The sequence below is a fragment of the Acidovorax sp. genome, assembly GCF_046339755.1.
Classification (GTDB): Bacteria; Pseudomonadota; Gammaproteobacteria; order Burkholderiales; family Burkholderiaceae_C; genus Acidovorax.
Genome location: NZ_JBKDTZ010000076.1, coordinates 1 through 54617 on the forward strand (window position 1 = coordinate 1; position 54617 = coordinate 54617).

The following is a 54617-nucleotide window of genomic DNA, read 5'->3' on the forward strand; positions in this document are numbered from 1 at the left end:
CAGTGTCGGGACCCAGGCCAGCTCGGACTCACTCCACGTCGTCGGCCCCGCACAACAGATGCTGCGCTTCATCGCAGATTTTGGGCATGTCTTCCGCGAACGCACCAAGGCTATGGACGACCTGACCCGCGCGCACAACGAAGCCTTGCTGCAGCTATGCATGGCCGCTGAAGCCCGCGACGATGACACCTCTGTCCACATCGTGCGCATAGGCTATCTCGCCCAGAAGTTGGCGCTGCTTCTCGGCTCGACACCGGCCTTTGCAAGCCTGCTGCGAAGGGCTGCGCCCATGCACGACATTGGAAAGATCGGCACACCCGACCATGTGCTCAAGAAGGCCGGCCCCCTCACGCAGGAAGAGCGAGAAATCATCCAGCGCCATCCCCAGATTGGCGCCGAGATCATCGGCAAATCGAGCGTTCCCGTCTTTCGCATGGCGGCCGAAGTTGCACTGACGCACCATGAACGCTTTGACGGCACGGGCTACCCCCGCAGGCTGGCAGGTGAAGATATTCCGTTGTCGGGCCGAATCACAGCCATCGTGGATTTTTACGACGCATTGACCATGGACCGGGTCTATCGGCCGGCCATGAGCCCGGCGACAGCCCTGCGGATGCTCGTTGAACAGAGCGGTACGGCATTCGACCCCGTGATCGTGCACACTTTCGTCCAGCACTTTGATCAACTGGACGCCCTGAGGCAGAAGATCACCCAGGAGCGCCCAGGCTTCGCCGACTTGATCGATGGGCATTGAATGCCCTACACCCGGGACACCAGCATGCAAACCCTTGTTCGAATTCTCTGTGGCAGCGCTATCGCCCTCTTTTTACTCTGGAAGCCCGCGCTGGCCGGCCCTGTGCAGGAAAGGGTATCAGCCCAGCATGCGGTTCGCGTCTGCATCTGGCCCGACTACTACGGGATCAGCTTTCGCAACCCCCGAACCCAACAACTCGGCGGGATCGACATCGACCTGTCTACCGAACTGGGCAAGGACCTCAAGGCCAGGGTGGAATATGTCGAGTCGTCCTTCGCCACCCTCATCGACGACCTGGTGGCGCAGCGTTGCGACGTGGGCATGTTCGCCATCGGCATGCTGCCCCAGCGCATGGCCCACCTCAAGTTCACCCAGCCCTATCTGAACAGCGACATCTACGGCATCACCACCAGGAGCAATGCCGTTATCAAACAATGGGCAGACATCGACCAGCCCGGCGTGCTGGTGGCTGTGCAGGCGGGCACCTTCATGGAGCCCGTGATGGGAGAGCGCCTCAAGCATGCCAAGCTGGTCAGGATAAGCCCCCCCGCCACACGCGAGCACGAACTGGAAGCGGGAAGGGTGGACGTGTTCATGACCGACTTTCCGTACAGCCGGCGCCTGCTCGACAACGCCGACTGGGCACGCCTGGTGTCGCCGCCCAAGCCGGTCTTCGTTCTACCCTACGCCTACGCGGTCAAACCGGGCGACGATGCCTGGCTCAAGACCATGAATGACTTCGTGGCACGCATCAAGCGCGACGGCCGGCTCGATGCCGCAGCCGCCAGACACGGACTGACAGAAATCGTCGTGCGCTGACATGGTGCCGCTGTTTGCCCGCAGGCCCCGTGCCCTGCCCAGGCGGGGCCTGGTAACGCTCAGCCGCAAAGGCAGCAATGCCGCATTGCTCGGCGGCGTGCTCCTGGCAACGGCGGCACTCGCAGCCACGGGATGGATGCTACACAAGGACAGAAGCCAGGCCATCGCTTTGGATACGCAGAGCGCTGAACTCCTGGCGCGCATGCTGGAGGACCAAACGACCCGCACGGTCGAAAGCGGCATCCTGGTCCTGACGACGCTGAGCGATGCCAACGCGCTGCACGCCCCAGGGGCCGATCTGCCGCGAACCGAATCCTTTCTGCGGGAGGCGCTGGAAGGGGCTCCATTCCTGCGCTCCATCCTGGTCGTGGATGCCACGGGACTGGTAATTGCCAGCAGTTCGCCCCAGGAGTCAGGAATTGCCATCGATCTGCGCAAACTGGGGCAACTCCCCCCAAAGGGAAAGACCCTTCTGGGCGCTTGGACCGCCGGCCGCGGCGTGGGCAGCCTGCGCACCGATGCATCCCGCAGCGCCACTCCCCCGGGCCTGGGCTTCATCCCCCTGGTACGCAAATTCGTCACACCCGATGGCCAGGACCTGTTCCTGGTGGGGCTGATCAACCCCGACGCGCTGGCCAACCAGCAGCACCTGGCGATGGGCCAGGCCGGCTTCAACTCCACGATCACCTCGTACACAGGCCAGGTGCTGGCAACGTCCCTGCAATCGGCCCGCCAGGGCACCCAGGCCGGCGACCTGCCCGTGTTCACCCACCACCTGCCCCAGCGCGAGCATGGCAGCTACCAGGGGGCGGGGCTTGGCGGCAGCAGGCAGATAGTCGCCTTCCGCGTATCCCGAACCCAGCCACTGGTCATTCTTGTCGAGGACCCTGTGGACATGGCCATCGAACGCTGGTGGGCCGAGTCAAGGGGGCTCTTCTGGCTCAGCTACGCGGCGGGAGCGGCGGTACTGCTGCTCACCCTGGTGGCCTGGCGCAGCATGCGCGCGCGGGAGGCGGCCAACTACACCTCTCGCCAGGCCCAGGTGCGCATTGCCCACAGCGAGCGCGAGCTGGCGGTGTTGATGCGCAGCGTGCAGGAGGTGATCTTTCGCACCAACACGGCCGGGCGCATCACCTTTGTCAATGCGCGCTTGGCCTCGCTCATCGGGGGCAGCGAATCAGCGGCCATCGGCCGACCGCTCAAGGAACTGGTGGAACCCGAATCCAAGAACGCCGTGGAGCGGCTCTTTGCGCAGGGTGAAACCGGGGGCGTGCGCACCTGCCCTGCTGTGATCCGCCTGGGCGACGGCCGCCAGCTGCATTTCGATCTCGCGGTGGTGCCGCTGCTGGAAGATGGCACCCTGGCGGGCTTTGCCGGCAGTGCCGTCGACGTGACCGAGCGCTGGGTCGCGCAGCAGAGCCTGCACAGCGAGCTGGAATTTCGCAGCCAGGTGCTGGAGATGAACCCCCTGCCCATCTCCATGACCGACCTGCACGGACGGCTGGTGCTGGGCAACCGTGCCTGGGAAGACTACAAGGGCCGCGAGCGCACGCAGGTCATTGGCCTGCGCCTGAGCGACTTCCTACCCTCCGAGGAAACGGCCAGCCACCGGGTGGCCGATGAGCAACTACTGCACCAGGGTGGCCAGGTGACATTCGAGACGCGGGTGCTCCACGGGGGCCGGACCTGGCGCGACACCCGGGTCACGAAAGCCCTGGTGACCGATGCAGCAGGGCTGCCCACAGGCATTCTGTGCACGCTGATGGATGTGAGCGACTTCCGCGAAGCCGAGCGGCTGACCCGCGAGGCCCACCAGGCGTCCGAGGAGGCGTCCCGCGCAAAATCCGAGTTCGTGGCCAACATGAGCCATGAGTTGCGCACGCCCCTGCAGTCCATCATGGGCTTCTCGGAACTGGGCATGCTGCGTGGCAAGGACCACGCGCGGTTGGCGGGCATGTTCGAGGACATCCACCGCTCGGGCGAACGCATGCTCACCTTGGTCAACGACCTGCTGGACGTGGCCAAGCTGGAGAGCACGGTGGGCACCTTCCACCTGGAGCGCATCGATCTGCGGGGCGTCATACACCCCGTATTACACGAACTGGAACCCCTGCTGCACCAGCGCAAACTGCACCTGGACGTGAAACTGGGCGACCTGCCCCTCATCGCCAAGGTGGATCCCGTGCGCTTTCAGCAGGTCATCCGCAATGTGGTGGCCAATGCCATCCGATTCTCGCCGGAAGCATCGCCCATCACCCTGCTGGGCAGGGTGGACAGCCGGGGCCAGATCCGGCTGGCCGTGCGCGACCATGGCCCAGGCATCCCGGAAGACGAGCTCGGTGCCATCTTCGAAGCCTTCAAGCAGTCCAGCAAAACCAAGGACGGCTCGGGCGGCACGGGCCTGGGCCTGGCCATCTGCAAGAAGATTGTGGAGGCCCTCGGCGGGCAGATCTATGCCGAAAACGTGAGACAGGGCGGCTCGGTGTTCCACATCATCCTGCCGGCGCGCGGCGCCACCGAAACCGTTCCCGCAGAGCTGTAGCAGCCCTCCTGAGGCACAAAAGCAGTGGGCCATACCCAGAAGCGCATGGCCCTGGCTCGCCTCCTGCCGGCTGAAAGCCGCTGGCCGACGCCGAATCTGCACAAATAGAAATTTCACTGTGCACTGCTCGATCTTGTAAAAATTCGCTTGCAAAAATCATTTATATCATTAAAATTTGATCATTGTCGCAATTTGTACAGCTTCCATGTCTACCAGCCTGACCCCCATGCGCTCTTCCTCCACCGTCGTTTCGGACGACCCCATCCTGCCCGGCGAGTACCTCGCCTTTCGCCTGGGCGCAGAGCAATACGGCATCGACATCCTGCGCGTGCAGGAAATCCGCTCCTATGAGCAGCCCACGCGCATGGCGCATTCGCCCGACTTCATCAAGGGAGTGATCAACCTGCGCGGGCGCATCGTGCCGATCCTGGACCTGCGCATGAAACTGCAGTGCTCCGAGGTGGCCTACAACGAATTCACCGTGGTCATCATCCTGGACATCGGCTCCAGCGTGATCGGCGCAGTGGTGGACTCCGTGGCCGATGTGGTGCAGCTCACGCCCGACCTCATCAAACCCGCACCCCAGTTCGAAACCAGCGGTGCGGTGGACCCATCGTTCGTGCAGGGCATCGCCAACGTGGACGACCGCATGCTGATCCTGATGGACATCGCAGCACTGCTCAGCCGCCAGGAAATCGGGCTGGTCGAATCGGCAGCGGTGGCCGCCTGACACGGCGCGCCCCCCACTCCAAGCGATCACAGAAGCCGTGCCTCGCCCAGCCAAAGCCCGGCCCCCCACCCAGAACTCCATTGCCATGAACAACCTGAAAATCTCCACCCGCCTCGCGGGCACCTTCGCAGCCCTGGTGGCCGTATTGCTGGCCGTCGTCATCGCCGCCTGGTCGCAACTGGCGGCCATGGGCACCCAGACCCGAGAGATCACCGAAAACTGGCTGCCCAGCGTGGAATTTATCAATCAGATCGAAGGCGACATTGCCAAGGCGCGCTTGTTTGAATTGCGCCACGTGATGGCCACGGACGCACACGCCACCGCTGCACACGACAAGTCCCTGGCCGAGCTGCAGGCAGAGCTGGAAAAGCTGAAGAAATCGTACGAAGCCCTCATCAGTTCCCCCGAAGAGCAAAAGCTGTACGACGAATTCCTGGCAGACCGCAAGAAGTACGTGGAGCTTACGGCGAAGATTTTCGAATCCTCGCGCAAGAACGACAAGGAACAGGCTTCGACCTTGTTGGGCGGAGAATCCTTGCAGCTTTTCAACAAAACCTCAGCAGGCCTGGCCAAGCTGGTGGAGCTCAACAGCAAGGGCGCGCGACAAGAAGCCGAAAATGCCAAGAAAACCGAGGCAACGGCGCGAGTCGTGTTGACGGCAGTAGCAGTTGCAGCGGTGGTCCTCGCATCACTGGCAGCGCTGTGGCTGATCCGTTCCATCACCCGGCCGCTGGAGCAGGCGGTTGACGTAGCTGACCGCATCGCCCAAGGCGACCTCAGTGGCAACATCGTCGTGCAGTCGCAGGACGAGACCGGCCAGCTGCTCAGCGCACTGCAGCGCATGCAGCAAAGCTTGGTGAGCACGGTCAGCACCGTGCGGCAGAGCGCGGAAGGCGTGGCCTCGGCCAGCTCCGAGATTGCATCCGGCAACAGCGACCTGTCCAGCCGCACGGAGCAGCAGGCATCGGCGCTGGAAGAGACGGCAGCTTCCATGGAGGAACTGGGCTCCACCGTGCGCCAGAATGCCGACAACGCGCGTCAAGCCAATCAACTGGCCGTGAGCGCTTCCACGGTGGCGGTGCAGGGTGGCCAGGTGGTCAGCGAAGTGGTGGAGACGATGAAGGAGATCAACGCCAGCAGCAGCAAGATCGCCGACATCATCTCGGTGATCGATGGCATCGCCTTCCAGACCAATATCCTGGCCCTGAATGCGGCGGTGGAAGCCGCCCGGGCGGGCGAGCAGGGCCGCGGCTTTGCCGTGGTGGCCAGCGAAGTGCGCAGCCTGGCCGGCCGCAGTGCCGACGCCGCCAAAGAGATCAAGAGCCTGATCACCGCCAGCGTGGAGCGGGTGGAGCAAGGCACCCTGCTGGTGGACAAGGCCGGCACCACGATGACCGAGGTGGTGGCCTCGATCCGGCGCGTGACCGACATCATGGGCGAGATCAGCGCCGCCAGCAGCGAGCAGGCAGCCGGCGTGGGCCAGGTGGGAGAAGCGGTCACGCAGATGGACCAGGCCACGCAGCAGAACGCGGCGCTGGTGGAAGAGATGGCGGCGGCCGCAAGCAGCCTGAACAGCCAGGCCGGCGAGTTGGTCAACGCAGTGGCGGTGTTCAAGCTGAACGCCAGCGCAAGCCCCCGCATCACACCGGCCCCTGCGCCGCGCGCGTCCACGCCCGCCCCCCGCGCCCCGTTGGCCCAGCGCACCGCACTGCCCAAGGCCAATGGCCGCTTGACTGCCAGCCAAGCCAAGCCGCTGCCGGGCCCTCTGCCACCGAAGGCCAGCCCAGCCTTGGCGACCAGCACAGCTGGCGCGAGCGACGAGTGGGAGAGCTTCTGACCCACTGCAGCCTGGCCGTCGCCATTGTGATGTGGCGGTGGCCGAGGCGTGGGGTGAGCAGCCTGAATTCCGTTCCTTGCCGTTTGATGCCAGCACCTTCCCGGAGCTTTCCCCATGAACTCGCCATCCACCGTTGCGTCCGACTTGCGGCTGCCAGACCCGGGCCCGCGCACACAGGCCCTTTACGACACCATCAACCGCGTGCAGGCGGTCGTCGAGTTTTCGCTCGATGGCCGGGTTCTGCATGCCAATGACAATTTCCTGCAGACCTTCGGCTATTCGCTGCACGAGGTGCAGGGCCAGCACCATCGCATGTTCTGTACGCCGGAGTTTGCCAAGTCGCGCGAGTACTCCCTCTTCTGGGACCGGCTGGGCAGAGGCGATGTCTATGCGGGCGAGTACCGGCGCCTGGACAGGCACGGAAGGGACGTCTGGATACAGGCCTCATACACCCCTGTGCTCGCCGCCGACGGCAGGCCGGAAAGCGTGGTCAAGTTCGCCACGGACATCACGGCCGAGAAGCTGCACCACATCGAATCCGACGGCAAGCTCGATGCCCTGTCGCGCTCGCAGGCGGTCATCGAGTTCGACATGCAGGGCACGGTCATCGACGCCAACCCCAACTTCCTGCGCGCACTGGGCTACACCCTGCCGGAAATCAAGGGCCAGCACCACAGCATGTTCTGTACGCCCGAACTGGTGAAGTCTGCTAAATACCGCAACTTCTGGGCCGATCTGTCGCTGGGCAAGTTCCAGAGCGGACGCTACAGGCGGCTGGGCAAGCATGGCGCAGAGGTCTGGATACAGGCCACCTACAACGCCATCATGGACGCACATGGCAAACCGTACAAGGTGGTCAAGTTCGCCATGGACGTGACCGAACAGGTCCACCGGGAGCAAACCATCCGCGACAAGGTCCCGAGGATATCTGCCATGCTGGGGCAACTCTCCGATTCCACCGAAGGCATCACCAGCAGTTCCCAGCAATCGCTTGCGCTTGCGCTCTCGGCCCAGGAGGAGGCGTCTGGCGGGGCGGCCCTGCTGGAGCGCTCGCGCGAAGCGACAAGGCAGATCCAGAATGCGTCGCGCAGTGTCAACGATATTGTGGACAGCATCCGCGACATCGCCAGCCAGACGAATTTGCTGGCCTTCAATGCCGCCATCGAAGCTGCCCGTGCCGCCGAGCACGGGCTGGGCTTTTCGGTCGTGGCCGACGAGGTTCGCAAGCTGGCAGAAAAGTCGTCCGCTGCGACCAAGGGCATCAGCCAGTTGATGACCGAAACCCTGCTGCGCATCGAAGAGGGCAGTCGGCTCTCGGAGCAGGTCGAAGAGGTGTTTGCACGCATCACACGTGCCGTAGGCAATTCCTGCGCTGCCATGACAGATATCCACAAGGCATCGGCGCAACAGGCGCAGGCGACGCACAGTGCTGCGCAACTGCTGTCCGAGTTGCATGGCGCTGCAGATCGGAGTTGAAAAAAGTGTCTGCCGCATCTTCTTCCTCGCCACATTCGGCCATGCGCTACGCCATGGTCCGCGCGGCGGGCATTACCCTGGCAGTGTCGGCCAACGAGGTAGGTCAGGCGCTGCAGCTCGCCGAGTCGGCAGCGCATCTGCCGCGCAGCGAGCGCACGCTGCTGGGGGTCTTCGAACACCGGGGGCAGGTGGTGCCCGTGGTCGATCTGGCCTGCTGGGGCAGCCTGCAGCCGCCAGGCGACGGCGCAGTGCCCGCCCAGGTGCTGCTGCTGCACAAGTCGGGGCGGGTGACGGGCATCGCCATTGAACGCACGGTGGGCATCGCCCTGGTCGAACCCGGCGCAGTGCAACGCGTGCACCATGAAAACGCCGGACAAGAGCTGTTCCACAGCGTCCTGCAGGTACCGGGGTTCGAGCAGCCCTTTCCCCTGCTGGATACGGAGCATCTTTTGCAGCAGACCCAGGTCTGGGTTCAGGAGCAGCCAGCCATCCGCCAGGCGCTGGGTGGCTCTGCAGCATCCGACAGCCCGCCCTTCACCGAGGGCAGCATTGTTGACGGGCGCCCCACCCATACGGAGACCCATGTCGTGGTCGAACTCGGTGGATTGCGCCTTGCCGTGCCGGTTCAGTCCGTGGGCACTTTGATGCCGGCCCCAGCCATGCAAAAGCTGCCGAACATGGCGACGGGTCTGCTGGGCGTGTTCGCCTGGGGCGCACGCCAGGTCCCCGTGGTTCGCATGCACCAGGCGTTGGGGCTGCAGCAACCTGCTCCCGACAGCCCGCCCGAGCCCTGGCTGCTGTTGGTGCGCACGGACAACGAAGCGCTGGGGATACTGGTCGACCATTTTGTGGCCGTGCAGAGGTTCGATTCGCGCCGGCTGCAGCCTGCCGGCTTACCGCTGGGAGCCGGCGTGGCTCCCGATCCCGGCGACCCCGCAGGGCGCCCCATACAGTTGCTCAGTGTCGCCGCACTGTTCAGCGCCATGCCTGTGGGTGCCATCGGTGGCGACGCGCAGCGCGGGACGCCAGCGCCTGGCAACGCCAGCATGGCCCAAAGCCTGGAGGGACGCTCTCGCGATGGAACACCCGTCTCGACGGAGGCCCACCTGGTCTTCAAGGCAGGGCGCACCATGGCGACACCTCTGAAGGGCATCCAGGAGGTTGTGATGGACGACGCCGCCACAGGGGCCGCAGACCTGCCCCGTACAACCCATTTCCAGTGGCGCGGCACGCTGGTGCCTCTGCTGGACCTGCGCCTCGCAACGGAGGGCGTGCCCAGCGCCGCAGGCGCCGAGGCACGTATGCTCATCGTTAAAGAAGGCAACCAGTTGACCGCCTTGGTGGTGGAGGCTGTGATCGATCTGGTACCCGCTTTCGTGGGCACACTGGTCTCGCTGCAAATGAACCAGGGCCGTACCCTCCAGGTGCTTACGGCCCCGATAGCCGGCAGGCAGGAAAGCTTCGAAATCGTGGACATCGGGCAACAGTCACTGGTATTCCAGGACCGCGCACGGCATGCGCAAGATCGACAGATGCCCCGTGCGAACCATGCATCCCGGGCCGCTGCATCGACAGCGAGCCAAGAGAAGGCCCGCCAGGCTGAACAGGGCCTTCTGCCATCGTGAACACTTGATCGCGGCCCAAGGGCAGCTACTACAGGAACCCAGTTCATGCTCAAGCGCATCAGCATCCAGCACCTTACCTTGGGCATGTACGTGCACGACTTCTGCGGTTCCTGGATGGACCATCCGTTCTGGCGCGCCAAGTTTGTTCTGAAGGACCCCAAGGACCTGGAGCGCATCAAGTCGGCCTCCATCGAGGAGGTCTGGATCGACACCTCCACGGGCCTGGACGTGGCGGCCGGTGTGCACTCCGTCTCGCGCGAGGAGGCAGACATCCAGGTGGAGACCGATTTCGGCATGCTGGAGAAGCTGCCGCCCCTGCAGGTGGATCCCCCCTCTCCGCCCTCGCCTCCCCCTGCTCCACGTCGCGCACGTGGCCGGGATGCCGCCAGCATGCACAGCGAACTGCAGGCGGCAGCCACCATCTGCATCGAGTCCAAGCAGGCAGTTGTCACCATGTTCAGCGAAGCACGCATGGGCAAGGCCGTGAATGCCGAGAACGCCCGCAGCCTGGTCGAAGAGATCTCGGACTCCGTCACGCGCAACCCTGGCGCCCTGATCAGCCTGGCCCGCCTGAAGACGGCCGACGACTACACCTACATGCATTCGGTGGCGGTGTGCGCTTTGATGGTGGCACTGGCCAGGCAGATCAACCTCAACGAGGAGCACACGCGCGTGGCCGGCATGGCCGGGCTGCTGCATGACCTGGGCAAGGCGGCCATTCCGCTGGGGGTGCTCAACAAGCCAGGCAAGCTCACGGATGAAGAGTTCACCGTGATCCAGAGCCACCCGGTGCAGGGCTACCTGATGCTCAAGGAGGGCGGCAGTGTGGAAGATGCGGTGCTCGATGCCTGCCGCCACCACCACGAGAAGATGGATGGCTCAGGCTACCCCGACCAGCTCAAGGGCGAGCAGATCACCCTGATCGCGCGCATGACGGCCATCTGCGACGTGTACGACGCCATCACCTCCGACCGCCCCTACAAGCGCGGCTGGGACCCGGCGGAGTCGCTGCGCCGCATGGCCGAGTGGACCAAGGGGCACTTTGACCCACGCCTTTTCCAGGCGTTCGTGAAGAGCATCGGCATATACCCGGTGGGCTCGCTGGTGCGCCTGACGTCCGGGCGCATCGGCGTAGTAACCGAGCAGAACCAGCAGACCCTGACTTCGCCCAGGGTCAAGGTGTTTTTCTCCACCAAGTCGGATCTGCGCATTCCACTTGCCATGGTGGATCTGGCCGCCCCCGGCTGTGCGGAGAAGATCGTGGCGCGCGAAGACCCCGAGAAGTGGAAATTTCCGGACCTCAATGAACTGTGGCAACACTGATGTTTCCTTATGCATGGGGGAACAGCCACGGGCGAAGTCGTCGAATCCATTCGACGCATTGCAGACACAAGGACTAAATGAGCACCGCCAGCGATGAACACCGTATGGAGGGGGTTGACCAAATCAACCAGGCGGTTACGCAGATGGACCTAACGACCCGACACAACGCTGTTTTGCTCGAAGAGATGGCCGCAGTGGGGGCGAGCCTCAGCCAACAGGCCCATGGGCGTGTGGAAACAGTTGCCCAATTCAAGCGGCCAGGCCTTATGGGAGGCGTATTGCCTCTGTCCAATGGCGTGAACCGCCTTTCCCTGCTGGAACATACGCGCAACTCAGGCGCAACCTGCAGGCCGAGCGGCCCCCCTCCCCAACCTCTTGCGCCCATCACCGCACGCCCAGGCGTACGCCTTTGATGGCATCAGATCCAACGCTAACAATCGTCTTCAAAGTTGCACAAGGAGTGTGTCATGCCGTCCCGTCCTGCCTCCACCGCCCCCACCACGGCGTCCGGGGCCGCAGCCACCGCCCACGAAGCGGGCGAGTTCCTGGCCTTTCGCCTGGGTACCGAGTCGTATGGCGTCAGCATCCTGGGCATCCAGGAAATTCGTTTCTATGAGCCCCCCACGCGCATCGCGGGCGCGCCGCCCCACGTGCTGGGCGTGATCGACCTGCGGGGCGTGGTCATTCCCGTCATCGATCTGCGCGTCTGCCTCGGGCTGGCGCCGAGTTTCGACGCCAGCACCGTCACCGTCGTGATCAACCCCGATGGCCTCCAGACGGTGGGCCTGGTGGTGGATTCGGTGTCGGACGTGGTGGCACTGCAGGCTGCCCAATACCGGCAGATGCCCTCGCTGGGCGAGCAGGGCAGCACCCACCACGTCACCGGGCTGGCCTCCATCACGCAGGAGGGGCTGGAACGCACCCTGCTGATGCTGGACCTGCCCCGATTGCTCACCGCCCAGGCCCCGGCGGGCATGGCCATGGATAGGCCGGCCCCCTGAACACGGCCTGGCCATTGTTCAGGTGCACCCAGCGCCGATGCGCGATGGCATCGGCCGGGATCGCATCCATCGCATGCCAGCACGCCTGCCACTGCGCGTAACTGCTGCTGCGGCGTTCGTCGGCTTGCAGCCAGGCCTGGACCTTCGAGCCGGTTCCAGGAAGATACCGGGCGAAGGTAAACAGTTGCAACTGATAGGCCGCGCTACTCCGAACGGCCGTTTATCTTGTCCAGGCAATGCCAGAAGGCCTTCATCGCGATCTGCGGCTGCATTTCCACCGCGCATGGTAAGCAACAGGAGCGCTACTTGAGCGCTACCCCGTCGCCCTGTCGAAGGAAGTGTCCGGGATGTCTGTAAGAACCTGTGCCCGCGCACGGCAGCATTCAGTCCATGGCCGTCTTGCCCGGCGCCCAGTAGGCTTTTGACAGGATGCGCGAAGCTGGCACGCCGCGCGCCCTGAGCGCCTGGCGCGCCTGCTGGACCGACTGCGCCCGACCGGTGAGCAAGAACAGCGTACCATCGCCGCTGCGCCGTGACCACAGGTCGCCAATGGCCTGCACCCGCCGGGTCTCGTCACGCCGCTCCACCAGCAACGCCGGCGCCACACCCAGTGCCTGCAGCGCCAGCGCCGCTTCGGCGCTGGACTCCACTTCGAACACGCAGCGTGGCACGGCCCTGCCAGCCAGGGCCGCCATCAGCGCCCCGGCCAGGCCGAAGGAGGTCTCATCGCCATGCAGCACCACCGGCGCGGCGAGATCGCCCAGGGCCAGCGAGCGGTACGGCCCGAAGACCTGGCAGGCATCGCCGGCCCGCACACGCCGCAGCCAGTCGCTGCCCGGCCCCGCGCCATGCGCGCAACCCAGGAACCGAGTGCGGCCCTGCACCGCGTCGAACACGATGGGCGTAAAGGTGCGCGCCGTGAACGGCGCGGCCACTTTGACCTGCAGCTTGTGCCCAGGCTCCCAGGCCATGCCCTGCAGCGCCTCGCCCTCCAGCTCGACGAGCCGGAAATGCTCCGACACCCGTTCAACACCGGCCACCCGCGTGCCGCGCAGCAACAGCCGGACGAAAGTGCGCTCCAGCAGGCCCGGCTTGCGCTGGTCCTCAATAGAGTGCATGCCGCACCTCGTGCTCGTAGTGCGCGTTGATCTGCACCACCTGCTCGTCGCCGATCTGCGTCGAGGCACCGCCCAGCCGCGTGAGCTCGGCCAGCATCTGCCCGACCGTGGGCAGGCTGGCGCGGTCCACCTGCGATGCCGGGGCCCAGAGTTTGGCGCGGTTCACCGCCTTGCCACAGTGCATGAGCACCTCGCTGATGGCCACCACCGTGGCGGTCTTGGGCGTGCGCCCGCCTTCTGCCAGCTCGGCCAGCAGCTCGGGGGCGGTGGACACCCTGCCATGGCCATTGATGCGCAGGAACACCTCCAGCCCCGGAAAGATGAACAGCATGCCCACGCGGTCATCGCGCTCCAGGTTGCGCAGCGACTCGATGCGGTTGTTGCCCGGCCAATCGGCAAAGGCCACGGTGTGCGCGTCGAGCACGTGCACGAAGCCTGGCGGGCCGCCACGCGGAGAGGCGTCGAGCCCCTGGCCGCTGCCCGTGGCCAGGCAGAAGAAGGTCGCGGCCTTGAGGTACTGTTGGTGGCAACCGATGAGGTGATCGAGCACCGCCTTCTGGATCATCTCGGACGGCGGCGCGTACAGCGCATCGAGGTCGGGGACGTTTGCCGCCACCGGCTGTGGCACAGTCGGCTCGACCAGGGCGCGCAGCTGCGGGTCGCGGATCTCGAGCACGTCAAACAACCCCAGCGCGCGCAGCGCCGGCGCCAGGGCCTCGATGTCGCCCGTGGCCGCCGCGCGGGCCGCGGCGGTTGCACCGGGGTCCTGCAGTACCCGAGCATTGGCGAGAAAGGCCCCCACCGATCCCTTGCGGACGGTGACGCCACCCACCTCCACTTGGTTGACATGGTCTGGAAGAACGTCCTGTGCGCGCATGGCCTGGCTCCTTGTTGGTTGATGCGATGCAAACAAGAATAAGATGCATTCAATTGGCGGATGTAGACTGTATACGCCATTTGATTGCTCGAATCCGCCATTTCCAGCCCCTACCGCATCCCTCGCACCGATGTCCGACCTGCAGTTCGACCTCACCACCATCGACGCGCCCGACGGTCCGCTGGTTATTGCGCTCGCCGGCACACAGGACGGTGAGCGCATGTCCGAGCCGCACCAGCACGCGCGCGGCCAGCTGTTCGGCTCGCTGCGCGGGCTGATCTCGGTGAAGGTGGAGGATGCGCTGTGGGTCGTGCCCGCCATCCATGCCGTGTGGCTGCCGCCGCACCACCGGCATGCGGCGCAATCGCATGGGCCCTTCTATGGCTGGAGCGTGTACGTCGAGCCGGCCGCCTGCCAGGGCCTGCCCGCCAGGCCCTGCACGCTGCGCACCTCGGGCCTGCTGCGCGAGGCCGTGCTGCGCGCGGCCGAATGGCCGGCGGGCCCGCTGGATGCCAGCCAGTCGCGCGTGGCCGGCGTGATCCTGGACGAAATCCGCAGCCTCCCGGTCGAGCCCCTGGGCCTGCCCCTGCCCAAGGATGCGCGCCTGCTGCGCATTGCACGGGCCCTGATCGACGACCCGGCGGACGGGCGCGACCTGGAGGCCTGGGCCCGGTGGGCGGCACTGAGCTCGCGCACGCTGAGCCGGCGCTTCGTGGAGGAAACGGGCTTCAATTTCACTGCCTGGCGGCAGCGCGCGCGCCTGATGCGCTCGCTGGAGATGCTGGCCGCAGGCATGCCGGTCAACGCCATTGCGCTGGACCTGGGCTATGCCACGGCCAGTGCGTTCGTCACCCTGTTCCGGCGCACCTTTGGCGAAACGCCGGCGGTGTACCGGCAGCGGCTGTAGCTCAGATCTGCACCGTGAGGTAGACGCCCTCGCGCCCCACCACCGGGTCGCGCGTGGGCATGAAGATGGTGCAGTCGTCGCAGGGCGAGCGGATTTCCTTGTCCCCGTCCACCGCGATCAGTTCGCCCTTGGCAAAGGTCTCGAAGCCGATCACCGGCCGCGTGAAGGTGAACCGCGGCGTCTGCACCAGGTGCACCTCCAGCAGCCGAAAGCGCCGCGCGGGCGCCGCATCGGCCTGCGGCGCAATCGCATCAATGAGGCCGTGGTGCGCCAGGAAGCGCAAGGTGACATCCGTGGCCAAGTCGGCCGCCGACCGGGCGAAATGCTGCCCGCACTCCACCACCACCGCGCCTCGGCTGTCGCTGGCCGGGTCGCCGTGGCGCGCATAGGACATGACGCCCGTGCCCGGCGCCGCGCCCGGTGGCATCACCAGGTGCACCAGCGGCTTGCCCACGGCCAGGGTGAGCGCGGCATTGCGCGCGAACTCCGGGTAGACCCAGAAGGGCTGCACCGGTGCGCGCGTGGAATGGATGTCGAGGATGCTGTCGGCCGCGGCCAGCACCGGGCGCAGCTCGCGGGCGCGGCGCAGCTCGGGGCTGTGCTCGCTGCCATCGAGCATTTCGGGCGACCAGATGCGGTTGAGGTTGTGCACCAGTTGGCGGTTCTCGTAGGGCCGCTCGATGTCGAAGGCTTCGTAGGCCTCCACGTTGGCAAAGCTCACCGTGAGCGTACCGATCTTCGGGCGCACCCCCGTGTCCAGCAGGTGCGTGGCCGCCACCATGCCGCAGATCTCGTTGCCGTGCGTGAGCGCGTTGATGAGCACATGCGGGCCGGGCCGACCCGACTCGAAGCGGTGCACGTAGGCTATGCCGGTGTTGCCCTGGCGGTAGGCCGACAGATCGCGCGGCAGCACCTCCAAGGGCGAGTTGTCGGGGGCGAAGGCGGCTGCTTGGGACACGGGCGGCTTACTCACCGCGGATGCCCAGGCGCTTGACCAGATCGCCATACACCGCCAGGCGCTCGCCCATCATCGCGGTGAACTGGGCGGACGACAGGGCCTCGGGTGCGAGCATGCCGCGGGTCTGCAGGGCTTCGACCATGGCGGGCTGCTCGGCCACGGCGCGCACGGCCTTGTACAGTGCGGCCTGCACGTCCGGTGGCGTCTTGGCCGGGGCTGCCAGGCCGATCCACGAGGTGGCATTGCTCAGGGGGTAACCCAGCTCCTCCAGGGTCGGCACATCGGGGAGCACGGCCAGGCGCGTGGGCGCGGCCACTGCCAGTGCGCGCAGCTTGCCAGCCTGGATCTGCGGCAGGAAGGGGCCCAGGTTGTCCAGGCCAAACTGCACCTCATTGGCGACCAGGGCCGTGATCATCGGGCCGCCGCCTTTGTAGGGCACGTGCACGGCGTCGATCTGCGTGGTGCTCTTGAACAGCTCCACATTGAGCTGGCCCATGCTGCCTGGCCCGGCGCTGCAGTAGTTGAGTTTGCCGGGGTTGGCCTTCACGTGCGCGATGAACTCCTTGACCGTCCTGGCCGGCACGGCCGGGTTCATCACCAGCACATTGGGCGTGCGCGCCAGTTGGGCGATGGAGGCGAAGTCCTTGATCGGGTCGTAACCCACGTTCGCCTGCGTGAGCGGGTTGGCCAGGTGCGAGCTTTGCGAGGACACGACCAGCGTGTAGCCATCAGGCTTGGCGCGCGCCACCTGGGCGCTGGCGATGGAGCCGCCGGCACCGGCCCGGTTGTCGACCACCACCGAGGTGCCCAGCGCCTTGGCCAGCGGTTCGGCATAGAGGCGCGCGATCAGGTCCACCGAGCCCCCGGCAGGGAACGGCACCACCAGCGTGACCGGGCGGGACGGGAAGGCCTGCGCCTGCGCGCCCAGCGGCAGTGCAGCAGCCAGGCCCGCGCCCAGCAGGGTGCGGCGGCTCAACGGAAGAACGGTGGACAGCTGTGTCATGGGAATTCCAGTGGACAGGTTGCAGACGGGAGGCCGTTTATGGCAGTTTTTTGAAGATATTCTTGCATTTCAAAAAATATTTTGCAACGATATCTCCAAAAATTCAGCCACTGCCGATCTACGCACATCGACCCATGGCCACGACCAACCTGAACCAACGCATCGCCAGCTACGGCAAGAAACTCACCAAGAGCGAGCAGCGCCTGGTGGCCGCGCTGCAGGAGCGCTACCCGCAGGGCCTGCTCGAATCGGCCACCCAGCTCGCGCGGCAGGTGGGCACCAGTGCCTCCACCGTGGTGCGGCTGCTCACCAAGCTGGGCTATGGGAGCTACGCCGAGGCGCAGATGGAGGCCCGTTCGGAAGTGACGGCCCTGCTCGCCACGCCGGGCACGCGGGCCGATGCGGTCATCGGCGACGACACCTCCATCCGCTCCTGCCTGGACAATGTGCTGCTGCACGACCAACACAACCTGGCCACCACCTTTGCCGCGCTGGATGTGGCGGCCTTCGAGGCCACGGTGCGCCTGCTCACGCAGCGCAAGGCGCGCGTGCACCTGCTGGGACAGCGCCATGGCACCCCCATTGCCGGCCACCTGGCGCTGCACCTGAACATGTGCCTGCCCGGGGTGCACCTGATGGCGGCCACCAGCCCCTTGTTCATCGAAGACGAGATGCTCTGGCTGGGCGAGCACGACGTGCTGCTGGCCCCCACCTTCCGCCGCCACTCGCTGGCCATCGCCCGCGCTGCCAAATACTTCCGGGAGCAAGGCGCCAAGGTGGTGCTGATGACCGACGACCCCACGGCGCCCGCAGTCGCCTCGGCCGACCACGTGCTGCTGGTGCGCACTTCGAGCGCCTCGCCGTTCGACTCGTACACGGCCGCGCTGTCGGTTGCCAACGCGCTCGTGATGGCCGTGGCACAGCGCCGCAAGAAGGAGCTGGGCGCCGCATTGGAGCGGGGAGAAGCCCTGTGGGCCAAGCACTGGAAGGAAGGCGCCGCCTGAAGGTTGCCCCGCGGGAACTCCCCGCACGCCGCATGCATCCCATGGCGATGCACACCCCCACCCTGCCCCGGCGCACCGTCGCCGCTGCCCTGGTCGCCGCCCCCGCGCTCTGGCTGGGCGTGCGCGCCCAGCCCGCTGCCGCACGCATCGCCACGCCGTCGCAGACCGAGGGCCCCTTCTACCCCGTGCGCCTGCCCGACGATGCGGACCATGACCTGCTGCGCAACGGCCGGCTGACCTACCGGGGCGGCCAGCCCGCCTGGGTCGAGGGCACGGTGACCGACCTGGCCGGCCAACCGGTGCGCGGCGCCCAGGTGGAGATCTGGCAGTGCGATGAAAAAGGCCACTACCACCACCCGGGCGATGGCGGCAAGGCCGACGCCGCCTTCCAGGGCTTTGGCCGGGTGACCGTGGGGCAGGATGGCAGCTACCGCTTTCGCACCATCCGCCCCGTGCCGTACAGCGGGCGCACGCCCCACGTGCACTTCAAGGTGCGCCTGGGGCAGCGCGAGTTGCTGACCACACAGCTCTACGTGGCGGGCGATGCGGGCAATGCGCGCGATTTCCTGTGGCGCAACCTGCCCGAGGCGGGGCGCGATGCACTCACCGTGCCCTTCACGCGCGGGTCCGACGGGCTGCAGGCGCGCTTTCCCATCGTGGTCGCCGCCTGATCACTCACTTGCGGCGGTAGAACACCATGCCGCCATGGTGCAGCTCGTCCGGGTTCACGAACACGCCGTCGGCCGTGAAGCCCGTGTCGTCCCAGTAGTCGATGCGATTGCCCCGCACCTCATACCGGCCCTGGTAGGCGCTCTGGCGGGTGCCACGCGCTTCGTCATAGCGGCCACTGGGCAGCAGCTCCTGGCGGATATGGCCGTCGGCCGTCACCCACATGCCGTGGTACCTTGAGGCGTCTGTGGGCGTTGCGGCCAGCGCAGGCCGGGCTGCCGCCATGGCAGCCAGCACCGAGCCTGCCAGTACCAGCGCCATGGCGGGGTGGGAAAAGACGTTGTTCATCATGGAATCTCCTGTGGGGTATCAGATATTCGTTGCGCCGCACGCCACGCGCGACGCATGAAACTGGCGCCGCCCAAGCCAGTGCCCCCGCGCAAGGGCCGCCCCGCCGCGAAGGTGGCGTATTCAGCGCCTGCGCTGGGGGCGTCCCCCTCCCGGATTGCGAAGCAATATGAGAGAGGGGTGAAGGCGCGAAGCGGCTCAGGGAATGCTTCACTTCAGGCGCGCCGCTGTACCAGCGAATCGCCAAAGATCAGCCGCTGCGGCATCGGCATGCCGATGAAACGCGCGGGGAAGATGGGCGCAATGGCGCTGGCCTCGGTCAGCCGCGCCAGTTGCTCGGGCGCCAGCCGCAGGCCCAGCGCGCCGATGTTGTCGCGCGCCTGCTCCAGCGTGCGCGCGCCCATCACCGGGGCCGTCACGGCAGGGTTGGCCAGGGTCCAGGCGATGGCCACCTGCGAGGCGCTGGCCCCCACCTCCCGGGCAACGTCCTGCACCACCTCGGCAATGCCCAGCGCGCGCTCGGTCATGTGGCCCGACGAGGCGATCACACCCTTGCGCGACGGCGATACGCCTGCCTCGGCCTGCTGCGCCAGGTCGGCGCGCGTGTACTTGCCGGCCAGCAGGCCGCCACCCAGCGGCGACCATGGCAGCACGCCCAGGCCCAGTGCGGCCGCCATGGGGATCAGCTCGTGCTCCACCGTGCGCTCCACCAGGCTGTATTCGATCTGAAGGGCCACCAGCGGCGCCCAGCCGCGCAGGTCGGCCAGGGTCTGCAGGCGGGCGATCTGCCAGGCCGGCGTGTTGCAGATGCCCACGTACAGCACCTTGCCCGAACGCACCAGGTCATCCAGGCCGCGCATCACTTCCTCCGGCGAGGTGGTGAAGTCCCAGGCGTGCAGGTACAGCAGCTCGATGCGGTCGGTATCGAGCTGGCGCAGGCTGGCCTCTACCGAGCGCACCAGGTTCATGCGGTGGTTGCCGCCGGAGTTGGGGTCCGCCGGGTCGCGCGCCATGGTGAACTTGGTGGACAGCACCAGGCGATCCCGCTGCCCCTTGATGAGGCCGCCCAGGATGCGCTCCGATGCGCCGCCCGTGTAGTTGACCGACGTGTCGATGAAATTACCGCCCTGCTCCACATACAGGTCGAAGATGCGGCGCGACTCGTCGCCATCTGCCCCCCAGCCCCAGTCGGTGCCGAAGGTCATGGTGCCCAAGGCCATGGGCGAGACGCGCATGCCCGATCGTCCAAGCAGGCGGTAGTGGTTGAGTGCGTTGGGTGTGGTCATGAGGCTTTCCTTTCAAGCGAAATTGCTGGAAAGGAGTGTTGCCGCGACCGCCCAGGAGGGCGTAGAACGTTCGTCCGCGGTTCTTGCACGATCCTCCAGGCGCCCTGCACACCGAGCGGCTCTGGGTGGACAATGCCGGCATGCAGACGCCGCTCAACTCCCTTGCCGACCTTCTGGCCCGCCATACGGCCAGCGATGGCATCCACGCCAGCGCCATCCCCGGCGTGGGACTGATCCGCACCTCGGCCCCCACCATGCCCATGCCCGTGGTGTACGAGCCCACGCTGTGCCTGGTGGCCCAGGGCCGCAAGCGCGCGGTGCTGGGCACCACCAGCTATGTCTACGACGCGGCGCAGTACCTGATCGCGTCGGTGGACCTGCCGGTGATGGGCTCGGTGATCGAGGCCAGCGCCGAGCGCCCCTACCTGTGCCTGGTGCTCGACCTGGACATGGCGCGCCTGAGCGAGCTGGCCCTGCGCCACCCCGTGCCCAATGAGGAAGCGGGGGCACCGGCGCGCGGCATTGCGCTGAGCCAGACCACGCCCGAGCTGCTCGATGCGGCAGTGCGCCTGGTGTCGCTGCTCGATGCGCCGCAGGACATTGCCGAACTTGCGCCCCTGGTGCAGCGTGAGATCTTCTACCGCCTGCTCACCGGGCCGGGCAATGCCTTGGTGCGCCAGCTGGCCCAGGCCGACAGCCGGCTCAACCAGATCGCCCGCGCCATCGCCTGGATACGCGGGCGCTACACCGAGGCCTGGAGCATTGATGACCTGGCCGAGGTGGCGGGCATGAGCAAATCGAGCTTCCACGCCCACTTCAAGGCCGTCACCTCGATGAGCCCTCTGGAGTTCCGCACCCAGCTGCGCCTGCAGGAGGCGCGGCGCATGATGGTGGCCGAGGCCATGGATGCCGCCAGCGCAGGCTTTCACGTGGGCTACGAGAGCCCTTCGCAGTTCAGCCGCGACTATGGGCGCGCCTTCGGCCTGCCGCCGGCCAAGGATGCGCAGCGGCTGCGGCTGGGCGTTTTGTAGCCCGGCCAAACACACGATGATGCTGTTGCGCGGCTGCAGGTTGGTAGTTGGCAAAAGCGCCATCTGCCGCAATGCGTGGCTGATGGCGAGCCACAGGTTCCGGGCGTTCGACCCAGGACAATTTGCGGATTGTCCTGCACCCATCGGCCCTGACAGGGTGGCAGGCCGGGTATGTCACGGCGCTGTCACGAAAGCACCGCACGATGAGGTTGTAACCAGCGCTTACAAACCGACCGCGCCTCGGCGCAGCCGGCAAGCGGCCTTCCGCGCCCGTCGCGGTGCAACCCTGTGACGGAGTTCGTGATGAGCTGGATGGAATGCGCTGCCTCCTTGTCTTTGTGCCAGCTGCGCAGCCTTTGAGCGGACCGCCGCCACCTCCATGCCCTTGGCAGAACGACTCTTCACGGCGGCCTGGACTGCGGCGGTCGTGCTGCTGTTCGTGCTGTCGCAAGGCGCGCACGGGCAAAGTGCACAGCTGTTCTATGACAACGCCACCTGGCTGGCAGCGTTCAGCCTCTCGGCCTTTCTGGCCTGGCGCGGCTGGAAGCAGGCGCCCCCGGCCGACCGCGCGCTGCGCACGGGGCTTTTTGCCGGAGCGCTGCTGATCACCCTGGGGCAGGTCGTGTGGATCGTGCAGGTGGCGCTGGACTGGAACCCGTTTCCGGCCCCGGCCGACCTGTTCTTTCTCACGGCCGGGCCGCTGTGGGCCGCCACGGTGCTGCGTGCCGCCTTCACGCGGCTGGCCCCAGGCCGGGCCTACCCCGCTGCGTTGGATTTTGGCGGCGCGGTGCTGGCACTGCTGGCCTTCACCCTCATCATCTACCTGGTCTACCTGCCCGCCGGCGCCATTGGCGAGTTTGCCGTGGCTGCGGTGGTGGTGCTTTACCCAGTGAGCTTTCTCACCGCAGCGGGGGTGATGGCGCTGGCCGTGCCGCTGGTGGGCGCCCGGCCCACGCGCCCCCTGGTGCTGGTGCTGCTGGGCATGCTGGGCTACGGCCTGAGCTGGATGAACTGGAATGTGGAGCTGCTCGACGGCAGCCTGCGCCCCGGTGCGGCCTTGACCAACGGGGTCTACAGCCTGTCGGCGCTGGCCTTTGGCTGGGGTGCGCGCTGGCTGCGCCTGAAGCCTTCGGCCGACTCCGGCTACCGCCGCCACTGCGACCAACTGATGAACTACCTGCCACTGGTGTCCATGACACTTGCGGCCGCCACGCTGGCCTGGCTGTTCCTGGGCGCCCACAGCGAGCGGCGCGCCGAGCAGTGGCTGGTGCTGGCCTGCTGCCTGCTGGTGCTGGTGCTGGCCGCCCTGCGCCAGGCCTCGTGGCTGAGCCTGATAGAGCGCCTGCGCCATATCGAAGCCGCCGTGCTGCGCAACGAGGAGCAGTTGTACCGCGTGGCCAATTTCGACGCGTTGACCGGCCTGCCCAACCGCTATTTCTTCGAGGATGCGCTGGAGCGCGCCGTGGCCGAGGCGGGGCGCGGCGCCTTGCCGTCTGATCGCCGCATCGCCCTGCTGCTGGTGGACCTGGACGCCTTCAGGAGCTTTGACGAAGCCTACGGCCGCAGCGCCGGTGACGCGTTGCTGCGCGAGGCTGCCCGGCGGCTGAGCGAGCTGCTGGCCGGGCAAGGCCTGCTGGCACGGCTGGCCGACGACCAGTTCATGGTGATGGTGCAGCGCCCGGCCTCGCGCACCCTGCTGGCCCAGCAGGCGGTGGCCCTGGTCGAGGGGCTGGGGCGGCCCTGGACCCTGGCCAGCCTGGGCGAGCAGTTCATGGGCGCCAGCATCGGCATCAGCATGTTTCCGGAGGACGCTTCCTCCAGCGCCGAGCTGGTGCAGCACGCCCACTCCGCGCTGCGCGCCGCCAAGGGCGCAGGGCGTGCCACGTACCGCTTCTACATCGAAGAGTTCACGCAGATCACCAGCCGGCGCATGGAACTGCGCCGGCGCCTGCACAGCGCGCTGCGCAATGGCGAATTCACGCTGGCCTACCAGCCCCAGCTGGACCACCAGCGCCGCACCGTGGGCGCCGAGGCGCTGCTGCGCTGGTCGGTGGATGGCCGCGCCGTGCCGCCCGACGAGTTCATCCCCATGGCCGAAGAGAGCGGACTGATCGTGCCCATCGGCCTGTGGGTGTTCGAGCAGACCTGCCGCCAGATCGCGCAGTGGCGGGCCCAGGGCCTGCGCCTGCCGCGCATCTCGGTCAATGTCTCGGGCATCCAGCTGCGCGAGCCGGGCTTTGCCCAGGCGCTGCTGGATGCGGCACGGCGCGAGGGCGTGGCGCCGGACGCGCTGATCCTGGAGATCACCGAGTCGCAGCTGCTCGACGAATCGGTCTACGCCACCGCGCACGCGCTGCGCAACGCGGGCTTCGCGCTGTCCATCGACGACTTCGGCACCGGGCACTCGTCGCTGGTCAAGCTCAAGCGCCTGCCGGTGGGCGAGCTCAAGATCGACCAGGCCTTTGTGCGCGACATCGTGCAGGACACCAACGACTGGGAGATCTGCGCCACCGTCAACGCCCTGGCCCGCACCCTGGGCCTGCACGTGGTGGCCGAGGGCGTGGAGACCGAGGAGCAGTTCGGCCTGCTGGCAGGCATGGGCTGCCAGCGTTTTCAGGGCTGGCTGTTTGCCAAGGCCATCCCCCCGGAGCAGTTGGCGCAGCACTGGCTGCTGCGCACCGCCGGCACCGCCGAAGTGGAAGGATCCTGAGCGCCTGGCGGCGGCGCTCCGCGCAGGCCCCACTCAGCCCGCGCTGCCGGGCAGTTCCACCTCGCCGCTCACCGGTGGCACCGGTGCCTGGGCGCGCCGCGGCGCCAGGGCCTGCACGAACTGGCGCGTGGCGGCCTCCCAGTTGAACTGCTCGGCATGGCGGCGCACCGGCTCGCGCGGCTTGTGCAGCGCCGCCAGGCAGGCGGTGCGCAGGTCGTCGTGCAGCACGCCGCCGGGCGAGTCGTTGCCCACCACGTCGATGGGGCCGGGCACCGGGTAGGCCGCCACGGGCGTGCCGCAGGCCATGGACTCGGCCATCACCAGGCCGAAGGTGTCGGTGACGCTGGGGAACACCATCACGTCGGCCGTGCGGTAGACCGATGCCAGCGCCGGGCCGTCGAGCACGCCGATCCAGCGCGCCTTGGGGAACTTGGCTTTCAGCCGGGGCAGCTCGGGCCCCTCCCCTGCCACCCACTTTTCGCCGGGCAGGTCCAGCTCCAGGAACTTGTGCACCTGTTTTTCCACCGCGATGCGGCCCACGTACAAAAAGAGCGGCTCGCTGCTGCGCTCCATGCGCTCGCCCTCGGGCGAGAACAGCGACAGGTTCACCCCGCGCGACCACAGCCGCGCGCCCGTGAAGCCCCGCGCCTTCAAGTCATCGACGATGGCCGGCGTGGGCGCCACCGTGGCGCGCGCCGCGTTGTGAAAGCGCCGCAGCATGGCATAGCTCCAGCGCGTGGGCAGGCCGATGCGGGCGTGCACATATTCCGGAAACCGGCTGTGGTACGCGGTGGTGAAAGGCCAGCCCTCGCGCAGCGCGAAGGAGCGCGCCAGCCAGCCCAGCGGCCCCTCGGTGGCGATGTGCAGGCAGTCCGGGTCGATGGCGCGGATGCGGCGGCCCACCTCGGCGCGCGTGGTCAGCGCCAGCGAGATCTCGGGGTAGGTCGGGCACGGCATGGAGCGGAAACCCTGGGGCGAGAGGATCTCCACCTCGTGCCCCATGCGCTGCAGCTCGGCGCGCGTCATCTTGAGCGTGCGCACCACGCCATTGACCTGGGGTTCCCAGGCATCGGTCACGATCAGTATCTTCATCGGCGCCTCTCTATCTCTTGCGTTGTTGCTGTCAGGGGTGTGGGGAGGGGGCGGCCTGCGCGGCATCGGGCGGCAAGGCAGTGCCGATACGGCAAGACAGGTGCCAGCGCCAGCCGGCCAGCGCCGTGCAGCCGGCCACCAGCAGGCCCAGCGCGGCAATCAGCAGGCCCGTGGTCCAGCCCAGCGCCAGCAGCAGCGTGTAGGCACCCAGCATGAGCAGCACGCTCAGGTTCTCGCTGAAGTTCTGCACCGCGATGGATTCGCCCGGGCTCAGCAGCTCATGGCCGCGGTGCTGCAGCAGCGCGTTCATGGGCACGATGAAGGCGCCCGACGCAAAACCCACCGCTGCCAGCAGCGGAATGGCCCAGGCCACCGTGTCCACCAGCAGCATCAGCGGCACTGCCAGCCCGATCAGCACGCCCAGCGGCAGCACGCGCGGCGCCTGCGCCAGCGACACCCAGCGCCCCGCCAGTGCCGCCCCTGCCGCAATGCCCACCGCCACCACGGCCTGCAGGTAGGCCGCCTGGTCCAGCCCCAGCCCGAGCGACTGCTGCGCCCAGGCCAGCACCACGAACTGCAAGGTGGCACCCGCACCCCAGAACAGCGTGGTGACCGCCAGCGACATGCCGCCCGCCCGGTCGCGCCACAGCGTGCGCTGCGCCAGGCCAAAGCGCGACAGCAGCGCCGGCAGTTGCCAGGCTGCCGATGCCCCCGCCGCCGGGCGCCGGGGAATGAAGCCGTTGAGCACACCCGCCGCCAGGTACACAGCCATGATGGCCAGCAGCGCGGGCTGCAGCCCCGCCTGCCCCTCCTCGCCCAGGCCCCACAGGGCCGTGAAGACATCGCTCACCAGCCAGCCGCCCAGCGCCGTGCCCAGGATGATGGCGCCCACGGTGCTCACCTCCAGCCAGCCATTGGCGCGCACCAGCGCCGCGGCGGGCACGCGCTCGGTGACCAGGCCGTACTTGGCGGGCGAATAGCAGGCCGCACCCGGCCCCGCCAGGCAGAACGCCGCCAGCGGGTGCAGCCCCAGCAGCATGGCCAGCGCAGCGCCGGCCTTGAGCAGGTTGGCGGCCAGCATCACCCGCTCCTTGGGCCAGCGGTCGGCCACCACGCCCACACAGGGCGCCAGCACCACATAGGCCACGGTGAACACCAGCTTGAGCAGCGGCGCCAGCCAGGCCGCCTCGCCCATCTGCATGAGGCAGGCAATGGCCACCACCAGCAGCGCGTTGTCGGCCAGTCCCGAGACGAACTGCGCGGCGACCAGCAGGCGCACACCCTGCATGCTCATGGGGTGCGGCCTCTGGGGGTGCCACATGCGTTCATGGCCGGCCATTAGGCAGCGCGCATGTGTCGCTCGCATGACGCAACCGCCTGTCTTGCGCCCGACACGCCGCCGTCATCGCCCCGTCGCGCCCGCGCGCGACAACCGGGCCAGCAGCAACACCAGCAACAAGCACCCAACCCCCAAAGGTCGTGGCATGAAAATCGTGGTCTTCGGCGCCGGCTATGTCGGCCTGGTCTCTGCCGCCTGCTTTGCGGACATGGGCAACGACGTGGTCTGCATCGAGCGCGATGCGGCCCGCGTGAAGGCCATCGAGGACGGCCGCCTGCCCCTGTACGAACCCGGGCTGGACGCCATCGTCGAGCGCAACCTGCGCGCGCGGCGGCTGAAGCTGGCCACCAGCGCCGACGCCGGCACCCTGCGCGGTCGCCATGCCGTCTTCATCGCCGTGGGCACGCCTTCGGCCGATGACGGCGCGGCCGACCTGTCGCAGGTGCGCGAGGTGGCGCGAACCATCGGGCGGCACATCGACCAGTACACCGTGGTGGTGAACAAATCCACCGTGCCCGTGGGCACCGCCGACGAGGTGGCGCGCACCATCCGTGGCGAGCTCGCAGCGCGCGGCGCTGAAGCCGTGCCCTTTGACGTGGTCTCAAACCCGGAATTCCTCAAGGAAGGCGCGGCGGTGCACGACTTCCAGCGCCCCGACCGCATCGTCATCGGCGCATCGTCACCGCGCGCCATAGGTGTGATGCGCGAGCTGTATGCGCCCATCTCGCGCCAGCGTGACAAGCTGATCGCGATGGACCCGCGCTCTGCCGAACTCACCAAGTACGACGCCAATGCCATGCTGGCGCTGCGCAGCTCGGTCATGAACGAAATGGCCGCGCTGGCCGACGCGCACGGCGCCGACATCGAGCAGGTGCGCATCGGCGTGGGCACCGACCCGCGCATCGGCCCGCAGTTTCTGTACCCCGGCATCGGCTTTGGCGGGTCGTGCTTTCCCAAGGACCTGCGCGCCCTGGAATGGATGGCGCGGCAGGCCCAATTGACCCCACGCCTGCTGCCCGCCGTGCGCGAGGTGAACGACGAACAAAAGCGCCTGCTGCTGCGCGAAATCACCAGCCACTTCAACGGCCAGCTCGCCGGCCGCACCGTGGCCGTATGGGGCCTGGCCTTCAAGCCCGAAACCGACGACGTGCGCGAAGCCCCGGGCTGCATGCTGGTGGCCGATTTGCTGGCCGCCGGTGCCCACGTGCGCGCCTACGACCCCATGGCCATGCCCAACGCGCGCGCCGTGCTGGCCGCCCGCCTGGGCCCTGCCGACCTTGAGCGCCTGACCCTGGCCCCGTGCGCCGACGCGGCGCTGGCCGGCGCCGACGTGCTGGCGCTGGCGACCGAGTGGAAGGAGTTCAGCAGCCCGGATTTCGCGGCCATGGCGCGGCAACTGCGCGCGGGCGCGGTGTTCGATGGGCGCAACCAGTACCGGCCGGAGACGGTGCGCGGGCATGGGCTGCGGTATTGGGGGGTGGGGAGAGGCTCAGCCGCTTGACTGTTGAGTCAGTGGTGTTGCGTCAGTGGGCTGCCTGCGCCATGGCAATGCCAGCGGCAGGCTGCCGGGCCAACTCGATGAACGCCCGCACGTAATCGATGGCGGTGTCCGCCTCGCGCGCCCCCAGAAAGATCTGCTTGGCGATGCCGCGCGCGCCCAGGCGCACGGGCACCACGTCCATCTTGGCGGCGTACTCTTCGACCAGCCAGCGCGGCAGGGCGGCCACGCCGCGGCCGCTGGCCACCATCTGCAGAATGATGTCGGTGGTTTCAATCGCCTTGTGGCGCTTGGGCGTGACGCCGGCCGGCAGCAGGAACTGGTTGTAGATGTCCAGGCGCTCGATATCCACAGGGTAGCTGATGAGCACCTCCTGCGTGAGCTGCTGGGGCTTGACGTAGGCCGCCTGGGCCAGGGCATGGCCCCGGGCCACGACGAGCACCTGCTCGTAGTCGAACACGGGTTCGAACCGGAGCCCCGGCTTGTGCAAGGGGTCGGGCGTGACCAGCAGGTCGATCTCGTAGCCGAACAGCGCGCCGATGCCGCCGAACTGGAATTTCTGCTTGACGTCCACATCCACGTCGGGCCAGGCGGCCAGGTAGGGCGACACCACCTTGAGCAGCCACTGGTAGCACGGGTGGCATTCCATGCCGATGCGCAGCGCACCGCGCTCGCCCTGGGCGAACTGGCCCAGGCGCTCCTCGGCCAGATCCAGTTGCGGCAGCACCCGGTTGGCCACGGCCAGCAGGTACTGGCCGGCCTGGGTGAGGCGCAGGCTGCGCCCTTCGCGCAGCCAGACATCGGTGCCCAGTTGCTGCTCCAGCTTTTTCATGCTGTGGCTCAGGGCCGACTGGGTGAGGTTGAGCACGCCCGCGGCTGCCGTGAGCGACCCTTGCTTTTCGACCTGCTGGACGATGCTCAGATGGATGCGTTCCAGAATTCTTTTGAATGAACAAAATTCATTGATTGATGAAGTAATACCATTTTACTTCATTGATTGCTGCCACTAGCATTCGATCCCATGAATGCAAACATGGCACGCCCCCTTCGCCTGGTCGCCGTTTCCGGCGGGCTGCAGCGCCCCTCCAGGTCGGCAGCCCTGGCAGAGCATCTGCTGGACCTGATCGCCGACGAACTGCCGTGCGAGCAGCGCCTGGTGGAGCTGGGCCAGATTGCGCCACAGCTGGCGGGTGCGGTATGGCGCAGCCAGTTGCCCGAGGCCGTGGAGCGGGAGCTTGCGGCGGTGGAGCAGGCCGATGTGCTGGTGGTGGCCACGCCGGTGTTTCGCGGCGCGTACACGGGGCTGTTCAAGCACTTCTTCGACTTCATTGGCCAAGACGCCCTCGTCGACAAGCCGGTGCTGCTGGCCGCCAATGGCGGCAGCGAGCGCCATGCGCTGGTGATCGACCACCAGTTGCGGCCGCTGTTCAGCTTTTTCCAGGCGCGCACCTTGCCGCTGGGGGTCTATGCGACCGACAAGGATTTTGTCGACTACCGCCTGCAAGACGAGGCCTTGATCGAGCGGGCCCGGCTGGCGGTGCAGCGGGCCTTGCCGTTGGTGGCCTTGGCGCGGCATACGCACCACGCCAGCCCAGCCCTGGCCGATGAACCGGTTGCAGCCTGAAGAACAGGAACCGCATTCTTTTCCTCAAAAACCAAATCACGGGATCGCAATGAACCAAGAACCCACCTTCCACCTCAAGAGCATCCGCTTCGATGAGAACTATGAACCCTCGGACAGCACGCGCATCACCACCAACTTTGCCAACCTGGCCCGGGGCCAGAGCCGCCAACAGAACCTGCGCAACACGCTGAGGATGATCGACAACCGTTTCAATGCCCTGGCGCATTGGGACAACCCCACGGCGGACCGCTACGCGGTGGAGCTGGAAATCATCTCTGTGGAGATGGGCATGGATGCCAAGGGCAGCACGGCTGCATTTCCGCTGATAGAGATACTGACCACCTGCATTCTCGACAAGAAGACGGGCAAGCGCATCGAGGGCATCGCGGGGAACAATTTCTCGTCGTACGTGCGCGACTACGACTTCAGTGTGGTGCTGCCGGGCTACAACGCCGACCGGGCAGAATTTGGCCTGCCAGACGATTTTGGCGACCTGCATGGCAAGCTGTTCAAGCAGTTTGCCAACTCCAGCGCCTACCGGCAGCGCTTTGCCAAGCCGCCCGTGATCTGTATCAGCGCATCGACCAGCAAGACCTACCAGCGCACCGGCAACCAGCACCCTGCGCTGGGCATCGAGTACCAACAGAACGAGCTGTCATCCACCGACCAGTACTTTGCCAAGATGGGCATGCAGGTGCGCTTTTTCATGCCGCCCAATGGCGTTGCGCCATTGGCCTTCTACTTCCATGGCGACCTGCTGGGTGACTACACCAACCTGGAGTTGATCGGCACCATCAGCACGATGGAGACTTTTCAGAAGATCTACCGCCCCGAGATCTACAACGCCAATTCTGCGGCCGGCAAGCTCTACCAACCGAGCCTGAAGCACCAGGACTATTCGGTGACGCAGATTGTGTATGACCGGGAAGAACGCAGCCAGCTGGCCGTCAAGCAGGGAAAGTTCGCCGAGGAGCACTTCATCAAGCCGTACAAGAACAGGCTTGAACAATGGGCCGCCACCTGCGCAGTTTGACCGCGCTTTGACCCGCGCGCCGGCGCTGCCCGCCGTCACGCGCCACCACACAACACGCCCTCCGGCTGCTCGGGCAAAATGGTTCCGAACACGCCCGCGACACCCTACTTGCTTAAAAGGAAATCTCCGATGTTTGAAACCTCCATTGCCGGCAGCCTGCCCAAGCCTGCCTGGCTGGCCGAAACCAACAAGCTCTGGCCCCAGTGGATGGCCGAGGGCGACGCACTGCGCCAGGCCAAGGCCGACGCCACGCTGCTGTGGATCAAAGCCCAGGAGGATGCGGGCCTGGACATCGTGGGCGACGGCGAGCAGTCGCGCCAGCATTTCGTGCATGGCTTTCTGGAGCAGGTCGAGGGCATCGACTTCGAGCACAAGGTGAAAATGGGCATCCGCGACAACCGCTACGACGCCATGGTGCCGCAGGTGATTTCGGCCCTGCGCCTGAAGGGACGCGTGCATGCCTTCGAGGCCCAACTGGCACGCGCGCACACCAAAAAGAAGCTCAAGTTCACCCTGCCCGGCCCCATGACCATTGTCGATACCGTGGCCGACCGCTTCTACGGTGACAAGGTGAAGATGGCCTTTGCGTTTGCCGAATTGCTCAACCAGGAAGCCCTGGCACTGCAGGCCGACGGCGTGGACATCATCCAGTTCGACGAACCCGCCTTCAACGTCTACATGAAGGACGCCGCCGACTGGGGCGTGAAGGCGCTGGAGCGCGCGGCGCAGGGCCTGACCTGCACGACGGCCGTGCACATCTGCTACGGCTACGGCATCAAGGCCAACACCGACTGGAAGAGCACCCTGGGCGACGAATGGCGCCAGTACGAAGCCGTGTTCCCTGCGCTGGCCAAGAGCAGCATCGATCAGGTGAGCCTGGAATGCATCCACTCCCATGTGCCGCCCGACCTGATGAAGCTTCTGGCCGGCAAGGACGTGATGGTCGGCGTGATCGACGTGGCCAGCGATGTGGTCGAAACCCCCGAGGAAGTAGCCGACACCATTGGCCGTGCGCTGGAGTTTGTGCCGAAGGAGCGGCTGTTCCCGTGCACGAACTGCGGCCTGGCGCCGATGGGGCGGGATGTGGCGTGGCGCAAGCTGCAGGCGTTGGCAGAGGGCACGAAGCTGGCGAAGGAGCGGCTCGCTGCGGCGTGACGCCAGCGGGCTGTTGCGCACAGCCATCCTGTTGGCGCCGGCAGTGGCGCGGCTATTGCGCGCGGGTTCGGTGTTCGGTGCGCGCAACAAGTACCGGTCGGTGGCAGTGCGATAGCACGGGTTGGGGTATGGGGAAGCGGGCGAGGGGCCCGTGTCTGAAGCCTTCAGTTGGCGAGCGCAGTGAAGATAAAAAACCCCGACCGCGCTCAGCAACGGTTCGCCGCGCGCAGCAAGGCGTTGCACGACGCGGGAGCGGGAGCAGTGGTAGCAGCGCCGCCACCACCCTGCCCTGCCATGGCCGTGCAGATCGCATCCGACTGCGGCGTCTGGCCGAAGGTCATCGCCTTCGTGAACTGCGAGGGCGAATACATGTAGCAGGAGTAGCTGGCCCCCTCGCGCGTGCGAACGCGGTAGTTGATGCGGCCGTTGCTGCCTTCTTCCTTCTGCTGGTCGGTGATGGTGAAGGTGCCGACCTCGCGGCCAATGGCCTGTGAGGTGCGTTGCTCAATGCCTTGCTGCGTGACGGTGGTGGCGCAGCCGCACAGGACCAGGAGGGATGCGGCGCACGCGGAGAAAGAGAAGGTTCGCGGAAAAGTCATGGGCATGGTTTCGCAGGTAGCGATAAATGTGAAAGGACAAGAACTGCACGTTGCCCTGCGCAGGTAAGGGCAACACGGTCCAGGCCATTGTGGAAGTGCATCGCGGGATCGGGAACCCTACTGAGGTATGGCTTTGCCGCGGGCACCCAGGCGCTACCAATCGAATGCCTGTTGGCGCGCCACCAAAGGCCAGCGACCTAGCGCGCAGCGCAGGGCCTGACCTGCACGACGGCGGTGCACATCTGCTACGGCTACGGCATCAAGGCCAATACCGACTGGAAGAGCACCCTGGGCGACGAATGGCGCCAGTACGAAGCCGTGTTCCCCGCGCTGGCCAAGAGCAGCATCGACCAGGTGAGCCTGGAATGCATCCACTCCCACGTGCCGCCCGATTTTGATGAAGCTGCTGGCCGGCAAGGACGTGATGCTCGGCGTGATCGACGTGGCCAGCGACGTGGTCGAAACCCCCGAGGAAGTGGCCGACACCATTGGCCGGGCGCTGGAGTTTGTGCCCAAGGAGCGGTTGTTCCCGTGCACGAACTGCGGGCTGGCGCCGATGGGGCGGGATGTGGCGTGGCGCAAGCTGCAGGCGCTGGCGGAGGGCACGAGGCTGGCGAAGGAGCGGCTCGCCTCGACGTGACGCCTGCCCGGTTGTCGCGCCCTGGCCCCGCAAACCGACGAGGCCCCTGGCCGGCGCCGACGTGCTGGCGCTGGCGACCGAGTGGAGAGATTCAGCAGCCCAGACTTCGCGGCCCTAGCGCGGCAGCTGCGCGCGGGGGCGGTATTCGACGGGCGGAATCAGTACCGGCCGGAGACGGTGCGGGGGCATGGGTTGGGGTATTGGGGGGTGGGGAGAGGGGGCATGCCTGAAATCAACGCAGGCAGGCCGTTCGACTGATTGTCAGACAATCATCCGACAGCAGCGGAGGAAAGCCTGCCCATGCGAAATCGCGGTGAGCGGGTTGTCCTGGGCGATGAAATCGACGATGTCTGCGCGGTCCTGCTCTGCCGACAGAGATCACAAGACCTTCATGCGCCGGAGCCGCCAATTCTGGTGCGCAACGCTGCGCGGCGGACTTAGGCGCGTGCCTCCACATCGGCATCGCTGGCAACCTGGCCGGCTGCAACCTGCGCACACGCTGTGTCGACCTTGGTGCGCGAAAAGGCGTCTTGCTCACGCGCCTGCCGCTGGCGCTCAATGAACTCGCGCATCAACTCCCGCACGACCTGCGACGCCGGGCGATGGCTGGCTTCGGCCGCAGCCATGAACGCATCGCGCAATTCTGGCTCCAGCTTCATGATGAACATGGCTTCTTTGGACATGAGGGCTTCAAGAGAGAGTATTGGGAAAGTATGTACAACATCCATGCTTCGCCGTGAGAGGCAATGAGCAGATCGCAGGCCGGACCATGGCCGTGTGGGGCCTGGCATCAAGCCCGAAACCGACGATGTGCGGGAAGCCACCGGCTGCTGCACACTGGTGTCCGATTTGCTGATGGCCGGCTGCCACATATGCACCTACGCCCCCTGCCCATGCCCGCGTCCCGCTAGCCCCCCAAGGCCCCGCTGACCTGTATCGCCTGACCCTATCCCCCTATGCCGACGACGCCCGGGCAGGCTCCGACATGCTGACGCTGGAGACCGAGCGGAATGAATTCAGCAGCCAGGACTTCGCGGCCATCGCGGCGTTTAACGGACGCCCCCATTACCGGCTGGAGACGGAACAGGGTATGGGTTGGGGTACAGAGGGGAGTGGCAACAGTCATCCACATTGCCCTGATCGATGAATTTGATTACCGCTTATCGCGTGAGGATGCGCTTATCATGCTGCGTAGTCGAGTTAGACCACCAGCCTAACAAGATATAACCGTGTCTTGCACCGGTGGTGGCGTATGACCGAGCCTTTGCGCAATCACGCGCTGGCCAGATGTAAGAGCCGGCCAAATTAGATGGACCCGGGAAAGAGCCATCTCAGCCAAGTGAATCTTATGATGAGCAGTCTTCAAAGTTACCTTGAAGAAAGTGGGACTATGGTCGATTTTATTCACTTGGAGTCGCCACAGAACCACGAAAGCATACTTTGGTGTGAGGTGTCCGTGATTACGGTAATAGGCCCATGCGTTCGTGAGAATATCATTTCTCTCCGTCGCTACCACGCGCTCTAATGCCTTAATGCAGGCATCGAAGCGCATCTGCTGATAGATTCGATTGAGCTTCTTCTTCGCATCTTTGGGCGAGAGCTTTCGGCCTTGCTCGAGCACTCCCACTTCGAACCTTAGGATGCACTGGGAGCCGACCCATAGCTGATTGCCGTTCAATTCGTTCTCAATGAGGAAATGGTACCGAAGATCCTCCTGTTCGCACAGTTGGCAAACTTCAATGCACTGCTCATGATCGACTGTCTCCTCAGCAAACACCCATTCATTAAAAGCGTCTGCGACCGCTTCATTCTCCGAGAGCGGAAGAATGTTGTCGCGTACTCGCTGGGGAAAGTTAGACATGGATCCAATCCTTCGTCATTTCTGCAATCTCAATACGCCTACTGTCTACACGCCTCTATCCCTGTACCGGAGCACAAACTAGTTCAGCTATTTTTTGGCCACCGAGCCTGCGGTAGAGCGCGCTATCTTGTGATGCCCCGTCCTGGCACGTACGAACCATGCTCGTTGTACCTGCGGTTCACACTCCAGTCGAAGCCAGCCTTCAACATTGGGGATTCAAGATAGAGCAGAACAAGCACGGTACTGTCAAAGCTTGATATACACTGCTCGCGAACTTCGTACTTGTCAGCATCGTCGTTCTGAAACCATGTTTCTGCAGACTGCTTGAATAGACCTAAGCAGGTCTTTCCGCTGTAGAGTAGGTCGTAAGCATACGAATCCTCGTCAAGCTTCTCCTTAAGGAACCAGCGCCTGGGAATGTCGGCCGCAGGTATAGCCCACCGCTTTCCTTCACGGTCGTAGCATGCAACGATCACCGGCAGCGTGTTGACGTTGGCCAAGCGCAGAGTGGTCGCGGTAATGCTTGTCTCAAACTCATCTGCAACTCGCTTGAGCTGCTGAAAGGTTGGAGTTCCAAAAGACGAAATAGCGGGCCCAAATAGGGCTGTGGGCATCAGCAGGTGGGACGCAAAGGTGTCCGCTTCTTTCTCAAATTTGCGATCAGAAGAGAGGTTTGCACTAGGGTCGTCGACTCGGCACCTGAAGGAGCGACCACGGTGAAGATGCCAGTGACCCAACTCATGGGCAACTGAGAAGCGCTCTCGTCCCCGAAATTCAGATGGGTTGATGCTCGCGATGGCTCGGTCTCGGTAGCCGACGAGCGTGGCCTCGCATCCTGTCATCGGTTCATAGACGACCTCGACCTGAGCGTCGAAAGCAATGGCTTCGACGTCTATTTCCTTGGGACTGCTGATGCCCAGTTCAGCGATCAAAGCCTCTGCTTGTTCACCAATGCCCAAAGTCACTTGGAATCTCCGTCGCGATTCTCAAGTGATTTGATCTTGGAGTACAAAGCAATTGCCTCCTCGTCAGATAGCTCTCCAAGGTTTCTGGCGGCCATTGTGAACTGACCATCGTTTGCGGCCTGCGCAATGAACTGCCGAGCCTCAGCAGCAGAAACATTCGCAAGCATTGGCACCGGCCGCTCTTTCATAGCTGCAAAACCAGCCCTAGCCACAGCGAGCCGCGAACGACTCACTTGACTCTTGGCATTCTTGAGAAGCTGGAGGCCATTGGTCTGTACCGCGGAAGCGTCAAGGCTATCCAAAACTTGATCGTCAGGGGTCGCGAGCAACTCATCGACAAATGCATCGATGAACTCGTCAAATTCGTTGGGCTGCTGGGTATTCATTTCGGTCTCCGGTCGGGGTCGAACTCGTTCAGTCGTCGCTGCAGCCTCTGTCGCTCCTTGTCGTACTTTCTCACATCCCAGCCGAGTTCTTGCCGTGCCTCGTTGCCACGCAAGCCGTATGACCAGGCCGTAGCAAGGTCTTCAAGGTCCTTGTCGCCACCAAGCTTTGCGTAGAGCGCCACCAACTGCTGCTTACCTGACAGTTGGTCCTCGGGAGTGAGGTCGACTCGCCCATGGGCAACCGCAGTCCTCCCATCCTCATCGGTTGCCAATGGATCCACGATGGTGTTTGCATCGATCGGACTAGCTTGATTGTGTTTACGCGCATTGCTCGCAATGCTGCGCATTACAGTCTTGAGAACCACCAAGGGATGTACTTCCCGAGGCCATGCTCTGGTTCCGTCAAGCAAGTTGACCATGGCCTCTTGCAGAAGGTCGCTTGGCGTCCAACCGGTCACCCCAAGATTGAGAAGGTTGGCAATACTCTGCGCGCGCTGCCAGTCGGCTGGACTGAAGGCACTAAGAATGGCCTCCACCTCAGCCTTTGTCAGGCGCACTGGGGGTTCGGGATTGGCAGACATAGATGGGCTTTCCCTCTCTAAGACTCTCAATGGCACCGCCACGGACGGCGCATCACGAAATATTTTTTAGGTCGGCATCCGCAGCGCCGGACTGGGGAGTCTTGGTAGATGGAGAGACGCATTTCGGCTGATCTCCGTAAACTAACAGGACTCTAGAAATGCAGATTAACAGGAAAACTCACAATATCACTAAATATCTCAAGCACCTGCAGCCGTCCGAACTCTACGTACTTGGTTTGGTAGTGCACCCCGGCGTCGAGGCTCGGCTCCTTAGCCTCGGCTACGACGTGCCGTTGGTTCCCGGCCAGCGCGTTCTGGCACCGGCCCGCAAAGGTCCAGCATCCCGCCGCAATGCCGAGGGATTTAACGTGATACACCGAGATCAGCCCAAGGAAACGGCATATCGTCAAACCCTATGGACGTGGACCCAGTATTCGGGGCGGAACTCCACGCAGGAGATGTCAAAGCTGGTGGACGTTCCCTACAAGAGATATCCGCGCACCAAAATATTGCCATACAGCATCGAGCTTGAAATCAAGGTGCGCGATGACGGTCAGAAATACGTGGTAGCCGGACCGTTCACCAATGACGAAGCTGATACCGTGCTTGCAACCAACACTGCGAACATGATGCGAGAGACACTCGGTGGCTTCGAGGTGTTGGACAAGCAGCTGAGCAGTTGGGTCAGCGCGCCAATAAGGCGGCTGAATTGGCAACTGCTTCCCCCAGGGCGCAATGTTTGGGACTCCGCTGTGCCCGCGCTAGAGCGTGCCATTGAGAGCGCACCCGCGGGGAACCGCGGCGTGCTTCGAGCCCGCCTCTCAGCAGTCGGTGCCAAGAAGCCGGACTTTGTGGCTGTTGGCATGGGAGGCTTCGATGGGTATGCGGTGTTCGGATTCGTAAGAGAAAAGCTGTGCGTTCTTGAATCCCCGCATATCAACAACGCCACTTACGTACTACCGATGGAGTCGTGGGAGAAAGTCTCCCAGATGACCAAGGCCGAAATTCTCAGTGCTGGCGCCCACACCGCTCGGATCGTGCATACCCGATCTTGGTTTGATGCATTGGATGAGGTCCTGAGCGACGATCAAAAGGCCGCGTAGTTCGATGGCTCACGCAGACAAGCAGGCTGCTGATTGGTAGCCTGCGAAATCCTCTTCAGCTTCGTTGACTGTTGCGATGAAATCCAGATCATCTATGCTTACAAAACTTCTTGGTGAACGTGCGCCTTGCATGAGCGGTGTGCGCCAGCCATTGCCTCCCGCCAACGCCATAGCTCGCTTCGACATCATCCCCTCCAAAACCCTCTCGAAACGCGCGAAAGTGATCAGTCATGCAGCGGGCGGCATTGGACCACAATGCGTAAGCTCCCCAGCAAGCTTCGCCATGCAAGGACTATTGCACGTCTGCGTCGGACAACACGTTAGGGCGCATTGTCCGGGATTTTTCAGGCCTTTGGCCGCAAATTCAATAGTGTAGCGACCAAGCCAGTAAAAATTAAAAGAACAATGGCGGCAAGTACATTTTGCCACCAACCCTGCACACCAACATTGTTTAGAAATATAACAAACATGCTCACCCCCGTTATTCCTGTAACGACGGAAACAAAAATCGCAGCCCTCTTGCGCAACACTACTGGCTTTCCCGTAAAAAATCCTTTATTAGTAATATCTGAAGCCACAAACAATAAAAATGCAGCAAGGAGAGCCAAACCGCTCAACTTCCATGCTGGAATTTTCCCCTGACTAACATCGAGCTTGATCTCGGTAACACCAGCAATGCGAGCAGAAGGCGAAAATAAAGGCTGACCTCCGGAGGACAGTATTGAAATCGTCAGCTTGTCCTCAGGATTTAGCAGGAGAGGAGCAACTGCTATACCTTTTTCGGTGATAGCCACCCTCGCTTCTAGCGACTTTGGATATGCGGAAACAAGTTCAGCGCGAACAACCTTGGTACCAACAGACAGTCTGATTTCGGCTGGCCCTTCGAATTCAGAGGATGAAATCGGCCTGAGTCCATCGTTGATCAGTTCGACCACTGTAAGATAGGGACGATCAAGCGGTTCTGAATCCAAAGTGATCTGCAACCCCTTAATGTCTCCTGATCTGGCAGGCTCAAGCGATACTTGGGATGCGACACGAAACTCTAGCGACTTCGATGTCAGGTCCACTCGCCATATCCACAAAGGAATTACGACCCCTACTACCGTGACAAGTAGGGTGATTGAGGACCAATTCAGGAAATTAAGTGATCTACTGAGCATTAACACAGCCTAATTTAATGCACCCCCAAGCTGCAAATCTCGCAGGGCTCTAAACATAGCAGAAGCTGCCGTAATTAAACTTCTGAAATAAGCAGTCACGGCAACTTTGTGATGACCCAAAGGACGTGGGATTCACTCCCACTCGATCATCAACAGGTCTCGCAGACCCGCATAGTTAAAGGGTTTCGTTGTGATCGACATAGGCCTTTACCGTCGTTTTTACCGTCAGGGAAGCAGCGCTTTTGAGGGCGCGGCGTGCGGAGCGATCTGGGGAGAAGCGACGCTTTCGGCTTCATGTCAGTCGTCGCAAATCATACCGAAGGAGTCGCCAGACTTCTGCTCCACGAGTCGGCTGCCCCACCCCAGCCATTGGGGTCTGTCGGGTGCCTGCTATCGAACCATCGACTCTGCCACTGACGCAAGCATTTCGCAGTTTACTTCGACCACTGTTTGAGGTGATCGATCAACCACCGTCCGGCCGGTCCAGGAGGCGCCGCCGCCAAGTGGTACGCGGATGTGGTGATCTGCATTCCCGCTTTGGGCACCTCGTCGACATCAAGGATGACAAGTCGGCCTTCAGCCACATCCTGCTCCACCATGTGCATCGGCATCCCGCCCCAGCCCAGGCCTTGTTTCAAGAAGGCGTGCTTGGTGGACAGGTCGGCCAGGCGCCAGGTGGTCGGGGACAGTACGCCGTAGTCGCGACCCACCATGAGCTGCGAGCGGTCGGTCAGCACCAACTGGATGTGCTTGCCCAGTTCCTCGCGGGGAATGCGCCCGTCGACGGCCGCTAGCGGGTGGTCGGCGGCCGCGACCATCACCAGCGAGATCTCGCCCAGGCGCTCGCTGACGAGCGAGGGAAACGGCACCGGCAAGGCACCGAGGATGCCGAGGTGGCAGCGGCCATCCAGCACCGGCTCATAAGCGGCGCCCAGCCCTTCCACGAACAGCCGCAGCGGCGTGATCGGAAACCGCTCCGCGAATTCCTTGGCCGCCCGGCTGATGACGTCCGGCGGAAAGAACACGTCGACGACCACGGACAGCTCGGCCTCCATGCCACCTGTCATGAGCTTGGCCCGCGCCTTGAGCCTGTCCACGCCCGAGACGATGTTGCGGGCATCGGCCAACAGCAGCACGCCCTCGGGCGTGAGCTTCGGGAAGCGGCCGCTGCGGTCGAACAGGGTCACCCCGGTCTGTGCCTCCAGGCCTGCAACCCAGCCGCTCACCGCGGACTGCACGCGGTTGAGCTTGCGCGCCGCCGCGGAAAAGCTGCCTTCATCAGCCGCGGCCACGAACGTGCGCAGCTGGTCCAGAGAAATACCGTCGAGCATGGGCCACCTCCATCCATCCCAAAAACAGATGGTTCGGTTCTCAATATACCGTCTTCGCAAGATGGTGGTTCGTCCGCACCATACCTATACAGCTACTCCATCCGGTCGATATGCGGATGAAGCCCCTCCCCCCTTGGCCCCACAAGGCGTTCACCGAAAGGATTTCCCCATGCAATTGCTTCACCTGGATTCCAGCGTTCTCGGCGCGGCCTCCGTCAGCCGCCAGCTTTCCGCCGAAATCGTCGCGCGGCAAAAGGCCCTGCACCCCGGCCTGCACGTCGTCTACCGCGACCTGGCGGCCGACCCGGCCCTGCACCTCACTGGCACGCACATGTCCGCATGGCAAGGTGCACAGGTTGAGGACGAGGTCATCACCGCCGATCTGGTCAAGGGCAACGCCTACCTGTCGGAGCTCTTCGCGGCAGACATCGTGGTGATCGGGGCGCCGATGTACAACCTGTCCATCCCGACGCCGCTGAAGTCCTGGATCGACCGGATCGCGATCGCTGGCAAGACCTTCCGCTACACGGCCACCGGCCCCGAAGGCCTGCTGGTCGGCAAGAAGGCGTTCATCGCATCGTCCCGTGGCGGCATCTACACCCCGGGCTCTCCAGGCGCGGCCCTTGAGCACCAGGAGAGCTATCTGCTGGCGTTGCTGGCGTTCCTGGGCATGACAGACACGACCGTGGTGCGAGCCGAAGGGCTCGCCATGGGCCCCGATGCAAGGCAAGCCGCCGTCGCGCAAGCCCTGCAGGACATCGCCGCCCTCGCGGCCTGAGCTTCCATTTACCTTGAAGAGAACCCTATGACCTATTCCATCATCGGTGCCGGCAACGTCGGCAGCGCACTGGCCCATCACTTCACCCGGGTCGCGATTCCCGTAGGCATCGCCAATTCACGTGGTCCGCAATCCCTGGAGGCGCTTCGCAGCCAGTACGTCACGCCCGTGTCCATCGAAGAGGCGCTTGGGGCAGACATCATCATCCTGGCGACGCCTTTCATGGCGCGTGCCGCGGTGGCAGCCGCCTCCGACAAGTGGAAGGGCAAGATCATCATCGACGCCATGAACACCTATGGCGTGCCGGAAAACGAGCTCAGGGGCCTGCCCTCCAGCGTCGTCGTGTCCGAGTCGTTTCCTGGCGCGCATGTCGTCAAGACGTTCAACCAGTTGCCGGCCAAACTGCTGGCGCAGAATCCCGGGCAGGAGAGCGGACGCCGCGTGATGTTTTTGGCCGGGGACGAGGCGGCGGCGGTGGATCAGGTGCGCACCCTCGTCGAACGCCTGGGCTTTGCGCCCATCGTGCTCGGCACCCTGAGCGAAGGTGGCGCACAGATTGGTATGGGCGGGCCGCTGATCCTGAAGAACCTGCTGGCGATGCAGTGAGGGCCAAGCGACAACTGCAATTGTGCTTCACCACCAAGCAAGCACCAAGTGGAGTCGGCGCAGTTTCACAGATTTTCGTGACGGCGACCGCAAGGGCCAGGAGACCTGTTGATGCCCGGGGAGCCGAGTGAAAAAGCTACCGTCAATCCGTTGCGCTACCCGGCGATAGTCCCCGACAACTGCCGCGACGTGATTTCGTTGAGGTCAACACGTTACGGCAGTTTTTTCAATGGCTGGCGATAGGCTCCTCAGGACCTGATCTCACCCCCACTCTATGGTTTCCGACGACCACAAACCCGCATGAATGCTTGCTTTGCAGGTCGGGACATCGTACTTCATCGTCACTTCTAGCCGAGTGCTTTTGCGGGCCATTGATCACAACCGGGTCGGCGGCCACAGGCGAGCGGTATGCACCAAAGTCAAGATCCAGACGGTATCCGCCCGCACCTCATAGACCAGCCTATAGCTCTCGTGTGGGATCAACTCTCGGGTGCCGGGGATCTGTCCGGCCCGTCCCAGCAGGGGATGCTCGGCCAGTCGTCCGACTGCGGCCGAGAAAAGCTCATCCATGCGGATGGCGGCGAGCGGGTTGTCCTGAGCGATGAAGTCGACGATGTCGGCGCGGTCTTTCTCGGCGGACAAGGTCCACAGGACCCTCACGCGTCAGCGCCACCCACTTTGGCCCGCAGTGCAGAGCGGCGAGCAGCAAAGCGGGCCTCGACATCGGCATCACTGGCGTACTGACCAGACGCGATCTGCGCACGCGCCGTGTCGACCTTGGCGCGCAGGAAGGCGTCGTACTCACGGGTCTGCCGCTGGCGCTCGATGAATTCGCGCATCAGTTCGCGCACCACCTGCGACGCAGGGCGGTGGCTCGCCTCAGCCTCGGCCATGAAGGCGTCGCGCAGCTCCGGCTCCAGCTTCATGGTGAACATGGCTTCTTTGGGCATGACCGGCTCCGGAAACGTTGATATCAACGAAGTATATACAACGTCAATACTTCTTGCCACGCTGCGTCGCCGATAGTGGTCTGCCCACTCACTCCCATTCAAACGCACCTGAATCTGCATCAGCGCATCAAAGCAAGCTTTCGTTAGGCACGGTGCCGGCCTCAATCCGATATCCCATCGCTCGGTAGCCGCGCTGACGCTTGTCCCACATACGCAGCAAAGCCGGGTGGCCGGCGTCCACAAAGTCGATGATCTTCACGTCGGTCTTGCTGGCGTGCTCCCGAACAAGACCGATCAAGCCCGGGCTGTCGAAGTCAGCGAGCTTGTTCTTGACGTCGCTCCAACTCGGCGCTTTCGTTGTGACCATGCTTCGATCTAAGCCATTGATTGATAGAGAAATTATCCGAATCCCTCACTCCCACTCAATCGTCGCCGGCGGCTTGCTGCTCACGTCGTACGTCACGCGATTGATCCCCCGCACCTCGTTGATGATGCGCCCCGACACCTTCTTGAGCAGGGCGTACGGCAGCTCGGCCCAGTCGGCGGTCATGAAGTCACTGGTCTGCACGGCGCGCAGGGCGACCACGTAGTCATACGTGCGGCCATCGCCCATCACGCCCACGCTCTTCACTGGCAGGAAGACAGTGAAGGCCTGGCTGGTGAGGTCGTACCAGGTCTTGCCGGTGGCCTCGTCCACATGGTTGCGCAGCTCTTCGATGAAGATCGCGTCGGCGCGGCGCAGCAGGTCGGCGTACTCTTTCTTCACCTCGCCCAAAATGCGCACGCCCAGGCCGGGGCCGGGGAAGGGGTGGCGGTAGACCATTTCGGGCGGCAGGCCCAGGGCCACGCCGAGTTCGCGCACTTCGTCCTTGAACAGGTCGCGCAGGGGCTCCAGCAGCTTGAGGCCCAGTTGCTCGGGCAGGCCGCCCACGTTGTGGTGGCTCTTGATGGTGACGGCCTTTTTGCTCTTGGCGCCGCCGGATTCGATGACGTCGGGGTAGATGGTGCCCTGGGCCAGGAAGGTGGCGCCTTTGTGGCCTGCGTTACCGGCCTTGAGCTTGGCGGCCTCGGCCTTGAACACGTCGACGAACAGGCCGCCGATGATCTTGCGCTTTTGCTCGGGTTCGCTCACGCCGGCGAGCTTGCCCAGGAAGAGGTCGCTGGCGTCCACGCGGATGACCTTGGCGTGCAGCTTGCCGACGAACATGTCCATGACCATGTCGCCTTCGTTCAGGCGCAGCAGGCCGTGGTCGACGAACACGCAGGTGAGCTGGTCGCCGATGGCGCGGTGGATCAGCGCTGCAGCCACCGACGAATCGACGCCGCCCGACAGGCCGAGGATGACTTCTTCATCGCCCACCTGGGCGCGGATCTGCTCCACGGCTTCGGCGATGTGGTCGCGCATGACCCAGTCGGGGCGGGTGCCGCAGATGCCGAGCACGAAGCGGTCGAGCAGCGCCCTGCCCTGCACGGTGTGCGTGACTTCGGGGTGGAACTGCACGGCATAGAAGCGGCGCTCTTCGTCGGCCATGCCGGCGATGGGGCAGCTGTCGGTGCTGGCCATGAGCTTGAAGCCCGGGGGCAGCTCGGTGACCTTGTCGCCATGGCTCATCCAGACGTTGAGCATGCCGTGGCCTTCGGGGGTGGTGAAGTCGGCAATGTCTTTGAGCAGCGCCGTGTGGCCACGGGCGCGCACGGCCGCAAAGCCGAATTCGCGCTTGTGGCCGCCTTCGACCTTGCCGCCCAGTTGGTGGGCCATGGTCTGCATGCCGTAGCAGATGCCGAGCACGGGCAGGCCGAGCTGGAACACGGCTTCGGGGGCCTTGTCGGTGGTGTCCTCGTACACGCTGGCGTGGCTGCCCGACAGGATGATGCCCTTGAGAGAGCCGTCCTTGGCGTAGTCGCGCACCCACTCATCCGTCACGTCGCAGGGGTGCACTTCGCAGTACACGTTGGCTTCGCGCACGCGGCGGGCGATGAGCTGGGTGACTTGCGAGCCGAAATCGAGGATGAGGATTTTCTGGTGTTGCATGGCGGTTGGCGACGGTTGGGGTTTGTGGGTCAAAGGCTGGAAAGGTCGAGAAGCGGTACGCCGCTGCGCTTTGCGGCGGCTGCCTGGGCGGCATCGAAGGTGGCCAGGGGCAGGCGCAGCGAGCGGGCCAGCCACAGGTAGGCGGCGTCGAAGGTGGGCAGGCCGGTGTCGAGCGCGACGTCCATCACGGCCTTGTGCTGGGCGGGGGCCAGGTCGTGCAGTTCCACGCGGTGGCGTATGGCTTCGAGCACGCCCCACAGGCCTTCGACCGATGCGGGCGGTATGCGGCCGCTGTGCACGCCGGTGCTGATGAGGTTGCTGCACTCCCACTGCCAAAGGTTGGGGGCCTGGGGCTCGACCTCGTCGCGGCGGATCAGGGTGTACAGGCGGCGGGTGTGCTCGCTGGCCGCATCGGGCAGCAGCCAGGCGGCGGTGACGGAGGCGTCCAGGACGAAGGCGGTCATGCGGTGGCCCTGCCCTTGCGGCGCAATGCATCGGGTGCGGCGGCCTCGGCCACGGGACGGATGCTGGCGTGCAGGGCGTCGATCTGGCCCAGCTCGCGGGCGATCTGCTCGTCGGTGATGACGGGGCGGCGGCGCACGGGCAGCATGCGCACCACTTCCTTGCCGTGGCGGGTGATACGCACTTCCTCACCCTGCTCGACCAGCTCGATCAGGGCAGAGAACCTGCTCTTGGCTTCATAGATGCCGACGGACTGCATGGATGCGCGGACCCCCAAAAAGAAAAAGTCTGGCCTGAATAGTAAATTCAGACCAGACTATATCATTCTGACCAGATATTTTCAATCAGGCCAGATTGCTGCGATGGCGATCAGTCGGCGCGGTAGTTGGGCGCTTCTTTCGTGATCTGCACGTCGTGCACGTGGCTTTCGCGGATGCCGGCGGTGGTGATCTCAACGAACTCGGCCTTGTTGTTCATGTCGTCGATGGTGGCGCAACCGCAGTAGCCCATGGAGGCACGCACGCCGCCGGCCATCTGGAACACGATGGAGACCATGGAGCCCTTGTAGGGCACGCGGCCTTCGATGCCTTCGGGCACGAGCTTGTCGGCGTTGGGGTTGCCGGTGCTCGACTCCTGGAAGTAGCGGTCGGCGCTGCCCTGCTGCATGGCGCCGATGCTGCCCATGCCGCGGTAGCTCTTGTAGCTGCGGCCCTGGTACAGGATGACTTCGCCCGGGGCTTCTTCGGTGCCCGCGAACATGCCGCCCATCATCACGGTGCTGGCGCCAGCGGCCAGGGCCTTGGCGATGTCGCCGCTGTAGCGGATGCCGCCGTCAGCGATGAGCGGCACGCCGGTGCCCTGGAGGGCCGTGGCCACGCTGTCGATGGCCATGATCTGGGGCACGCCCACACCGGCCACGATGCGGGTGGTGCAGATGGAGCCGGGGCCGATGCCGACCTTGACGGCGTCGGCACCTGCCTCGACCAGGGCGAGCGCAGCGGCGCCGGTGGCGATGTTGCCGCCGATGACGTCCACATGCGGGTAGTTCTGCTTGACCCAGCGCACGCGCTCGATCACGCCCTTGCTGTGGCCGTGGGCGGTGTCCACCACGATGGCGTCGACACCGGCCTTGACCAGGGCTTCGACGCGTTCTTCGGTGCCCTCGCCCACGCCCACCGCTGCGCCCACGCGCAGGCGGCCTGCGGCGTCGCGTGCGGCGTTGGGGAAGCTGGTCTGCTTGGTGATGTCCTTGACGGTGATCACGCCCTTGAGCTCGAAGGCGTCGTTCACGACCAGGATGCGCTCGAGCTTGTGCTTGTTGAGCAGCGCTTTGGCTTCGGCCGGCGTGGTGCCGTCCTTCTCATTGACGGTGACCAGCTTTTCGCGCGGGGTCATGATCTGGTGGACCTTGACGTCGTAGCGGGTTTCGAAGCGCAGGTCGCGGCCGGTGACGATACCGACCACCTTGCCGCCGTCGCACACGGGGAAGCCCGAGATGCCCAGCTGTTCGGACAGCTGCAGCACCTGCAGCACGGTGTGCTCGGGGGTGATGACCACGGGGTCGCGCAGCACGCCGGACTCATAGCGCTTGACCTTGGCCACGTGGGCGGCCTGCTCTTGCGGCGTGAGGTTCTTGTGCACGATGCCGATGCCGCCCTCCTGGGCGATGGCGATGGCCAGGCGTGCCTCGGTCACGGTGTCCATGGCGGCGGACACGAGCGGCAGGTTCAGCTGGATGTTACGGGAGAGTTTCGTCGCGAGGGACGTGTCCTTGGGCAGGACCTGGGAGTACGCTGGCACCAGCAACACATCGTCGAAGGTGAGCGCTTTTCCAAGAAGGCGCATGAGAAGGCTCCAAAAGACGGATTGTACCCGTGTCCGTGCGGCGCTGCAGCACGCGCCCCGCCTGTCCGTGCAGCAGGGCAGCCCGCCCACCCGTCCGCCTGCACTGGCGGCAGACTTGTTGCACGGCTAAACTTGCCTGCATGAAATTGCACAAGATTGTTTTGCTGGCCGTTGCCTGCACCTGGGCCCTGGGTGCCGCCGCCCAATGGCAGTGGATCGACAAGGACGGCCGCAAGGTCTTCAGCGACCGGCCGCCGCCGCAGGACATTCCGGAAAAGAACATGCTCAAGCAGCCGGGCTTTGGTGGCCCGCGTGTGACCACGCCAGCCGCCCCCGCCGCCGCCGCGCCCGCAGCAGCCACCCCGGCACCGGCCGGCGCAACGGCTGCAGCCGCACCTGGCGCGGCAGCGGCCCCCGCAGCAGCGGCCAGCGCCGCCACTGGCACGGACAAGGAGTTGGAGAAGCGCAAGGCCGAGGCAGAGGCTGCCGAAGCCGCCAAGAAGAAGGCCGAAGACGAGAAAGTGGCCAAGGCCAAGGCAGAGAACTGCACGCAGGCGCGCAACGCCAAGGCGATGTTCGAAACCGGCGCACCGGTGCGGCAGACCAATGCCCAGGGCGAGCGGATATTCATGGAGCAGGCGCAGCGCGATGCCGAGGTCAAACGCATCAATGCGATCATCGCGTCCGACTGCAAACGCTGAAAGCGGGCATTCGTGGCAAAAAAACGGCGCCCTGGGCGCCGTTTTTGTTTCATTTAGTATCCTGACTTGCCGCCTGGCCGCTGCCGCGCAAACAGGCCTGTGGCCCGCGCGCCCTGGCGCGCAAAGCGCTCGCGCCGCGCCACCTTGGGGTCCACCTTGAGGCCGCGGGTCAGCTCCACCCGGTCCTGGTCCTTCAGCACGGTCGTATCGGGCACGGCGCGACCCCAGATGCCGCAGACCATGCCCTCGCGCTGCGCCGCCAGGGGCCCCGCAGCCTGCAGGGCGTCGGCCAGGGTGCTGCCGGGGGGCAGTTGCACCGTGCATTCGCTTACCTGGCGTGGCGCCAGCGAGAGCACCACGGTGATCTGCATCAGTGCAGGTGTGGGCGCGGGCGCCGCCGGGGCCTGCGCCTGGCCGGCCCGTTCATCAGCCATACACCTGCTCCGCGCGCTTGACGAAGGCATCGACCATGCTGCCCGCAATGCGGTCGAACACGGGGCCGACCAGGGCGGCCAGGGCGGCGTTGTCGAAACCATAGTTCAGGCTGAGTGCGACCTTGCAGGCGCGCTGGCTGCCGTCGCCCACGGGGTGAAAGAGCCAGTCACCATCGAGCTTGGAGAAGGGGCCCTTGAGCAGGCGCATCTGCACGCGGCGGCCCACCTCGTGCGTGTTGCGCGTGACAAAGCTCTTGTGCAGGCCGCTGAAGGCAATGCCCACCTCGGCCGTCATGCCCTCCTCGGACTGCTCCAGCACGGTGGCGCTGTCGCACCAAGGCAGGAACTCGGGGTACTTCTCCACCCCGGTGACCAGGGCGAACATTTCTTCGGGGCTGTACCAGATGAGGACGGACTTGTTGACGGTTTTCATGCAGGGGAAGGGCTTGGGCCGGGATCTTCGCCGTGCACATGGGCACGGGCCAGGGAAGACCAAGGACACGCCCTAAAATGACAGGTGCGAGACACAAGCATTGTAGGGAGGCCTTTTATCTCCTCGTTTGCGCCTCAATTAATAACCCATGGCCAAGAAACCCGATCCAACGTCCCGCATTGCCGATAACAAGAAGGCGGCCTACAACTATTTCTTCGAAGAACGCCATGAGGCAGGCATGGTCCTGTACGGCTGGGAAGTGAAGGCGCTGCGCGAAGGCAAGGTGCAGCTGACCGATGGCTACGTGATCATCCGCGAGGGTGAGCTGTTCCTGCTCGGTTGTCAGATCAACCCGCTCAAGACGGCGTCGACCCACGTCAACCCCGATGCCATACGCACCAAGAAGCTGCTGCTCAAGAAGAACGACATCGAGCACCTGATCATCAAGGTGGAGCAAAAGGGCTACACGCTGGTGCCGCTGAACCTGCACTGGAAGAACGGCTACGTGAAGTGCGAGATCGCCCTGGCCAAGGGCAAGGCCGAGCACGACAAGCGAGACACCATCAAGGACCGCGAAGGCAAGCGCGAAGTGGAGCGCGCCATGAAAAGCCGGAACAGGTAGCCGCAGTTCGGCAGGACAGCCCTTGCACAGGACACTGGCGTGGGTCGTGCCAGTGTCCTGGACAGTGACGAGCTCGCAACGCTCGCTTTTTTTCATGCGCTGTGGAATAAACCAAGGTGCCCTTGTGTTGATGGAGGTGCTGGGCGCCAACGGCTGTCGTCGTCGCCCGCAACCTCTCTTCTTCCACCTGGAGAACCCATGAAAAAGACCCTCTTGTCCTTTGTTGCGTTCGTGGCCGTTGCCGGCTGCTCGTCCATGGCGGCCGCCGACGGCCCCGTGAAGACCGTGGATGGCGTGCTCGTGGGCGCCGGCGGCATGACGCTGTACACCTTTGACCGCGACACCGCGGGCAGCGGCAAATCGGTGTGCAACGGCCCCTGCGCCACCAACTGGCCGCCGCTGATGGGCGACAAGGCCCCGAGCGCCGATTACAGCGTGATCACGCGCGATGACGGCAAGATGCAGCTGGCCTACAAGGGCAAGCCGCTGTACTACTGGGTCAAGGACACCAAGCCGGGCGACAAGACCGGCGATGGCTTCAACCAGGTGTGGCGCGCGGCGAAACCCTGACACGCCCAAACGCGTGAACCGCAGCCAGGTCGTCGAGCAGTTGCCCGCGCTGCGCCGCTATGCGCGGGTGCTCACGGGCGACGCCTGGGCCGCCGATGACCTGGTGCAGGACACGCTGGAGCGGGCCTGCAGCAAGTGGCTGCTGTGGCGCACGGGCAGCGACCTGCGGGCCTGGCTGTTCACGCTGATGCACAACCTCTACCTCAACCAGCTGCGTACGCAGCCACCGCTGCCCCACCTGGACCTGGACGAGCTGCGCGACACCCTCCAGGGCAGCGCTGGCATGGGCGACGATGCGCTGGACCTGGAGCGCTGCCTGCAGCGCCTGCCGCCCGAGCAGCGCGCCGTGCTGCTGCTGGTGACGCTGGAGGACATGGACTATGGCGACACGGCGCGCATCCTGGGCATCCCCGTGGGCACGGTGATGTCGCGCCTGTCGCGCGCGCGCAGCCGCCTGCGCCTGCTGATGGAGCGTGGCCCTCTGCCACCGCCCGATGAAGCATCTGCACCCACGACAGAACCGGCAGCGCCTGGGCAGGCAGGCGCTCCTGTCCTGCGCCGCCTCAAGTGAGGCCCGGAGCACGACGACGCCAGCCCGCCATGGACAAGCACCACCACCACCCTCCCCCCACCGCCGACGATGAAGCCGCCTGGCATGCGCTGGTGGACGGCCGCCTGTCGCCCGCGGATGCCGCTGCCCTGCGCCACCGGCTGGAGGAACAGGCCGGCGCCGAACAGACGCTGGAGCATTGGCGGCAGCAGCGCCAGCAGCTGCGCGCACTGCACCAGTGCATGCTGGCCGAACCCATACCCGAGACCCTGGTGGCGGCCGCGTTGCGCGGCGCGGCCCTGCGGGAGCGGCGCGACCGGTGGTGGCGCTGGGGTGGCATGGCGGCATCGGTGCTGCTGGCGTTTGCCCTGGGCTGGACGGGGCGCAGCCTGTGGCCCGCCATGGGCCGCCCCGACAACCCGGCACTGGTGCTGGCCGCCACGGGGCAGCGCTTCGCCCAGCAGGCCGCCGTGGCGCATGCCGTGTACCAGCCCGAGGTACGCCACCCCGTGGAGGTGCCCGCCGCGCAGCAGGAGCACCTGGTGCAGTGGCTCTCCAAGCGCCTGGGCCGCCCGCTCAAGCTGCCCGTGCTGGCCGATGAAGGCTACGAGCTCGTGGGTGGCCGGCTGCTGCCCGGCGATGCCGGCGCGCGCGCGCAGTTCATGTACCAGAACGGCCAGGGCGAGCGAATCACCCTGTACCTGGGTGCGGTCGCACCGGCCGGTACCGGCACGGCAGCGGCCGCACCGTCGAAGAAACCGGATGCTGGCGAAACCGCCTTCCAGTTCACCCACGATGGCCCGGTACCCGGCTTCTACTGGGTGGACCAGGGCTTTGGCTATGCGCTCAGCGGCCAGCTCTCACGCCAGCAGTTGCTGGCGCTGGCATCGGCGGTGTACCGGCAGCTGTAAGCCTTTTCAGGCGAGTGCTGCCAGGGGGTGCGAATGCGCGGGCCAGGGGCTGGCGAAGAACGGGCTGACCATCTCGGGCGTGACGTCTTCGATGCGCGCGGGGTTCCACTTCGGGGCGTGGTCCTTGTCCACGGCCAGGGCGCGGATGCCCTCCACCGTTTCGCTCTGGCCGGGGCGCAGGTAGAAGCAGTGGCGCACCATGTCGCGCTCCATGCGCAGGTCGTCGGCCAGGCCCATGCCGCGTGCGCGGCGGATCTGCTCCAGCACCACGTGCAGCATCAGCGGTGAGCGCTTGCGCAGCGTGGCGGCGGTGGCACGCGCCCAGTCTGAATCCGCGGCTTCGAGGGCGCGCACGATCTCGCCCACGGTGGGCAATGAGAAATAGGCCTCGGCCTGGGCCAGGGCCACCGGCGCGGTCTGGCCCTTGGGCTGCAGGTGCGAGACGACGAAGGCCTTGACCGCCTCGGCATCGGCAAACGGCTGCGTGCCCAGGGCCTCCCACACGGGGGCCTGCTGGTCCACAGGAATGCAGCCGTCGGCCAGGTTGCAGGCAATGGCTGCGTCGGCACCGATGGTGTCGCCCGTCAGGGCCAGCCACTCGCCCGCGCTGCCAGGGCAGCGCGACAGGAAGTAGCCGCCGCCCACGTCGGGAAACAGGCCGATGGCCGTCTCGGGCATGGCCATCTTGGTGCGCTCTGTCACCAGGCGCAGCGCAGCGCCCTGGCTGATGCCCATGCCGCCGCCCATGACGATGCCGTCCATGAAGGCGATGTAGGGCTTGGGGTAGTTGTGGATCAGGTGGTTGAGCGCGTATTCCTCGGTGAAGAAGTCCTCGAGCTGCGGGTTGCCCTGGCTGCCCGCCTGGTGCAGAAAGCGGATGTCGCCGCCGGCGCAGAAGGCGCCGAAGGGGCCGTCCTTGTTGCTGCCGCGGATGGCCACGGCCAGCACCGCATCATCGTGCTGCCAGGCGAGCAGGATGGCCATGAGATCGCGCACCATGCCCAGCGACAGCGCATTGAGCGCGCGCGGGCGGTTCAGCGTGATGAAGCCCACCTGGCCGCGCACTTCGCTCAGCACCTCGGGGGCTGCTGCAGCCACTGCCGTATTCGTTGTCGTCGTCTCCGTCATCATTGTTGTTCCTTCCAAGCCAACAGTTCATTGAAAACCAGCGCGCCGATGACCAGCGCTCCACCTGTGAGCACGGCGGCGCCGGGCTCTTCGCCCGCGCCCAGCCATGCCAGCAAAATACCAAAGATCACTTCGAGCAGGCTCAGCAACGCAATCTCGGGCGCCTTGAGCACCTGGCCGCAGCGCACCGCCAGCACGCAGGGGATGGCCAGTTGCACCACGCCCAGCAGGGCCAGCAGCGCCAGGTCGTGCGCCGAGGCCTCGAACGGCAGGGCCAGTGGCAGCGTGGCCACCACCGACAGCACCGCGCCCACCAGCACGGCGGGCACCAGGTCCACCGTGTGCCCATGGCGCTGGGAATGCTGCACCACCGTCCAGTTCACGGCGCCGGCAATGGGCACGCACAGCGCGACCAGCGTGCCCGCCAGGGGCAGCCCGGCCATCTGCGCGCCGTACATCCACGCAATGCCCAGGCCGGCCACGCCAATGGCCACCCAGGTGCGCGGCGCGATGTGGTGGCCGATGACGATGCGCGCCAGCAATGCCGTGAGCAGCGGCGCCACGGCCATGGTCACCAGCACGTTGGCCACGGGCATGAGCAAAATGGCGACCATGAAGGCGGTGAACATCACCGCCCAGCACAGGCCGGCGATCCACAACGCGATGCCGCTCTTGCGCATGTAGGCGAACACCGCCCGCCCCTGCAGCAGCGGCAGTATCACCAGCAGCGCCACCAGCGTGAACAGGCTGCGCCAGAAGGTGACCTCGAAGCTGCGCGCGGCCTCCAGGTGGCGCGTGACGACGCCGGCGATGGACCACATCAGGGTCACCACCACCATGAGCCACACGGCCCGACCGTGCGTGAGTGCCAAGACCCTAGCGCCGGCCATAGTAGCTGGTCAGGCGCTCTTCGAGCACGCTGCTGTCGAACTGCCACCACAGGCCTGCCAGGCCGCGCCGCACGGGCAGTTCCACCGTGGCGGCAGGGCGCAGGCTCAGCCAGTAGCCGATGGCCTGGCGTGGCTCGACGGCGGGGATGCCCTCCCCCTGCGGCGCCTGCAGCAGCACGCGCGGCGGCGATTGCACGGGTGGTGCCACGGCGAACACCACGCTACGCGGAGCCTGCGTGGCCCAGGTCCACAACAAGGGCAGAGAAGGCGCACACAGGCCCGCAGGCACTGCGGTCAACGCCGCGAGCAGCACCTGGGTGGTACGAAAGCCGACGCGCTCCGACGCCGTGGGCGTGCCTCGGCCATGGACCAGGGTGCCTTCGGGCCACAGCCAGGCCAGCACGAGAAGCGCGGAGCAGGCTGCCGCAGCCCACCAGATGGCGATGGGGGGCGAGACGAAGTAGTGCTGGTGGCGCATGGCATGGAACAGCGCCGCGGCCGCGGCCAAGGCCACGAAGAAACCGAAGACCACTGCCTTCATGCGCGGGTAGGCCATCAGGTCCGCGCCCCCGAACGCGCTGGATGGTTTGCCGTCTGGACTCGGCACCGGCACACTGCGCTCGCGCAACGCGCGTACCAGGGGAAGGTCTTCGAACATCTGCTGCACCACGGGCAGATTTTTGGCGGAGTTCCAGAGCACCAGGCCAGCCACGCTGTGCGGCTGGACACCGGACTCCTGCTCGAGCCCCCCGGGCAGATACCAGCGCGCAGGCGACAGGCCCAGGCGTGCACCCTTGCTCCAGGTCAGCCGCAGCGTGGACAGGGGATTGGCCGGCACAAGCGCGCCGCCCAGTTTCCACTGGACCGCGCCGCTGCGCAGGGCCTGCAGATCCAGCTGCCAGTCGAGCCAGCGCCACACAACGGGCAGGCCGGACGTGTAGCGCAGGGATTGGTCATCCAGCACCAGGCGCGCGCGCTTTCGGTGCAATGCCAGACCGAGCACGATGGACAGGAGCAGCAGGAGCTGAAGGGCGTGGAAGACCAGGCGTTGGCTGTCCATGCGCTGCCACGCCGTGGCGGAGCGGCTGGCCAGCACCTGCCACTGGAATGGCTGACCTGGGGCGGTCACCAGGCTGGCCAACACCATGGCCAGCGAAACGGCCAGCACTGCGACCAGGACGGCACCAACCACCCAGCCCAGCCGGCGCCGCTGGGTGCGCTGCGCCGCCGTGCCCGTGTGGTAATCCCGCGCCTGAAAGACAAGGGGCGCGCCAGGCCAGAAGTGGTGGGCGCCCCAATAATAAAGGCGTTGAGTCAGCT

56 protein-coding genes and 1 pseudogene are annotated in these 54617 nt (G+C 65.2%); 27 read left to right on the plus strand and 30 right to left on the minus strand.

All coding sequences use genetic code 11. The annotated features are described in order from the left end of the window. Nucleotides 1-58 precede the first annotated feature (58 nt). From ACK59X_RS05880 to ACK59X_RS05920, 9 genes are all read left to right on the plus strand, one after another. Nucleotides 59-754 (plus strand): HD-GYP domain-containing protein, encoded by a 696-nt coding sequence (locus tag ACK59X_RS05880; RefSeq protein WP_409956016.1) that lies wholly within the window; start codon nucleotides 59-61, stop codon nucleotides 752-754. 24 nt (nucleotides 755-778) lie between these two features. After that, nucleotides 779-1573 carry an ABC transporter substrate-binding protein gene (locus ACK59X_RS05885; RefSeq protein WP_409955964.1) on the plus strand — a complete coding sequence of 265 codons (795 nt, stop codon included), beginning with the start codon at nucleotides 779-781 and terminating at the stop codon, nucleotides 1571-1573. Between the two features lie 202 nt (nucleotides 1574-1775). Then, nucleotides 1776-4115, plus strand: coding sequence for an ATP-binding protein (locus ACK59X_RS05890; RefSeq protein ID WP_409955965.1), 2340 nt, complete (start codon nucleotides 1776-1778; stop codon nucleotides 4113-4115). Nucleotides 4116-4341: 226 nt separating this feature from the next. Next, nucleotides 4342-4845: a chemotaxis protein CheW gene (locus ACK59X_RS05895; RefSeq protein ID WP_409956017.1), complete on the plus strand. Its 504-nt coding sequence runs from the start codon at nucleotides 4342-4344 to the stop codon at nucleotides 4843-4845. An 85-nt stretch (nucleotides 4846-4930) separates the two neighbouring features. Further along, nucleotides 4931-6682, plus strand: a complete 1752-nt coding sequence (locus tag ACK59X_RS05900; RefSeq protein ID WP_409955966.1) for a methyl-accepting chemotaxis protein — start codon at nucleotides 4931-4933, stop codon at nucleotides 6680-6682. 114 nt (nucleotides 6683-6796) lie between these two features. Then, complete coding sequence (locus ACK59X_RS05905; protein ID WP_409955967.1) at nucleotides 6797-8158, plus strand: methyl-accepting chemotaxis protein; 1362 nt, start codon at nucleotides 6797-6799, stop codon at nucleotides 8156-8158. A 41-nt stretch (nucleotides 8159-8199) separates the two neighbouring features. Beyond that, the gene (locus tag ACK59X_RS05910; RefSeq protein ID WP_409955968.1) at nucleotides 8200-9783 is read left to right on the plus strand and encodes a chemotaxis protein CheW; all 1584 of its coding nucleotides are present in this window, start codon (nucleotides 8200-8202) and stop codon (nucleotides 9781-9783) included. Between the two features lie 45 nt (nucleotides 9784-9828). Continuing rightward, nucleotides 9829-11106 carry an HD-GYP domain-containing protein gene (locus ACK59X_RS05915; protein ID WP_409955969.1) on the plus strand — a complete coding sequence of 426 codons (1278 nt, stop codon included), beginning with the start codon at nucleotides 9829-9831 and terminating at the stop codon, nucleotides 11104-11106. Nucleotides 11107-11573: 467 nt separating this feature from the next. Further along, nucleotides 11574-12107: a chemotaxis protein CheW gene (locus tag ACK59X_RS05920; protein WP_409955970.1), complete on the plus strand. Its 534-nt coding sequence runs from the start codon at nucleotides 11574-11576 to the stop codon at nucleotides 12105-12107. Between the two features lie 383 nt (nucleotides 12108-12490). Here ACK59X_RS05920 and ACK59X_RS05925 read toward each other — a convergent pair whose 3' ends face one another. Continuing rightward, nucleotides 12491-13225: a siderophore-interacting protein gene (locus ACK59X_RS05925; protein WP_409955971.1), complete on the minus strand. Its 735-nt coding sequence runs from the start codon at nucleotides 13223-13225 to the stop codon at nucleotides 12491-12493. Further along, nucleotides 13212-13868: an MSMEG_1061 family FMN-dependent PPOX-type flavoprotein gene (locus ACK59X_RS05930; protein ID WP_409956018.1), complete on the minus strand. Its 657-nt coding sequence runs from the start codon at nucleotides 13866-13868 to the stop codon at nucleotides 13212-13214. Before ACK59X_RS05930 ends, ACK59X_RS05925 begins: the two co-directional genes overlap by 14 nt. Before the next feature lie 364 nt (nucleotides 13869-14232). Here ACK59X_RS05930 and ACK59X_RS05935 point away from each other — a divergent pair, with 364 nt between their 5' ends. Further along, the gene (locus ACK59X_RS05935; RefSeq protein ID WP_409955972.1) at nucleotides 14233-15009 is read left to right on the plus strand and encodes an AraC family transcriptional regulator; all 777 of its coding nucleotides are present in this window, start codon (nucleotides 14233-14235) and stop codon (nucleotides 15007-15009) included. A gap of 1 nt (nucleotide 15010) precedes the next feature. On the opposite strand, the gene ACK59X_RS05940 is transcribed toward ACK59X_RS05935, so the two are convergent. Together ACK59X_RS05940 and ACK59X_RS05945 are read right to left on the minus strand one after the other, a co-directional pair. Then, complete coding sequence (locus tag ACK59X_RS05940; protein ID WP_409955973.1) at nucleotides 15011-15967, minus strand: succinylglutamate desuccinylase/aspartoacylase family protein; 957 nt, start codon at nucleotides 15965-15967, stop codon at nucleotides 15011-15013. Nucleotides 15968-15974: 7 nt separating this feature from the next. Further along, nucleotides 15975-16970, minus strand: coding sequence for a Bug family tripartite tricarboxylate transporter substrate binding protein (locus ACK59X_RS05945; RefSeq protein WP_409955974.1), 996 nt, complete (start codon nucleotides 16968-16970; stop codon nucleotides 15975-15977). Between the two features lie 134 nt (nucleotides 16971-17104). Between ACK59X_RS05945 and ACK59X_RS05950 the strand changes: the two genes are divergently transcribed. Together ACK59X_RS05950 and ACK59X_RS05955 are read left to right on the plus strand one after the other, a co-directional pair. Next, nucleotides 17105-17974: a MurR/RpiR family transcriptional regulator gene (locus ACK59X_RS05950; protein ID WP_409955975.1), complete on the plus strand. Its 870-nt coding sequence runs from the start codon at nucleotides 17105-17107 to the stop codon at nucleotides 17972-17974. Between the two features lie 41 nt (nucleotides 17975-18015). Then, nucleotides 18016-18645: an intradiol ring-cleavage dioxygenase gene (locus tag ACK59X_RS05955; RefSeq protein WP_409955976.1), complete on the plus strand. Its 630-nt coding sequence runs from the start codon at nucleotides 18016-18018 to the stop codon at nucleotides 18643-18645. Between the two features lie 4 nt (nucleotides 18646-18649). On the opposite strand, the gene ACK59X_RS05960 is transcribed toward ACK59X_RS05955, so the two are convergent. Next, nucleotides 18650-18994, minus strand: a complete 345-nt coding sequence (locus tag ACK59X_RS05960; RefSeq protein ID WP_409955977.1) for an Atu4866 domain-containing protein — start codon at nucleotides 18992-18994, stop codon at nucleotides 18650-18652. Nucleotides 18995-19206: 212 nt separating this feature from the next. After that, nucleotides 19207-20277, minus strand: a complete 1071-nt coding sequence (locus ACK59X_RS05965) for an aldo/keto reductase (RefSeq protein WP_409955978.1) — start codon at nucleotides 20275-20277, stop codon at nucleotides 19207-19209. Between the two features lie 83 nt (nucleotides 20278-20360). On the opposite strand from ACK59X_RS05965, the gene ACK59X_RS05970 reads away from it, so the two are divergent. Then, entirely contained in the window at nucleotides 20361-21308 is a 948-nt protein-coding gene (locus ACK59X_RS05970; protein WP_409955979.1) for an AraC family transcriptional regulator N-terminal domain-containing protein, read from the plus strand. 379 nt (nucleotides 21309-21687) lie between these two features. After that, nucleotides 21688-24018, plus strand: a complete 2331-nt coding sequence (locus ACK59X_RS05975) for a putative bifunctional diguanylate cyclase/phosphodiesterase (protein WP_409955980.1) — start codon at nucleotides 21688-21690, stop codon at nucleotides 24016-24018. Between the two features lie 33 nt (nucleotides 24019-24051). Here ACK59X_RS05975 and ACK59X_RS05980 read toward each other — a convergent pair whose 3' ends face one another. Together ACK59X_RS05980 and lplT are read right to left on the minus strand one after the other, a co-directional pair. After that, complete coding sequence (locus ACK59X_RS05980; RefSeq protein WP_409955981.1) at nucleotides 24052-25110, minus strand: glycosyltransferase family 4 protein; 1059 nt, start codon at nucleotides 25108-25110, stop codon at nucleotides 24052-24054. Between the two features lie 31 nt (nucleotides 25111-25141). Beyond that, entirely contained in the window at nucleotides 25142-26404 is a 1263-nt protein-coding gene (gene lplT / locus ACK59X_RS05985) for a lysophospholipid transporter LplT (RefSeq protein ID WP_409955982.1), read from the minus strand. 190 nt (nucleotides 26405-26594) lie between these two features. On the opposite strand from lplT, the gene ACK59X_RS05990 reads away from it, so the two are divergent. Beyond that, nucleotides 26595-27950, plus strand: coding sequence for a UDP-glucose dehydrogenase family protein (locus tag ACK59X_RS05990; RefSeq protein WP_409955983.1), 1356 nt, complete (start codon nucleotides 26595-26597; stop codon nucleotides 27948-27950). A 22-nt stretch (nucleotides 27951-27972) separates the two neighbouring features. Here ACK59X_RS05990 and ACK59X_RS05995 read toward each other — a convergent pair whose 3' ends face one another. Then, the gene (locus tag ACK59X_RS05995) at nucleotides 27973-28887 is read right to left on the minus strand and encodes a LysR family transcriptional regulator (RefSeq protein ID WP_409956019.1); all 915 of its coding nucleotides are present in this window, start codon (nucleotides 28885-28887) and stop codon (nucleotides 27973-27975) included. A gap of 93 nt (nucleotides 28888-28980) precedes the next feature. Between ACK59X_RS05995 and msuE the strand changes: the two genes are divergently transcribed. The 3 genes from msuE (at nucleotide 28981) to ACK59X_RS06010 (ending at nucleotide 31759) form a co-directional block, all read left to right on the plus strand. Beyond that, on the plus strand, nucleotides 28981-29571 hold the full coding sequence (gene msuE / locus ACK59X_RS06000; RefSeq protein ID WP_409955984.1) for an FMN reductase: 591 nt from the start codon (nucleotides 28981-28983) through the stop codon (nucleotides 29569-29571). Between the two features lie 49 nt (nucleotides 29572-29620). Further along, the gene (locus tag ACK59X_RS06005; RefSeq protein WP_409955985.1) at nucleotides 29621-30604 is read left to right on the plus strand and encodes a DUF1852 domain-containing protein; all 984 of its coding nucleotides are present in this window, start codon (nucleotides 29621-29623) and stop codon (nucleotides 30602-30604) included. Between the two features lie 129 nt (nucleotides 30605-30733). Further along, the gene (locus tag ACK59X_RS06010) at nucleotides 30734-31759 is read left to right on the plus strand and encodes a methionine synthase (protein WP_409955986.1); all 1026 of its coding nucleotides are present in this window, start codon (nucleotides 30734-30736) and stop codon (nucleotides 31757-31759) included. Nucleotides 31760-31965: 206 nt separating this feature from the next. Here the strand turns inward: ACK59X_RS06010 and ACK59X_RS06015 are convergent, their stop codons facing one another. Next, complete coding sequence (locus tag ACK59X_RS06015) at nucleotides 31966-32358, minus strand: hypothetical protein (RefSeq protein ID WP_409955987.1); 393 nt, start codon at nucleotides 32356-32358, stop codon at nucleotides 31966-31968. 201 nt (nucleotides 32359-32559) lie between these two features. On the opposite strand from ACK59X_RS06015, the pseudogene ACK59X_RS06020 reads away from it, so the two are divergent. Continuing rightward, a pseudogene (locus ACK59X_RS06020) lies at nucleotides 32560-32998 on the plus strand (methionine synthase); the annotation flags it as partial. A 437-nt stretch (nucleotides 32999-33435) separates the two neighbouring features. On the opposite strand, the gene ACK59X_RS06025 reads toward ACK59X_RS06020, so the two are convergent. The 5 genes from ACK59X_RS06025 to ACK59X_RS06045 form a co-directional block, all read right to left on the minus strand. Beyond that, entirely contained in the window at nucleotides 33436-33681 is a 246-nt protein-coding gene (locus ACK59X_RS06025; RefSeq protein WP_409955988.1) for an antitoxin of toxin-antitoxin stability system, read from the minus strand. Nucleotides 33682-34211: 530 nt separating this feature from the next. Further along, the gene (locus ACK59X_RS06030; protein WP_409955989.1) at nucleotides 34212-34859 is read right to left on the minus strand and encodes a hypothetical protein; all 648 of its coding nucleotides are present in this window, start codon (nucleotides 34857-34859) and stop codon (nucleotides 34212-34214) included. Between the two features lie 122 nt (nucleotides 34860-34981). Next, a complete protein-coding gene (locus ACK59X_RS06035; RefSeq protein ID WP_409955990.1) occupies nucleotides 34982-35824 on the minus strand; it encodes an ImmA/IrrE family metallo-endopeptidase in 843 nt (280 codons plus the stop codon). Then, nucleotides 35821-36210, minus strand: coding sequence for a hypothetical protein (locus ACK59X_RS06040; RefSeq protein WP_409955991.1), 390 nt, complete (start codon nucleotides 36208-36210; stop codon nucleotides 35821-35823). Before ACK59X_RS06040 ends, ACK59X_RS06035 begins: the two co-directional genes overlap by 4 nt. Then, the gene (locus tag ACK59X_RS06045) at nucleotides 36207-36791 is read right to left on the minus strand and encodes a hypothetical protein (protein ID WP_409955992.1); all 585 of its coding nucleotides are present in this window, start codon (nucleotides 36789-36791) and stop codon (nucleotides 36207-36209) included. The genes ACK59X_RS06040 and ACK59X_RS06045 overlap by 4 nt, the downstream gene beginning before the upstream one ends. Nucleotides 36792-36949: 158 nt before the next feature. Here ACK59X_RS06045 and ACK59X_RS06050 point away from each other — a divergent pair, with 158 nt between their 5' ends. Further along, on the plus strand, nucleotides 36950-37894 hold the full coding sequence (locus tag ACK59X_RS06050) for a hypothetical protein (protein ID WP_409955993.1): 945 nt from the start codon (nucleotides 36950-36952) through the stop codon (nucleotides 37892-37894). A gap of 9 nt (nucleotides 37895-37903) precedes the next feature. Here the strand turns inward: ACK59X_RS06050 and ACK59X_RS06055 are convergent, their stop codons facing one another. The 3 genes from ACK59X_RS06055 to ACK59X_RS06065 form a co-directional block, all read right to left on the minus strand. Next, the gene (locus tag ACK59X_RS06055) at nucleotides 37904-38080 is read right to left on the minus strand and encodes a hypothetical protein (protein WP_409955994.1); all 177 of its coding nucleotides are present in this window, start codon (nucleotides 38078-38080) and stop codon (nucleotides 37904-37906) included. Between the two features lie 158 nt (nucleotides 38081-38238). After that, a complete protein-coding gene (locus ACK59X_RS06060) occupies nucleotides 38239-38961 on the minus strand; it encodes a hypothetical protein (protein ID WP_409955995.1) in 723 nt (240 codons plus the stop codon). Between the two features lie 527 nt (nucleotides 38962-39488). Further along, nucleotides 39489-40385, minus strand: coding sequence for a LysR family transcriptional regulator (locus tag ACK59X_RS06065; RefSeq protein WP_409955996.1), 897 nt, complete (start codon nucleotides 40383-40385; stop codon nucleotides 39489-39491). Between the two features lie 169 nt (nucleotides 40386-40554). Here ACK59X_RS06065 and ACK59X_RS06070 point away from each other — a divergent pair, with 169 nt between their 5' ends. Both ACK59X_RS06070 and ACK59X_RS06075 read left to right on the plus strand, forming a co-directional pair. Further along, nucleotides 40555-41163 (plus strand): FMN-dependent NADH-azoreductase, encoded by a 609-nt coding sequence (locus tag ACK59X_RS06070; RefSeq protein ID WP_409955997.1) that lies wholly within the window; start codon nucleotides 40555-40557, stop codon nucleotides 41161-41163. 27 nt (nucleotides 41164-41190) lie between these two features. Beyond that, nucleotides 41191-41769, plus strand: a complete 579-nt coding sequence (locus tag ACK59X_RS06075; RefSeq protein ID WP_409955998.1) for an NADPH-dependent F420 reductase — start codon at nucleotides 41191-41193, stop codon at nucleotides 41767-41769. 375 nt (nucleotides 41770-42144) lie between these two features. Here ACK59X_RS06075 and ACK59X_RS06080 read toward each other — a convergent pair whose 3' ends face one another. From ACK59X_RS06080 to guaB, 7 genes are all read right to left on the minus strand, one after another. Beyond that, a complete protein-coding gene (locus ACK59X_RS06080) occupies nucleotides 42145-42429 on the minus strand; it encodes a type II toxin-antitoxin system RelE/ParE family toxin (protein ID WP_409955999.1) in 285 nt (94 codons plus the stop codon). Continuing rightward, nucleotides 42426-42719 (minus strand): antitoxin of toxin-antitoxin stability system, encoded by a 294-nt coding sequence (locus tag ACK59X_RS06085; protein ID WP_409956000.1) that lies wholly within the window; start codon nucleotides 42717-42719, stop codon nucleotides 42426-42428. The genes ACK59X_RS06080 and ACK59X_RS06085 overlap by 4 nt, the downstream gene beginning before the upstream one ends. Nucleotides 42720-42846: 127 nt before the next feature. Then, the gene (locus ACK59X_RS06090; protein ID WP_409956001.1) at nucleotides 42847-43086 is read right to left on the minus strand and encodes a hypothetical protein; all 240 of its coding nucleotides are present in this window, start codon (nucleotides 43084-43086) and stop codon (nucleotides 42847-42849) included. 45 nt (nucleotides 43087-43131) lie between these two features. Next, nucleotides 43132-44751, minus strand: a complete 1620-nt coding sequence (gene guaA / locus ACK59X_RS06095) for a glutamine-hydrolyzing GMP synthase (RefSeq protein ID WP_409956002.1) — start codon at nucleotides 44749-44751, stop codon at nucleotides 43132-43134. Between the two features lie 29 nt (nucleotides 44752-44780). Then, nucleotides 44781-45215, minus strand: coding sequence for a type II toxin-antitoxin system VapC family toxin (locus ACK59X_RS06100; protein WP_409956003.1), 435 nt, complete (start codon nucleotides 45213-45215; stop codon nucleotides 44781-44783). Further along, nucleotides 45212-45472, minus strand: coding sequence for a type II toxin-antitoxin system Phd/YefM family antitoxin (locus ACK59X_RS06105; RefSeq protein ID WP_409956004.1), 261 nt, complete (start codon nucleotides 45470-45472; stop codon nucleotides 45212-45214). The genes ACK59X_RS06100 and ACK59X_RS06105 overlap by 4 nt, the downstream gene beginning before the upstream one ends. Nucleotides 45473-45582: 110 nt before the next feature. Continuing rightward, on the minus strand, nucleotides 45583-47058 hold the full coding sequence (gene guaB, locus ACK59X_RS06110) for an IMP dehydrogenase (RefSeq protein WP_409956005.1): 1476 nt from the start codon (nucleotides 47056-47058) through the stop codon (nucleotides 45583-45585). Nucleotides 47059-47198: 140 nt separating this feature from the next. Here guaB and ACK59X_RS06115 point away from each other — a divergent pair, with 140 nt between their 5' ends. Continuing rightward, nucleotides 47199-47759, plus strand: a complete 561-nt coding sequence (locus ACK59X_RS06115; RefSeq protein ID WP_409956006.1) for a DUF4124 domain-containing protein — start codon at nucleotides 47199-47201, stop codon at nucleotides 47757-47759. 53 nt (nucleotides 47760-47812) lie between these two features. On the opposite strand, the gene ACK59X_RS06120 is transcribed toward ACK59X_RS06115, so the two are convergent. Continuing rightward, a complete protein-coding gene (locus ACK59X_RS06120; RefSeq protein WP_409956007.1) occupies nucleotides 47813-48193 on the minus strand; it encodes an RnfH family protein in 381 nt (126 codons plus the stop codon). After that, nucleotides 48186-48626: a type II toxin-antitoxin system RatA family toxin gene (locus ACK59X_RS06125; protein WP_409956008.1), complete on the minus strand. Its 441-nt coding sequence runs from the start codon at nucleotides 48624-48626 to the stop codon at nucleotides 48186-48188. The genes ACK59X_RS06120 and ACK59X_RS06125 overlap by 8 nt, the downstream gene beginning before the upstream one ends. 148 nt (nucleotides 48627-48774) lie before the next feature. Here ACK59X_RS06125 and smpB point away from each other — a divergent pair, with 148 nt between their 5' ends. From smpB to ACK59X_RS06145, 4 genes are all read left to right on the plus strand, one after another. Next, entirely contained in the window at nucleotides 48775-49248 is a 474-nt protein-coding gene (gene smpB, locus ACK59X_RS06130; RefSeq protein ID WP_409956009.1) for an SsrA-binding protein SmpB, read from the plus strand. 198 nt (nucleotides 49249-49446) lie between these two features. Beyond that, a complete protein-coding gene (locus ACK59X_RS06135) occupies nucleotides 49447-49818 on the plus strand; it encodes a hypothetical protein (protein ID WP_409956010.1) in 372 nt (123 codons plus the stop codon). Nucleotides 49819-49831: 13 nt separating this feature from the next. After that, nucleotides 49832-50389, plus strand: coding sequence for an RNA polymerase sigma factor (locus ACK59X_RS06140; protein ID WP_409956011.1), 558 nt, complete (start codon nucleotides 49832-49834; stop codon nucleotides 50387-50389). Nucleotides 50390-50418: 29 nt separating this feature from the next. After that, the gene (locus ACK59X_RS06145; RefSeq protein WP_409956012.1) at nucleotides 50419-51279 is read left to right on the plus strand and encodes an anti-sigma factor family protein; all 861 of its coding nucleotides are present in this window, start codon (nucleotides 50419-50421) and stop codon (nucleotides 51277-51279) included. A 6-nt stretch (nucleotides 51280-51285) separates the two neighbouring features. Here ACK59X_RS06145 and ACK59X_RS06150 read toward each other — a convergent pair whose 3' ends face one another. From ACK59X_RS06150 to ACK59X_RS06160, 3 genes are all read right to left on the minus strand, one after another. Continuing rightward, nucleotides 51286-52407 carry an enoyl-CoA hydratase/isomerase family protein gene (locus ACK59X_RS06150; protein ID WP_409956013.1) on the minus strand — a complete coding sequence of 374 codons (1122 nt, stop codon included), beginning with the start codon at nucleotides 52405-52407 and terminating at the stop codon, nucleotides 51286-51288. Further along, a complete protein-coding gene (locus ACK59X_RS06155; protein WP_409956014.1) occupies nucleotides 52407-53297 on the minus strand; it encodes a DMT family transporter in 891 nt (296 codons plus the stop codon). Before ACK59X_RS06155 ends, ACK59X_RS06150 begins: the two co-directional genes overlap by 1 nt. Further along, on the minus strand, nucleotides 53284-54617 hold a 1334-nt coding region (locus tag ACK59X_RS06160), incomplete at its 5' end, for a hypothetical protein (protein ID WP_409956015.1). The genes ACK59X_RS06160 and ACK59X_RS06155, both read right to left, overlap by 14 nt.

Excerpts from the sequence above, each read along its gene's own strand:
- ACK59X_RS06150 (WP_409956013.1), bottom strand. The coding sequence starts at position 52,407 with ATGACGGAGACGACGACAACGAATACGGCAGTGGCTGCAGCAGCCCCC.
- ACK59X_RS06025 (WP_409955988.1), bottom strand. The coding sequence starts at position 33,681 with ATGTCCAAAGAAGCCATGTTCATCATGAAGCTGGAGCCAGAATTGCGC.
- ACK59X_RS06065 (WP_409955996.1), bottom strand. The coding sequence starts at position 40,385 with ATGCTCGACGGTATTTCTCTGGACCAGCTGCGCACGTTCGTGGCCGCG.
- ACK59X_RS05965 (WP_409955978.1), bottom strand. The coding sequence starts at position 20,277 with ATGACCACACCCAACGCACTCAACCACTACCGCCTGCTTGGACGATCG.
- guaB (WP_409956005.1), bottom strand. The coding sequence starts at position 47,058 with ATGCGCCTTCTTGGAAAAGCGCTCACCTTCGACGATGTGTTGCTGGTG.
- ACK59X_RS05950 (WP_409955975.1), top strand. The coding sequence starts at position 17,105 with ATGGCCACGACCAACCTGAACCAACGCATCGCCAGCTACGGCAAGAAA.
- ACK59X_RS05975 (WP_409955980.1), top strand. The coding sequence starts at position 21,688 with ATGCCCTTGGCAGAACGACTCTTCACGGCGGCCTGGACTGCGGCGGTC.
- ACK59X_RS06155 (WP_409956014.1), bottom strand. The coding sequence starts at position 53,297 with ATGGCCGGCGCTAGGGTCTTGGCACTCACGCACGGTCGGGCCGTGTGG.
- smpB (WP_409956009.1), top strand. The coding sequence starts at position 48,775 with ATGGCCAAGAAACCCGATCCAACGTCCCGCATTGCCGATAACAAGAAG.
- ACK59X_RS05955 (WP_409955976.1), top strand. The coding sequence starts at position 18,016 with ATGGCGATGCACACCCCCACCCTGCCCCGGCGCACCGTCGCCGCTGCC.
- ACK59X_RS05980 (WP_409955981.1), bottom strand. The coding sequence starts at position 25,110 with ATGAAGATACTGATCGTGACCGATGCCTGGGAACCCCAGGTCAATGGC.
- ACK59X_RS05900 (WP_409955966.1), top strand. The coding sequence starts at position 4,931 with ATGAACAACCTGAAAATCTCCACCCGCCTCGCGGGCACCTTCGCAGCC.
- msuE (WP_409955984.1), top strand. The coding sequence starts at position 28,981 with ATGGCACGCCCCCTTCGCCTGGTCGCCGTTTCCGGCGGGCTGCAGCGC.
- ACK59X_RS06085 (WP_409956000.1), bottom strand. The coding sequence starts at position 42,719 with ATGCCCAAAGAAGCCATGTTCACCATGAAGCTGGAGCCGGAGCTGCGC.
- ACK59X_RS05880 (WP_409956016.1), top strand. The coding sequence starts at position 59 with ATGCTGCGCTTCATCGCAGATTTTGGGCATGTCTTCCGCGAACGCACC.
- ACK59X_RS06045 (WP_409955992.1), bottom strand. The coding sequence starts at position 36,791 with ATGTCTGCCAATCCCGAACCCCCAGTGCGCCTGACAAAGGCTGAGGTG.
- lplT (WP_409955982.1), bottom strand. The coding sequence starts at position 26,404 with ATGAGCATGCAGGGTGTGCGCCTGCTGGTCGCCGCGCAGTTCGTCTCG.
- ACK59X_RS06015 (WP_409955987.1), bottom strand. The coding sequence starts at position 32,358 with ATGACTTTTCCGCGAACCTTCTCTTTCTCCGCGTGCGCCGCATCCCTC.
- ACK59X_RS06030 (WP_409955989.1), bottom strand. The coding sequence starts at position 34,859 with ATGTCTAACTTTCCCCAGCGAGTACGCGACAACATTCTTCCGCTCTCG.
- ACK59X_RS05935 (WP_409955972.1), top strand. The coding sequence starts at position 14,233 with ATGTCCGACCTGCAGTTCGACCTCACCACCATCGACGCGCCCGACGGT.
- guaA (WP_409956002.1), bottom strand. The coding sequence starts at position 44,751 with ATGCAACACCAGAAAATCCTCATCCTCGATTTCGGCTCGCAAGTCACC.
- ACK59X_RS06010 (WP_409955986.1), top strand. The coding sequence starts at position 30,734 with ATGTTTGAAACCTCCATTGCCGGCAGCCTGCCCAAGCCTGCCTGGCTG.
- ACK59X_RS06125 (WP_409956008.1), bottom strand. The coding sequence starts at position 48,626 with ATGAAAACCGTCAACAAGTCCGTCCTCATCTGGTACAGCCCCGAAGAA.
- ACK59X_RS05905 (WP_409955967.1), top strand. The coding sequence starts at position 6,797 with ATGAACTCGCCATCCACCGTTGCGTCCGACTTGCGGCTGCCAGACCCG.
- ACK59X_RS05945 (WP_409955974.1), bottom strand. The coding sequence starts at position 16,970 with ATGACACAGCTGTCCACCGTTCTTCCGTTGAGCCGCCGCACCCTGCTG.
- ACK59X_RS06005 (WP_409955985.1), top strand. The coding sequence starts at position 29,621 with ATGAACCAAGAACCCACCTTCCACCTCAAGAGCATCCGCTTCGATGAG.
- ACK59X_RS05890 (WP_409955965.1), top strand. The coding sequence starts at position 1,776 with ATGCTGGAGGACCAAACGACCCGCACGGTCGAAAGCGGCATCCTGGTC.
- ACK59X_RS06040 (WP_409955991.1), bottom strand. The coding sequence starts at position 36,210 with ATGAATACCCAGCAGCCCAACGAATTTGACGAGTTCATCGATGCATTT.
- ACK59X_RS06055 (WP_409955994.1), bottom strand. The coding sequence starts at position 38,080 with ATGTCGAAGCGAGCTATGGCGTTGGCGGGAGGCAATGGCTGGCGCACA.
- ACK59X_RS06105 (WP_409956004.1), bottom strand. The coding sequence starts at position 45,472 with ATGCAGTCCGTCGGCATCTATGAAGCCAAGAGCAGGTTCTCTGCCCTG.
- ACK59X_RS05920 (WP_409955970.1), top strand. The coding sequence starts at position 11,574 with ATGCCGTCCCGTCCTGCCTCCACCGCCCCCACCACGGCGTCCGGGGCC.
- ACK59X_RS06145 (WP_409956012.1), top strand. The coding sequence starts at position 50,419 with ATGGACAAGCACCACCACCACCCTCCCCCCACCGCCGACGATGAAGCC.
- ACK59X_RS06135 (WP_409956010.1), top strand. The coding sequence starts at position 49,447 with ATGAAAAAGACCCTCTTGTCCTTTGTTGCGTTCGTGGCCGTTGCCGGC.
- ACK59X_RS06075 (WP_409955998.1), top strand. The coding sequence starts at position 41,191 with ATGACCTATTCCATCATCGGTGCCGGCAACGTCGGCAGCGCACTGGCC.
- ACK59X_RS06050 (WP_409955993.1), top strand. The coding sequence starts at position 36,950 with ATGCAGATTAACAGGAAAACTCACAATATCACTAAATATCTCAAGCAC.
- ACK59X_RS05990 (WP_409955983.1), top strand. The coding sequence starts at position 26,595 with ATGAAAATCGTGGTCTTCGGCGCCGGCTATGTCGGCCTGGTCTCTGCC.
- ACK59X_RS06090 (WP_409956001.1), bottom strand. The coding sequence starts at position 43,086 with ATGGTCACAACGAAAGCGCCGAGTTGGAGCGACGTCAAGAACAAGCTC.
- ACK59X_RS05885 (WP_409955964.1), top strand. The coding sequence starts at position 779 with ATGCAAACCCTTGTTCGAATTCTCTGTGGCAGCGCTATCGCCCTCTTT.
- ACK59X_RS06120 (WP_409956007.1), bottom strand. The coding sequence starts at position 48,193 with ATGGCTGATGAACGGGCCGGCCAGGCGCAGGCCCCGGCGGCGCCCGCG.
- ACK59X_RS05925 (WP_409955971.1), bottom strand. The coding sequence starts at position 13,225 with ATGCACTCTATTGAGGACCAGCGCAAGCCGGGCCTGCTGGAGCGCACT.
- ACK59X_RS05960 (WP_409955977.1), bottom strand. The coding sequence starts at position 18,994 with ATGATGAACAACGTCTTTTCCCACCCCGCCATGGCGCTGGTACTGGCA.
- ACK59X_RS05915 (WP_409955969.1), top strand. The coding sequence starts at position 9,829 with ATGCTCAAGCGCATCAGCATCCAGCACCTTACCTTGGGCATGTACGTG.
- ACK59X_RS05895 (WP_409956017.1), top strand. The coding sequence starts at position 4,342 with ATGCGCTCTTCCTCCACCGTCGTTTCGGACGACCCCATCCTGCCCGGC.
- ACK59X_RS05910 (WP_409955968.1), top strand. The coding sequence starts at position 8,200 with ATGCGCTACGCCATGGTCCGCGCGGCGGGCATTACCCTGGCAGTGTCG.
- ACK59X_RS06100 (WP_409956003.1), bottom strand. The coding sequence starts at position 45,215 with ATGACCGCCTTCGTCCTGGACGCCTCCGTCACCGCCGCCTGGCTGCTG.
- ACK59X_RS06115 (WP_409956006.1), top strand. The coding sequence starts at position 47,199 with ATGAAATTGCACAAGATTGTTTTGCTGGCCGTTGCCTGCACCTGGGCC.
- ACK59X_RS06070 (WP_409955997.1), top strand. The coding sequence starts at position 40,555 with ATGCAATTGCTTCACCTGGATTCCAGCGTTCTCGGCGCGGCCTCCGTC.